The following is a 57,671-nucleotide window of genomic DNA, read 5'->3' as shown; positions in this document are numbered from 1 at the left end:
CACCGACCTGCCCACCTATGCCTTCGCCCGGGAGCGCCACTGGCTGTCGGCCGCTCCCGCGACGGCCGCGGGGCCGGGCACCTCGCCGCTGATCGGCACGCATGTGGAGGCCAGCGACGAACCGGACAGGCACATTTTCCAGACCGACCTCGACCTGCGGGACAGCCGGTTCGGCTATCTGTCCGACCACCGGGTCGCCGGGGAGGTGTGGCTGCCCGCGGCCGCGTTCCTGGAGATGGCGCTCGCGGCGGCATCGGCGCTCGACGAGGGCGGACGGCCGCGGCTGTCCGAGGTCGAGTTCGAGGCGCCGCTGCGACTGGAGGCGGAGGCGCCCGTACGGCTTCAGCTGGTCCTGCGGCCCGAGGAGCACGGCGTCCGGGACTTCGCCATCGCCTCGACGTCCCTCCGCGGGCAACGCCCGGAGTGGGTGCGGCACGTCCGCGGGCGTGTCGCCCGCGCCGAGGCCGAGCCGTGCCCCGGGCCCGGCGGCGGTCCTGAAGTCCTCTCCGAGCTGCGGGAGTTGTGCGCCGAGGCGGTCGACATGGCCGAAGTCCACGCCGGTCTTGCCGCCCTGGGCATCGACTACGGCCCGGCCTTCCGGGGCCTGGAGGAGGGCCATCGCTCGGCCGGCGCGGCGCTCGGCCGGCTGGCCGAGGTGCCCGCCGCCGGGCATCTGCTGCACCCCGCCGTCCTCGACGCCGCCTTCCGGACGGCCGCCCTGCCGGGCGACGCCCCCGCGGGCCGGGCATTCGTACCCGCCGGGGTCGGGCGGCTGCGGTTCACGGGGCGGCGTACCGCACCGGCCTGGGCGACCTGCTCGCTGCGCGCCGTGGACGGGGACACCGCCACCCTGGATCTGCGGGTCTGGGACGCGGAGGAACAACTCGTCCTGGACATCGAGGGGTTCCGGCTGGCCGCGCTGGCCGCGCTGTCTCCGCTTGACGGCTCGCTCTTCGAGACGCGGTGGCTGCCCAGGCCCGCCGCGCGCGAGGCGCCCGCCCAGGGCGGCTGGCTGATCCTGTCCGACGAGTCGGGCGTGGGGGCAGCGCTCAGCGGCCTGCTCGGACCGGTGCCGCACGTGGTGGCCCGCAGGGGCGACACGTTCGCGGCCGAGGCGCCCGGGCGCTACCGGCTCGATCCGCTGAACCCGCAGCACTTGGCGCGCCTGCTGGCGGAGGCGTTCCCCGAGGGGCCGCCGGAGCGGGTGGTCCAGCTGTCCGCCCTGGACGCCCCGGTGATCGACTCGGCCGAGGCGGCCGCCCGGGCCGCCCGGCTGTGCTGCCTGTCCACCGCACACCTGGTGCGCGCGCTCGCCGACCGCCCTCGCGGCCGGGCCCCGCGCCTGTTCCTGGTCGTACGGGGCGCCCAGGCCGCCGGGGACAGCGCGGAGGTGACGCACCCGCAGCAGGCGCTCGGCTGGGGCTTCGGCCTCGCGGTGGCCCAGGAGTACCCGGAGCTGGCCACCACGCTGATCGACCTGCCGTCCGACGGCGGTCCCGACGCCCTGTGGACACAGCTGCGGCACGCCGACGACGAGCGCCTGGTCGCGCTGCGCGGCACGGGCCGCCTGGTGCCGCGCCTCGTCCGCACCCGCCCGGACGACGCCGGGCGCGGCGAGCCCCGCCCCGACGGCGCGTATCTGGTCACCGGTGGTCTCGGCGGCCTCGGCCGGGTCGTCGCCGAGCGCCTGGTGCGGCGCGGTGCGCGCCGGCTGGCGCTGGTGAGCCGGGGAGCACCCACCGCGGAGGCGGCACGCTGGATCGAGGACCTGCGAGGGCGCGGCGTGACGGTCCGCCACGCCCGGGCGGACGTCGCCGACCGGGAGGGCCTGGCCGCCGCGCTGGACGGGCTGCGGCGCGAACTCGGCCCGCTCACCGGCGTCGTCCACACCGCCGGCGTGCTGGACGACGCCACGGTGCCCCATCTGACGGAGGAGCGGGTGCTGCGGGTCCTCGCCCCCAAGGTGCTGGGCACGGCCCTGCTCACCGAGCTGGTGCCCGAGGCGGAGCGCCTGGTGCTGTTCTCGTCGGCTGCGGGCCTGCTCGGCTCGGCGGGACAGAGCCCGTACTGCGCGGCGAACGCCTTCCTCGACGCCTGGGCGCACCATCTCGCCCGCGCCGGCCGGCCGGCGCTCAGCCTCGACTGGGGCGCCTGGACAGGGGTCGGGCTGGTGGCCGGGTCGGACATCCGGGCCGCGTCGGTGAGCCGGTCGGGGCTGGTGGGCCTCTCCCCGCAGGAGGGAGGCGAGCTGTTCGAGCGGCTGCTGCCCACGGCGCGCCGCCAACTCGCCCCGCTCGCCCTGGACCGGGAGGCACTCGCGCTCGACCCGGACACCGTACGGTCGCGGCCGTTGCTGTCCGACCTGGTGCCCGCCCCGGCCGCGGCGCCGGGCGCGGGCGGACTGGTCGCCCGGGTGCTCGCGGCCACGACGGCGCGGGAGCGGACGGACCGTCTGGAGGCCTATGTACGGGCCAGGGTCGGCGAGGTGGCCGGCGGCGGGGTCGCGGACGCCGCCCCCACGACGGCCCTGAAGGAGCTGGGGCTCGACTCCTTGATGATCGTCCGGCTGCGCAACGCCTTCGCCCGTGAACTCGGTGTCGAACTGCCCGCCTCGGCGGTGTTCTCGGCGGCCGACATCCGCGGCCTCGCACAGGACCTGGGCGCGGCGCTGGCGGAGCGGGACACCTCCACCGGGCCCGTCCCGAGTGGGCCGCCGGTGGCCGATTCCGCAGCCGATGTGCCCGAGGTCGATCTGCGGCCCGCGACCCGTGACGTGGTGCGGCTGTTGCGCAGCGCCCGCCGGGACACCCCCGGTGCCGCACACGCCATCGGCCTCGCGGTCCGGCTCGCCGCGCCCACCACCCGGGAGCGGTTGACCGACATCCTGGCCCGGCTGGCCGCGCGGCACGCGGCGCTGCGCACGGCGATCCTCACGGGCACCGGGGAGGGCACGCGGCTGCGGGTCGCGCGAGAGCCCGCGGGGCCCCTGCTGCGCTGGTCGGAGCTCGGCGGCGGCACGGACGAGGACGCCGCGGTGGGCAGGCGGCTGCGGGAGCTGCTGGAGCCGCCGTTCGACCTGGCGGCCGCGCCGCTGTGGCGGTTCGAGCTGCTCGACCGCGGCGACCGGGGCCAGGTCCTGGTGTTCGGCGCGCACCACGCGGTGAGCGACCTTCAGTCGCTGCTGCTCGTGGCGGCCGAGATCTGCCGCGAGCTGTCCGGCGCCCCGCTGGGCGACGCCGTCTCCAACCGCGACATCGACCTGCTGCTCCAGGCGCAGGAGGCACGGCCCACTGACCGCGCCGACGAGGCGGCGGCCGACTGGCGCGAGGCGTTCACCGGCAGCGCCCGGCTCGATCTGACGCTCGCGCGGCCGCGCCCGTCGGTGCGCTCCTTCCGGGCGGGCAGCGTGACCCTGCCGATCCCCGACGGGCTCATGGAGCGGGTGTCCTCCGAGGCGAGCCGGCTCGCGATCACCCCCGCGGCCTTCTGCCTGGGCACCCTGACCGTGCTGCTCGCCCGCGAACGGCAACGGGACCGGTTTGTGCTCGCCGTCCCGGTGGACACCCGTGTCCACGTCGACGCGTACGACGCGGTGGGCTTCTTCGGGGTGCCGGTGCCCGTACCGGCCCAGGCCGCGCCCGGCGAGACGATCCACGAGGTGCTGCGCCGCACCGACGGCCGCCTGGACCGGGTCCTGACGAAGGGCGCCATGTTCTCCGACGCCCTGGCGGCGCTGGCCGCGCAGGGGCTGTTCCGGGAGAACGCGCCGATGGTGGAGGTGTACTTCAACTACGTACGGTCCTCGGCGGCGCGCCTGGACGGCCTGGAGGTCCTTCCGGCCGGAACCGGGTACTCCGACCTGGACCTGATGGTCACGATGACGCCGGACGCCGGACGGCTGCGGCTGGACCACAGCCTGGACATCATGGACGAGGCGAGCTGCGCCGCGCTCGGCGAGGGCTTCCTGCGGCTGCTCGCCGAAGTGGCCGACGACCCCACGGCGCAGGCCCGCCCGGCGGCCGACTCCCCCGCGGCCGGCTCCCCCGCGGTCGACTCCCCCGCCACGCCTTCGCGCACCACGGCCCCGCGCCCCTCGCTCGCCCTCGCGGCCACCTTCGCCCTCGGCAACCTGCCGCTGCTGTGCGAAGCGGCGCTGGCCGACGACCCGTCTGAGGCGGGCGGTGGTGTGACGGTCGTGGAGGCGCCGTATCACCACGTCCTGGCGGGCCTGCGGGATCCCTCCGGGGTCTTCGCCGACCCCTCGACGGCGCTCGGAGTGGTGCTGCTGAGGGCCGTCGACCTGGAGCGGTTCGGGGCGGTCGGCGACGCCCTGCTCGCCGAGTTGCGCGCGGAGTACCCGGCCGCGCTGCGGGCCCTGGCCGAGCGGACCCGCAAGCCGTTGGTCGTCGGGTTCCTGCCCTCCTCGTACGGCGACGAGCGCCTGGCGCGGTGGGAGCGCGAACTGGCGGCCGAGCTGGCGGAGCTGCCCGGTGTCGCGGTGCTGCGCCCCGACGACTGGACCCGGCACCACGCCGTCGAGGACCGGTTCGACGACCGCACCGACAAGCTGGCGCACCTGCCGTTCACCCCGCCGTTCCAGGCCGCCGTGGCCCTCACCCTGGCCGAGGTGGTGCGGGCCGTGCGCCGCACGCCGCCGAAGGTGATCGCGGTGGACGGCGACGAGACGCTGTGGAGCGGGGTGGCCGGGGAGATCGGCCCGGACGGCGTGGACCTCGGCGGCCCCCGTGCGCTGCTGGCCCGCCGGCTGCTCCAGTGGCGGGCCGCCGGGGCGCTGCTGGCCCTGGTCAGCAACAACGACGAGGCCACGGTGCGGGCGGTGCTCGACCGCCCGGACAGCCTGCTGCGGGCGGAGCACTTCAGCGTGGTCTCCGCCGCGTGGGGCCGCAAGGCGGAGCGCCTGGAGGCGGCGGCGCGCACCCTCAACCTGGGCCTCGACAGCTTCCTGTTCCTCGACGACAACCCGGTCGAGATCGCCGCCATGCGGTCGGCGCTGCCCGAGGTGCTGTCCGTGACCTGCCCGGCGGCCGGGGAGCTGGAGCCCTTCCTGGCCCGGCTGTGGCCGCTGGTCCCGGCCGCGGGCACGGCGGAGGACTCGCTGCGCGCCGAGTTCTACCGCCATGAGCGGGCCCGTGACGCGATCCGCGAGCGGGCCGGGTTCGAGGAGTTTCTCGCCCAGCTGGATCTGGAGGTCGACATCCGGCCGCTGTCCGGGCGGGACGTCGAGCGCGCCGAGCAACTCGTACGCCGCACCAACCAGTTCACCCTGTGCGCCCGGTCGGCCGACGGCGGCGATCTGGAGCGGTGGCGCCGGCAGGGCGAGGTGTGGACGGCCGCGGCCCGCGACCGGTTCGGGGACTACGGGCAGATCGGGCTGCTCGCGGTCTGCCGGGACGGCGACCGGCTCGACGTCCTGGCCTGGCTGCTCAGCTGCCGTGCGCTGGGCCGCGGGGTGGAGGAGCGGCTCCTGGGGTGGCTGGCCGACCGCGCCGACGCGCTGGGCTGCGCCACGGTACGTCTGACGGCGGAGCGGACACCGCGCAACGCACCCGTCCGACGGCTGCTCGCCGCGCTGGGCCGCGGTGCGCCGGACGACACACACCTGGCAGTCGTGACGACTCCGGAGCGTCTGCGGGCGTTCCGGTCCTGGGAGCAGTGAGGGCGACATGAGTGACGAGGGACGGCGGCCGGCCGGCGAGTCGATCGAACGGGGTGGCGGCGGGCTCAGCGTGGCCGAACTGCTGGCCCGGGCCCTGCCCGGGGCCGCACCGGCACCGGTCTCGGCGTCCGCGCCGCCCGGCGACGGGGACGCGGACACGAACACCGCCGCGAACACCGGCGTGGACACGGACGTGGACCGGCTGGCGGGGGCCATCGCCGCCGTGGCCGCCCGTTTTCTGCCCGACGGCCGGATGGGGCCCGACACCGACTTCTTCGACGCCGGGGGCACCTCCGTCGACGCGGTGGAGCTGGTGGCCGCGCTGGCCCGGGAGTCGGGCGTGGAGCTCGCCCTGGACGATGTGTTCGCCGACGCCCGGCCGCGCCGTCTCGCCGAGCGCCATCTGTCGGCCACCGGATCCCCGGCCCCGGGCCCGACGGCCCCCAGCCCCGCGGCCACCGCCGTACCCGCGACCCGGACCGTGTCCGTGGGCGCCGCCGACGAGGATCTCGAGCTGGTCCTGGCCGACCTCGCCCGCGCCGACGGCCTGCCGTGGACGGGGCCGCCGGAGTCCGCCGCGCCCCGCCGGATCCTGCTGACCGGGGCCACCGGCTTCCTCGGCGGCCATATGCTCCTCGACCTGCTGCGGTACAGCGACGCCCACGTCTACTGCCTGGTGCGCGCGGCCGACGAGGACGAGGCCGCCCAGCGGCTCGGCACCGCGCTGGCCGGCTTCTCCCTCCCGTGGTCCTCGGAGATCCGCAGGCGGGTCACCGTCCTGCCGGGCGACCTCCGCCGACCGCGCCTCGGCCTGCCGGAGGACCGCTGGAGCGCGCTGGCCGAGGAGTTGGACTCCGTGGTCGGCGTGGCGGCGGCGGTGGACTTTCTGCGCGGCTACCCGTCGCTGCGGCAGAGCAATGTGGCGGGGCCGCTGACGCTGGCGGAGCTGGCGGCGACCGGGCGGCCCAAGCCGCTGCACCACATCTCGTCGATCGCGGTGTTCAACCAGGTCGGCATCGCCTCCATGGGCGAGGACGACCCGCTCGCCCGCATCGACCGCCTGGTCGCGGGCTACGACAAGTCCAAGTGGGTGGCCGAGACCGCGCTGCGGCGCGCCCGTGACCACGGCCTGGTGGTCACCGTGATGCGCCCCGGGGGCATCGGCGGACACACCAGGACGGGCGCGTACAACGCCCAGGACCTCAGCAGCGGGCTGATCTCGGCGTTCGGCCGGTTCCGTACCGTGCCCGCCTTCCGCTATCTCAACGCCGCCCCGGTGGACTGGGTGAGCCGGGTGGCGGCGGCCGTCATCTGCGAGCCCGCCGCCTGGGGCTACAACTACAACCTGACGGGCGTCCCGAACACCCTGGACGACGTGGTGCGGGACATGGGGTTCGGCGGCATGAACGTCACGGTGCAGGAGTGGGACGAGTGGCGGGCCGACGCCCTGGCCCGGCTGGAGGCCGAGCCGGTCCCCGGGCTGGACTTCCTGACCCGGGTGCTGCGCAGCCCGGCCGCCCTGAAGCTGTGCGAGGCGACGCTGAAGGGGCCCGAGGCCACCGGCGAGCGCACCGACGCGTTCGTCGCCGCGCACGGCCTGCCGGCCGCGGCCCGGTACGACACCCAGGCGCAGCTGAAGACGTTCGAGCGGCTGGCCGGGGACGGTCTCGGCAGGCTGCCGGACCGTCAGGACCCGCCGTATCTGTGGTTCCCCGAGACGATCGAGGGCACTCTGGGCCCGGTCGGCGGGCCGGCGCACAGCGAGTGCACGCTGTCGCTGACCCTGTCGATCGCGAGCATGTACCAGCTGGTGCGGGAGCGCCGGGTCGATGTGCGCGGAGAGCTGTCCTGCGCGCTGCTGCACCCCGATCCGGTCGTGGTGGAGCGGGGCGATCTGTGGGTCCGCCCGCAGGAGGGGATACCCCTGCGCCACGGCCTGCGTCATCAACTGCTGCTCTACCGGCTGCGGTTGCGTGACGCGGACGGCGGGCGGTGGTGGCTGGAGGGCCGGAAGTTCGCCCGCGCGCGGCGCGATGTGTGGCGGCAGACGCGTGCGCTGACCGTCGAGATCGGCCGCGAGGACGAGCCCGCGAGCCTGGCGGGCGAGGTCGTGGTGCCCGCGGACAGCTATGTGCGCGACCAGATCGACGGCATCCGGGTCGATCCGCGCCTCTCCGGCCAGGAGAAGCGGGTGGCCAAGCTGACCTGGCTGGCCTGGTTCGGCCGGGAGATGGGCCGTGGCCTGCTCGGCCCGTTCGCCCGGGTGGGGGCGGACCTGCTCGACCTTCGCCGGAACCCGACACTGACGGAGCGCGACCGATGACCCCGCTGACCTCGAGGACCCCGCAGACCCCGCGATCCCCGCGAACCCCGGTTTCCCTGCGGCCGCTGTACGCCCGGCTCGACGGGGCGACCGTCGAGGAGTTCCCCTTCCGGGTCAAGGACGGCACCCTGCTCGGCCTGACCAGGGTGACCACCGGCTCATCCCCCGGCCAGGGGCACCGGCCCGCGGTGCTGCTGCTGCACGGCCACACCGCGTCCTCCGACATGTTTCTGCTGCCGGAGACGCGCAACCTGGTCGAGGTCCTGCTGGACGAGGGCTATGAGCCGTGGCTGCTGGACTGGCGGGGCAGCTGCCGGCTCCCCTACAACGAGACCGGTCGCCGCTACACCTACGACGACGTCGCCGTGTACGACATCCCCGAGGCGGTGGCGCAGGTCCGGCAGCGGATCGGCGACCGGCCGCTGTTCGTCGTGGCCCACTGCATCGGCGCGCTCTCGCTGTCGATGAGCATGGCGGCGGGCCTGGTGCCGGGGCTCGCCGGGGTGGTGGCGCACGGGGTGTTCCTGACGCCGAAGCTGGCGGGCCGGACGTCCCTGCGGATGACGCTGGCCGCCGAGTTGCTGAAGTCACGTGTCGACCACATTCCCGTGGACTTCCGCAAGGTGGGCTTCTGGTCGCGGTACACCCCGCTGTTCGCCCTGGCCTCGCGGAAGGCGAGCTGCCCGGACCCGACCTGCCAGATTCTGCACAACTCGGCCTGGGGCACGGGCGCCTCGCTGTTCGTGCACGACCATCTGTCCGCCACCACGCACAACCGGCTGGCGGAGCTGCTCGGCCCCGCGCCGCTGTGGATCCTGCCGCATCTGCGCCGGATCGAGCTGGCGCGCAGCATGGTGCGCTGGCACCACGGGGACGGCCGCTACCGGGCGCTGCCGGAGAACGCCCTGGACCAGGCCGGCCGTATCGACTGCCCCGTCCTGCTGCTCTCCGGCAGCGAGAACGGGCTGTGGCTGGACTCCCAGAAGCTCTGCCACGAGGTGCTCGCCGCCCGGCAGCCGCGGCTGGATGTGGCGTACGCCGAGGTCCCCGGCTACGGTCACCTCGACATGTTCATCGGCCGGGGCGCCGCCCTCGATGTGTTCGGGCACATCCTCGACTTCCTGGGCGGGCGCCGGTAGTCGGCCGGTGGTGAACGTTCCGTACCGCACGCGCCACAGCCCGGAGGTCGTGACCCATGCCGCAGCTCGAAGTCGATGGCGCCAGACTGACGTTCGACGACGAGGGTCGCCGCGACGGTGTGCCGCTGGTGTTCATCCACGGCTGGACGGCGAATCGGCACCGCTGGGACCACCAGATGGCGCACTTCGCCCCGCACCGGCGGGTGATCCGCCTGGATCTGCGCGGGCACGGCGAGAGCGACGGAGTGCCGCGCACCATCGCCGAGCTGGCCGGCGATGTGCGCGCCCTGCTCGACCGGCTGGAGGTCGACCGCTTCGTCCCGGTCGGCCACTCCATGGGCGGCATGATCGCCCAGACGCTGGCGCTGGACCACCCGGGCCGGATCGAGCGCATGGTGCTGGTGAGCTCGATCAGCCGGATGGTGTACAGCCGCGGCCGCGGTCTGCTGATGGCGGCTTCGACGCTGCTGCCGTTCCGTGTCTTCGTCACGGCCAACATCCAGCGGGCCTTCGGCCCCGGCCATCCGCGCGAGGAGGTGCGGCAATACGCCCGCGCCTCCGCGACCACGCCGCGCGAGGTGGTCATGACCTGCTACGACGCGATGCGGGCCTTCGATGTGCTCGACCGGGTCGGTGAGATCCGGACGCCCACCCTGCTGCTGCACGGCTATCACGACATCCAGCTGCCGGTGTCACAGATGCTGCGGATGGCCAAGGGCTACCCGGACGCGGTGGTACGGATCCTCGACGCGGGGCACGAGCTGCCGCTGGAGACCCCCGCCGCGGTCAGCTCGGCCGTCGAGTCGTTCCTGGAGTGACCCCCCGCCCCGCTACCAGGGGACGGGGCCTTCGGCGTCGAAGTAGCCTCCGGTCGGGCCGTCGGGGCCCACCTGTGCCATACGGACGATGATCTCGGCGCCCTCCTCGACGGTCTGCGTGCCGGTGCGCCGGTTCAGGTCCGTCGCGGTGTAGCCGGGCTCCACCGCGTTGATCCGCATCTGCGGGAACGCCTTCGCGTACTGCACGGTGATCATGTTGACCGCGGTCTTCGACGTCGGATAGGCGACGCCCGGGTAGACGTACGTCGGTGTGTCCGGGGTGGTGACCCGGGTCAGCGAGCCAAGGCCGCTGCTGACGTTGACCACGACCGGGGCGGCGGACCGCCGCAGCAGCGGCAGGAACGCATGGGTCACGCGCACCACGCCGAAGACGTTCGTCTCGAAGACCGACCGCATCGCGTCGGCGGTCGCCTCCGCGGCGCCGATCACCCGTCCGTCCGGCTCCCGCGCTTCGACGCCGGCGTTGTTGACCAGCACATCCAGTCCGCCGTCGGCCTCGACGGCCTTCGCCGCGGCCGCGACGGACGCGTCGTCGGTGACATCGAGGAGGACCGTCCGCGCGCCCAGCCGTTCGGCGGCCCGGCGCCCGCGCTCGGCGTCCCGGCTGCCGATGTAGACAGTGTGACCTGCTGCGATGAGCCGACGGGCGGTTTCGAAACCGAGCCCCTTGTTGGCTCCGGTGATAAGTGTTGTCGTCATGTCTCCAGAGTCCTGCGCGCCGGTGTGGTCAGCCAGGCGTCCCGGGTTCCTGGGACTACCGGTACCAGGCACAGGTGCGGCGCGGCGGTGCACACTGGGCTGCATGGCGACAGCGGAGTTCGGGCAGGCGGTGCGCCGTTGGCGCGACCGGGTCGCCCCCGAGGCCGCGGGGCTGCCCGCCGGCGGGCCCCGGCGCGCGCCGGGGCTGCGCCGCGAGGAGCTGGCACTGCTGGCCGGGATCTCCGTCGACTACGTCACCCGCCTCGAACAGGGCCGCGCGTCCAACCCGTCGGTCCAGGTCGTCGAGGCCCTGGCCAGAGCACTGCGGCTGGCGGGCGCCGAGCGCGCCCATCTGTTCCGGCTGGCCGGGCTGGCGCCGCCGGGGCCGGACACCATGCCCGCGCTCATCACCCCGAGCGTCCAGCGGCTGCTGGACAGACTGACCGGGACCCCCGTCGCGGTCCTCGACGCGTCCGGGACGCTGCTCCTGGCCAATCCGCCGTACGCGGCGCTGATGGGCGACCCGTCGGGGTGGCGCGGCCACCAGCGCAACGCCGTGTGGCGACACTTCGTCGGCCCGGGCGGCCGGACCCGGCACACTCCGGAGTCGCTGCGCGCCTTCGAGGCCACGCTGGTCTCCGACCTGCGCGCGGCCGCCGACCGCTACCCGGCGGATCAGCGGCTGGGGCGGCTGGTGGCGGAGCTGCGCGCGAACAGCGACCGGTTCGCCGAGCTGTGGGAGTCCGGCGCCGTCGGCCGCCACGAGGCCGCGCGCAAGATCATCGATCATCCGCGCGTGGGCCCCGTGACGCTGGACTGCGACGTGCTCACCGTGGCGGGCAGCGAGCTGCGCATCATGGTCTACACGGCCGAGCCCGGCACCGAGGACGCCGAACGCCTCGCGCTGCTCACCGTGCTCGGCACCCAGGATCTCGTCGGGTAGCCGCCCACGGCGGAGGTAAGGCGGCGGGCGTGGCCACCCGGGGAGGCGGCCACGCCCGGCCCGTCATGACGAGGCGGCCAGATATTCGTCGATCCTGCGGCGCATGAACACCGAGGACTCCTTCGCCCGCTCCTCCCAGGCGAACACACAGGCGGTCAGGGTGCCGTCGAAGCCGCTGTCCCGCAGCTCTCGGAAGAGTTCGTCGAAGTCGACCTCGCCCTGCCCGATGTCCAGGTGCTGATGGATACGGGCGGGGGTGCCGGGCGGGTTGAGGATGTAGCGGTTGCCGGAGGACGCGGTGTGGTCGAAGGCGTCGGCCAGGTGGACGTGGGTGAGCAGTTCCCCCGCGTACCGGATGATGCCCGGGGCGTCGTTGCCGATGTGGAAGGTGTGCGGGGCGCAGTACAGGAAGCTGACGCCCGGATGGTTGATGCCGCGGATCAGGTTGATCGCGTCATAGCCGTTCTCGATGAAGTCGTCGGGGTGCGGCTCCAGGGCGAGCTGGATGCCCTCGCGTTCGAACAGCGGCAGCAGTTCGTCGAGCGACTTCCAGAACTGCGCCTCGCTGCGGTCGCTCTGCTCGGGGCGGCCGTTGAGCTCGGAGATCATGCTGGTGACACCGAGGTCGGCGGTGATCTGGATGGCGCGTTTCCAGTAGCGTACGGCCGCCTGGCGGTCGTCCTCGTCCGGCCCCGACCAGCGGAACAGGGGCAGGACGGAGGAGATGCCGACGCCCGCGGAGTCCAGCGCCTTGCGGAACTTCGCGACCGTGCCGTCGTCGACGCGCGGGTGCCGGAAGAAGGGGATGAAGTCCTCCCGGGGGGAGAGCTCGATCCACTCATACCCCAACTCCGCTACGACGGCGGGGAGTTCGAGCAGGGGGACGTTGCGGATCATATAGGGGTCGAGGGCGATCTTCATGGTGTCGGCGGGTGTCCCTTCGCGGCGTGGCCTCAGAGGCGGGCGGCTGCGGCCCGGAGGTTGTCGGCGGCCAGGCGCAGGCCCTCGATCTGGTCGAGCTCCTGGTCCTCGTGTTCGATGTTGACCGCCATGTCCGGGTCGACATCGCGCAACGCCCGCAGGAAATCGGTCCAGAAGGCGGTGTCGTGGCCGCGGCCGACGGCGACGAAGTCCCAGGAGGCGTTCTTGGGCCAGCGGCTGAGGGTGTAGCGGCCGCCGAGGGAGACGGCGCCCGGCTCCTCGGCGCGGACGCGCTCGTGGCGGTGGTCGAGGACGCCGTTGATCTTCGCTTCCTCGTTGATCCGGGTGTCCTTGGCAGCGGCGTTGTACACCAGGCCGCCGAGGCGCCGTACGGCCGCGACCGGGTCGATGCCCTGCCAGAACAGATGGCTGGGGTCCAGCTCCGCGCCCACGTGGGTGGCGTCGATCTCGGTGGCCAGCCGCTCCATCGTGCCGACGTTGTAGACGAGGTTGTGGGGGTGCATCTCGATGCACACCTTCACATCGGCGTCCGCCGCGCGCGCCTGGATGTCCCTCCAGAAGGGGATCGCCACCTCGTTCCACTGGTAGTCCATGGCGTCGAGGTAGGCGCTGTCCCAGGGCAGCACCGTCCAGGAGGGCAGCCGGCCGCCGGGGTCGGAGGCGGGCAGCCCGGACATCGTGACGACCCGCTTCACGCCGAGCAGGGCGGCCAGTTCGATCGCGTCGCGCAGGTCCTGGGCGTGCTTGTCGCGCACCTGCGGGTCGGGGTGGAGGGGGTTGCCGTTGCAGTTCAGCGCGGTGAGGGTGATGCCCTCCGCCGCGAACCGCGCGAGGTAGCCGTCCCGGGCGTCCCGGCCCGCGCGGATCTCGTCGATCGGCAGATGCGGGGCGGGCAGAAAGCCACCGGAGTTGATCTCCGCGCTCTCCAGGCCGAGTTCGCGCAGGGTCCGCAGGGTCTCGGTGAGGGGCTGGTCGTGCAGGACGGCGGTGTAGGCGCCGAGCTTCATGAGGGGCTTCCTTACTGGACGGTGACGGACTTGCCGTCGGCGGTGGCGGAGGAGACGATCGCGTCGAGCACACGCAGGTTGTGCAGCCCGTCGGCGAGCGTGGGGCAGTGCGGCAGGTGGTTCAGGCCCGCGATCTGCTCCAGGAAGGCGCGTGCCTGCCAGGCGAAGAAGTCGTTCTGTCCATGGCCCACGCTGGGGAAGTCCATGGGCAGCCCCGAGGCGATGTACGGGTGCTGGGGGCCGACGACGACGCTGCGGTAGCCGCTGGTGGCCGCGGGCAGGGAGGAGTCGGCGAAGGTGAACTCCGCGGGCCTGGCCATGTCGAAGGTGGCGGCGCCGCCCTCGGCGAACACCTCGAAGCCGAGGGAGTTCGCCAGCCCGCAGGCGACGCGGGAGACGGAGAAGGTGCCGACGGCGCCGGAGTCGAAGGTCGCGGTGAAGGTGGCGATGTCCTCGTTCTCCACGGGCTCTCGCTCCGCACTCACCTGGACGTCCGCCGAGTGGCCCACGGCGGTGCCCAGCGGCACCGGCCGGTCGGGCACCTGGGTGGACAGCAACGCGCCGTGCACACTGCGCACCGGGCCGCAGAAGAACTCGCCGAGGTCGACGAGGTGGCTGCCGATGTCGGACAGCGCCCCGGTGCCGGGGCCGCCGCGGTAGCGCCAGCTCATGGGCGCGTCGGGGTTGTGCCCGTAGTCGCACCAGTAGTGGCCGTTGAAGTGCTGCACCCGCCCGAGCGGGCCCTCGGTCACCTGGTGGCGTATGGCGTTGATGGCGGGGGAACGGCGCAGGGTGAACCCGGTGGCCGCCACCCGTCCGCTGCGCTCCGCCGCCTCGACCATGGCCTGCGCGTCGGCCACCGTCGGCGCCAGCGGCTTCTCGCACAGCACATGCTTGCCCGCCGCCAGCAGCCCCTCCACGATCTCGCGGTGCAGGTGGTTGGCGACCACGACGCTGACCGCGTCGATGTCGGGGGCCTCGGCGATCGCCCGCCAGTCGGTCTCGGCGCGCTGGTATCCGTAGCGGCGGGCGGCGTCCCGGGCGAAGGGTTCATGGGCGTCGGCGACGGCGACCAGGCGGACCTCGGGCAGTCCGGCGCCGTACTGCGTGGGTGCCGCCCGGTAGCCGGCCAGATGGGCGCGGCCGGCCATGCCGGCGCCGATGACCGCCACCCCGATCGACTGTGTGGTCGTCACTGCGGTTCCTCTCCGGCGCGCACCCGCGCCGTGGGCTCTGCTGATGCTTGCTTGACTTTGTCCGGTCAACAGATCTTTTTAAAGCGCTTTAAGTGCTGGTACTATCAGTCCGGTTTCCGGGGCGTGTCAAGGGTGTTGCGCCAGAAGAATCCAGCGGGAGAACACGTGAGCAAGGCAGACGGCACGGGCGGATCAGGCGCGGCCGCCGGTCGTACGGGGGCGGGCTCCCGCCCCCGGCTGGAGGACGTGGCGGCCCGCGTGGGCCTGTCCACCGCCTCCGTCTCGCTGGTCCTGCGCGGTGCGCCCGGCCCCAGCGAACGCACCCGCCAGCGTGTCCTGAAGGCGGCCGCCGACCTGGGCTACCAGCCCGACCGCAACGCCAGCCTGCTGGCCCGCAGACGCACCCGGCTGCTCGGCGTCATGGTCAACATCCACAGCCCCTTCCACGCCGAGCTGGTCGAGCATCTGCACACGGCCGCCGAGGCGGTCGGCTACGACCTGGCCCTGAGCACCCAGACCCGCACCCGCGACGAGGACACCGCGGTGGACACCCTCCTCGCCTTCCGCAGCGAGGCGCTCATCCTCCTCGGCCCGGCCGCCCCCGCCGCCACGCTCACCGCCCTCGACCGTAAGGTGCCCGTCATCGCCGTCGGCCGCCGGATCACGGGTGCCGCGCCGGATGTGGTGCGCACCGCGGACGACGACGGAGTGGGCCGGATCGTCGACCATCTGGTGGGCCTCGGCCACCGCTCGATCGCCTATGTCGACGGCGGCCGGGGCGTCATCGCCACCGACCGGCGCCGCGGCTACCGCACCGCCATGCGCCGCCACGGGCTGGACGGGCACAGCCGGGTGCTGCCCGGTGACCACACCGAACAGTCGGGGGAACGGGCCGCCCGCCACCTCCTCGACGACGGCGAACCGCCCACCGCCGTGGTGGCGTTCAACGACCAGTGCGCCATCGGCGTCCTCACCGCCCTCACCCGCGCCGGGGTCGCCGTCCCGCGCGAGATGTCCGTGGCCGGCTACGACGACGACGCCCTCTCCCGGCTGAGCTGCTTCGACCTGACCACGGTCAGCCAGGGCGCCGAGGAACAGGCCCGGCATGCGGTGGCCGCCGCGGTCGAGCGCCTCGACCAGGGGCGCACCACGCCCCGCGAGGTCGTCCTCCCGCCCCGGCTCGTGGTGCGGGGTTCCACAGGGGCCGTGCACAAGGGTCGAAAAGACAACCGAAACTTTCGCTCCTGAACAGAGCCGCACACCCATTGACGCGCGGGATCGGGACTGGCGACACTTCGGGCCAGCAGTCCAACAGAATCCATCAGACTCCCACAGGATGTTTCATGGTGTCCCGCGCTGCCCGTACCCTCCTTCTGCCCTCGCTCGTCCTGTTCACGATGGTCGTGAGCATCCTCACCGCCCCGCCCAGCCCCGCGCAGAGCGGAGCGCCGTCCGCGGCCCCGCGGGCGCCCCAGTACGCCGGCTATCTCTTCACCTACTTCACCGGTGAGGGGACGGCCGACGGCGAACAGATACGGATGGCGCTCAGCCGCGGCAACGACCCGCTGCACTGGCGCGAGTTGAACGCCGGCAAGCCCGTCCTCACCTCCTCCCTCGGCCAGAAGGGGCTGCGCGACCCGTTCGTCATCCGCTCCCCCAAGGGCGACAAGTTCTATCTGATCGCCACCGATCTGCGGATGTATCAGAACTCCAGCGGCTCCTGGGACCAGGTGCAGCGCACCGGCAGTAAGTCGATCATGGTGTGGGAGTCGAAGGACCTGGTCAACTGGACCGACCAGCGCCTGGTCAAGGTCTCGCCGGACACGGCGGGCAACACCTGGGCGCCCGAGGCGTACTACGACGAGGAGCTCGGCGAGTACGTCGTCTTCTGGGCCTCGAAGCTCTACGCCGAGAACGACCCGAACCACACCGGCAACACGTACAACAAGATGCTGTACGCGACGACGAAGGACTTCCGCAGCTTCAGCGCACCCAAGGTGTGGAACGACCCCGGCTACTCGGTCATCGACTCCACGGTCATCAAGGACAAGGGCACCTACTACCGGTTCACCAAGGACGAGCGCGACCCGTCCTCCGGCACCCCCTGCTCGAAGTTCATCACGGCCGAGAAGTCCACCTCCCTGACGGACACCTCGTACGACTTCGTCGCCGACTGCATCGGCAAGGGCGCGATCGACCGCGGCGAAGGGCCGACGATCTTCAAGTCGAACACCGAGAACAAGTGGTACCTGTTCATCGACGAGTTCGGCGGCCGCGGCTACATCCCGTTCGAGACCACCGACCTCGCCTCGGGCACGTGGACGCCGTCCGAGAACTACCAGCTGCCCGCCAGCCCCCGGCACGGCACCGTGCTCCCCGTGACACAGGCGGAGTACGACCGGCTGCTGAGCGCCTACCCGGCGTCCGCCGCCTCGCTCGCCGATGCCACGGCGCCGGGCCAGAACGGCTATGCCATCGTCACCGAGGCGAGCGGCAAGGTGGTGCTGCCGATGGATCCGAAGGCCGATCTCCGCCGGCTGGCGCCCCGCTTCGCGCTTCCGGCCGGCGCCACCCTCAGCCCGTCCTCCGGCACCCGGCGGGACTTCCGCACGGCGCGGACGTACACACTGAAGACCGCCGACGGGACGACCCGCGAGTGGACCGTCGAGGCGGCGCCGATGCGCAGCCCGGTGCTGCCAGGCCTGAACGCCGACCCCGACATCCAGTACTTCGACGGCCGCTACTGGATCTACCCGACGACCGACGGGTTCCGCGGCTGGAGCGGGACCAGGTTCACGGCGTACTCCTCGAAGGACCTGGTCAACTGGAAGAGCCACGGCGTCATCCTGGATCTCGGTCCCGATGTGAGCTGGGCGGACACCAACGCCTGGGCGCCCGCGATGGCCGAGCGTGACGGCAAGTACTACTTCTACTTCTGCGCTGAGCAGCAGATCGGTGTCGCGGTCGCCGACTCCCCCGCCGGCCCGTTCAAGGACGCGCTGGGCAAGCCGCTGGTGGCCAAGGGGCAGTTCACCGGCCAGATGATCGACCCGGCGGTGTTCACGGACGATGACGGCCAGGCGTATCTGTACTGGGGCAACGGCCAGGCGTACGGGGTGCCGCTGAACGCCGACATGACATCCTTCGACGCGTCGAAGGTGCGGGAGTTCACCCCGGAGAACTTCCGGGAGGGCTCCTTCGTCGTCAAGCGCAAGGGCACCTACTACCTGATGTGGTCCGAGGACGACACCCGCAGCGAGGACTACCACGTCGCCTACGCCACCGGGGCCACGCCGCTGGGCCCGTGGACCAAGCGGGGCACCATCCTCTCCAAGCGCCCGGAGTACGGGATCAAGGGGCCCGGCCACCACTCGGTGGTCAACGTCCCCGGCACGGACGACTGGTACATCGCCTACCATCGGTTCGCCGTGAACGGCCCCGGGAAGGCGGGCGGCGACGGCACCCACCGCGAAACCACCCTCGACCGCATGGAGTTCGCGGCCGACGGGACGATCAAGCCGGTGGTGCCGACCCTGGAGTCCGTCACCCCGGTCCGCGGCCGCTGACCGGTTCCCGGGGGCGGTGCGGATCGGACACCGCCCCCGGGCCCGGACCTCAGGCCACGGGCTCCTGCTCCCGCGCCTCCGTCACGGGAGCGGGGCGGGCCAGCAGGCGGGCAGTCAGGAGGGCGCCGATCACCAGGACCAGCGTGCTGATCGCCAGCGCGAGCGCATAGCCGTTGTCGAAGGCGTCGCGCGCTGCCTCCAGCAGGGAGTCGGCCTGGTCGGCGGGGAGCCGGCCGGCGGCCGCGTGGGCCTGGTCCAGGCCGCCCTCCGCCGCGGCGGGCGCGCCGGCGGGCAGGTCGACGGTGGCGGTGTAGAGGGAGCCGAGCAGGCTGCCGAGGAGCGCGACGCCGGACAGGCTGCCGAGCTCGTACGAGACCTCCTCGACGGAGGCGGCCATCCCGGCCCGGTGCGCGGGCGCGTTGCCCATGATGGCGGCCGAGGCCGCGGTCATCGCCAGGCCCATGCCGGCCCCGAGGAGCAGCAACCCGGGCACCAGCCATGCGGGATGGTCGGGGATCGGCAGCGGGATCGGCGCCGCGCCCGGGGTCAGCAGCAGGACCAACAACGCTCCGGCGGCGCTGACCAGCAGCCCGCCGACGATCAGCGGGCGGGGGCCGTGGCGGTGGACCAGGCCGCCCGCGACCGCTCCGGTGGGCAGTGAGCCGGCCGCGACCACCGCCACCAGCAGCCCGGTCTCCAGCGGGCCGAGCCCGACGACCAGTTGCAGCCGCTGCGTCAGGACCAGCTGGATCCCGGCGATCCCGAACATCGCCAGCGCGGCGGCGACGATCCCGGACACGATGCGCGGATCGCGCAGCAGCGCGAAGTCCAGCAGCGGATGCTCCTGGCGGCGCTGCCGGCGGATGAAGAACACAAAGCCGACCGCCGCGACCACCAGCGCCACGGCGATGTGCGTCGCCTCTCCGCCCGGCCTCGCGGCCTCCTTCACGGCGTACACCAGCCCGACCAGACCGGCCATGACCTGCGCGGACGCGATGGGGTCCCAGGGCTTGTCCGAACGGCCCGAATCACCGGGGGCGAGGATCGCCCCGGCGACCAGGGCGACGGCCACCACGGGGACGTTGATCAGGAAGGCCGAGCCCCACCAGAAGTGTTCCAGCAGCAGTCCGCCCAGGATCGGGCCCAGGGCGATGCCGATCACCGACACCGTGCCCCAGATGCCGATCGCCACATTGCGCTCCCGCTCGTCCTCGAAGGTGGTACGGATCAGCGAGAGCGTGGCGGGCATCATCGCGGCCGCGCCCACCGCGAGAAACGCCCGCGCCGCGATGAGCACGGCGGGCGACGGGGCGAACGCCGCCACCGACGAGGCGACGCCGAACAGGGCCAGGCCGGCGAGGAACATGCGCTTGTGGCCGACGCGGTCGCCGAGCGTGCCCGCGCCCAGCAGCAGGCCCGCCATCACCAGCGGATACGCGTTGATGATCCACAGCTTCTGCGAGGCGGTCGCGTGCAGATCCTCGGTCAGCGTGGGGAGCGCCGTGTAGAGGACCGTGTTGTCCACCGAGATCAGCAGCAGCCCCACGGATACGGTCGCCAGCAGCCACCAGCGTCGCGCACCGTTCATCGTCCACCCGTCCCGTCCGTGTCCTCTGACCATGCCAAAACTGTACCATCCAGAAGGTACAGTTACCCCGCGTCGAGGTAGTCCCGCAGCGCCTGCGAGCGTGAGGGATGGCGCAGCTTGGACATCGTCTTGGCCTCGATCTGGCGGATGCGCTCGCGGGTCACCCCGTAGACCTGGCCGATCTCCTCCAGGGTCCGCGCCCGGCCCCCGAGGAGTCCGTACCGCAGGGAGATGATCCCGGCCTCGCGCGGGGTCATCTCCGCCAGGATGCCCTGGATGGCCTCCCGGAGCAGGCCGAACGTGACCATGTCCCAGGGCGAGGGCGAGTCGCCGTCCACGATGACGTCGCCGAACTCGGTGCCGCTGTCCTCGGCGAACGCCATGTCCAGCGAGACGGGCTCCTTGGAGTAGCCCTGGAGCTGGATCAGCCGCTCCAGCGGCAGGCCCGCCTTCTCCGCCAGTTCCTCGGGCGTGGGCTCCACCCCGGTGTCCTGCATCAGCTCCCGCCGGGTCCGGGCCACCCGGTTCATGATCTCGACGGTGTGCACGGGTACCCGGATGGTGCGGCTCTGGTCGGCGAGGGCGCGGGTGACCGCCTGCTTGATCCACCAGGTGGCGTACGTGGAGAACTTGAAGCCCTTGGCGTAGTCGAACTTCTCCACGGCCCTGATCAGCCCGGTGTTGCCCTCCTGGATCAGGTCCAGGAGCTGAAGCCCGCGCCCGGTGAACCGCTTGGCGACGGAGACCACCAGGCGCAGGTTCGCCTCGATGAGATGGGCCTTCGCCCGCCGCCCGTCCTCGGCGAGCACGGCCAGCTCCCAGCGGAAGTGCGGATCGAGGCCGGGCTCCTCGGCGAGCCGCTGTTCGGCGTACAGACCGGCTTCGATCCGCTTCGCCAGCTCCACCTCCTGCTCGGCGGTGAGCAGCCGGACCCGGGCGATGAGCCGCAGATAGTCCCGGACCTGGTCGACGGGGCCGTGGTCGACGGGGAGCCGGGGTTCGGGCGCGTCGGTGTCGTCGGCCTCCGCGGGCCGGAACTCCTCCGGATCCCAGGCCTGGGCCGCCGCCCTCTCCAGCACGCTCATGAGGCCCCCAGCAGCCCGCCCAGGAACCGCCCGGTGTGCGACCGCGGGTGGGCCGCGATCTGTTCCGGGGTGCCCTCGGCGATCACCTCGCCGCCCCGGTGTCCGCCCTCGGGGCCCATGTCGATCAGCCAGTCGGCCGACCTGATCACATCGAGGTTGTGCTCGATGACCACGACCGTGTTGCCGCCCTCGACCAGCCGCTGGAGCACCGTCAGCAGCCGGTCGACATCCGCGGCATGGAGCCCCGTGGTGGGTTCGTCCAGCACATAGAGGGTGCGGCCGCGGGTGCGCCGCTGGAGCTCGGCGGCGAGCTTGACGCGCTGTGCCTCACCGCCGGACAGGGTGGTGGCGGGCTGGCCCAGCTTGACGTAGCCCAGGCCGACGTCGTGCAGGGTCCTCAGGTGGCGGGAGATGATCTGGTGTCCGTCGAAGAACCCCAGGCTCTCCTCCACCGTCATGGCCAGGACGTCCGCGATGGACTTGCCCTTGTAGTGCACGTCGAGCGTCTCGCGGTTGTACTGCGCGCCGTGGCAGACCTCGCACGGGACGTACACATCCGGCAGGAAGTTCATCTCGACCTTGATGGTGCCGTCACCGAAGCAGTGCTCGCAGCGGCCGCCCTTGACGTTGAAGGAGAACCGGCCCGGCTGGTAGCCGCGCACCTTCGCCTCCGGGGTCTGGGCGAACAGCTTGCGCAGATGGTCGAGGACGCCCGTGTACGTGGCCGGGTTGGAGCGGGGGCTGCGGCCGATCGGCGACTGGTCGACCTGGACCACCTTGTCGATGTGCTCGATTCCGGTGATGGCCCGGTGGAGGCCGGGCACCTTGTGCGCGCGCTGGATCCGCTGCGCCAGGGATGTCTGAAGGATGTCGTTGACCAGCGTCGACTTCCCGGAGCCCGAGACGCCGGTGACGGCGACGAACAGGCCGAGCGGGAATGACACCGTGACATCACGCAGGTTGTGCTCGGAGGCGTCGTGCACGGTGATCGCGCTGCCCTCGGCCGGCTCCCGCCGCCGCTCGGGGACGCGTATCGCGCGCCGCCCGGACAGATAGGCACCGGTCAGGGACTCCGCGTGGGCCAGCAGCTCCGCCACGGTGCCCGAGTGCACCACATGGCCGCCGTGTGCGCCCGCGCCCGGCCCGATGTCCACGGCCCAGTCCGCCGCCTTCAGGGTCTCCTCGTCGTGCTCGACCACGATCACCGTGTTGCCGCGGTCGCGCAGCCGCTTCAGCGTCTCGATGAGCCGCTGGTTGTCGCGCTGGTGCAGCCCGATGGACGGCTCGTCCAGCACATACAGCACCCCGGTCAGCCCGGCCCCGATCTGGGTCGCCAGCCGGATCCGCTGCGCCTCCCCGCCGGAGAGGGAGGCGGCGGGCCGGTCGAGCGAGAGATAGTCCAGGCCCACGTCGAGCAGGAACCGCAGCCGCTCGCCGATCTCGGCGAGCACGGCCTCGGCGATCCGCCGCTCGCTGTCCGTCAGCTCCAGCCCCTGGGCGAAGGCGGCGAGCTGGTCCAGCGGCAGGGCGGAGGCCTGGGCGATGTTCCGGCCGCCGACCGTGACAGCCAGCACGCCGGGCGCCAGCCGAGCACCCGAGCAGGCCGGACACGGCACCTCGCGCAGATAGCCGGCGAACCGGTCCTGAGAGGTCCCGGACTCGGCGCCCTCGGCGTAGCGGCGCTCGATGTGCGGGATGACGCCCTCGAACCGCGACAGATGCGACCGCTCGCGGCCGAATCGGTTCCGGTACGAGATGTGCAGCCGCCGCTCCGACCCGTTCAGCACCATGGTCCGCACCTCGGCGGGAAGTTGGCGCCACGGCGTACCGGTGTCGAAACCCGCCTCGGCGGCCAGGGCGTCCAGCAGCCGGGCGAAGTAGTCGGCGCCGCTGGTGTTGGTCCAGGGCGCGATGGCGCCCTCGGCGAGCGACTTGGTGTCGTCCGGGACAACGAGGGAGGGGTCGACCTCCATGCGCGAGCCGAGGCCCGTGCAGGCGGGACAGGCGCCCCAGGGCGCGTTGAAGGAGAACAGCCGGGGCTCCAGCGACTCCAGACCGATGTCATGGGAGCGCGGGCAGGCCATCTTCTCCGAGAACACCAGCTCCCGTTCGCCATCGGCGGGGTCCCGGTCCACGAACTCGACCCGCAGCACACCGCCGGCGAGGCCGAGCGCGGTCTCCACGGACTCCGTCAGCCGCTGTCGGTTCCCCGGCTTGACGGCCACCCGATCCACCACCACATCGATGGAGTGTTTCTTGCGCTTGTCCAGCGCGGGCGGCGTGGCGAGCGCGAGAACCCGCCCGTCGACCCGGACCCTGCTGAACCCGTCGGTGGTCAACTGCCGGAAGATCTCGGCGTGTTCGCCCTTGCGGTCGCGGACGACCGGCGCGAGCACCTGGAAGCGGGTGCCCTCGTCCTCGGCGAGCAGCCGGTCGACGATCCGCTGCGGCGTCTGCCGGCTGACCGGCCCGCCGCACTCGGGGCAGTGGGGGCGGCCGATCCGCGCGTACAGCAGCCGCAGGTGGTCGTACACCTCGGTGATGGTGCCGACCGTGGAGCGCGGGTTGCGGCTCGACGTCTTCTGGTCGATGGCGATGGCCGGGGACAGCCCCTCGATCACATCGACGTCCGGCTTGTCGAGCTGCCCGAGGAACTGACGCGCGTAGGCCGACAGCGACTCGACGTAGCGCCGCTGCCCCTCCGCGAAAATGGTGTCGAACGCGAGGCTTGATTTACCGGATCCCGATACTCCGGTGAATACGATCAGGGCGTCCCGGGGCAATTCGACGGAGACGTCGCGCAGATTGTGCTGGCGGGCACCCTTGACGACGAGCCGATTTCTCAATTTCGAACCTCAGACATTACGCAAGCGGCCACACCGGAATACATCCAGCGGCGGATGAGAACTGCCGAGATTCCACGGTAACAGCGCGTCAACGCTGGTGAAGGCCCATGCGTGGCCCCCTTTCGATGTGATGAATATCGCCCTTGACGAAGAAGTCGACGGTGTGGGCAACGGAATCCGAAAGGCGCCCGGAAAAATTCGCGATCGGCTTGCTTTCCCGACGAATCCGTGAGCAATGGAGCCCGCCGCCGATCGGCACTGGCGCGGGACCACTCCTGGCGGGAGTCGGTCCTCATCGCCCTCGGCGCCGGTGTCACCTTCGGGGCGTCGAGCCGCGAGACGGGTCCGCCCTGCGCGCGCTGACCCGGCGCGGCCGGATCCCGCCCCCTCCCCCGGAACCGTGGGAAGACTCGCAGGCGTCCCTCAAGTGATCAAGACGGAGGAGCTCGCGCAGTGCGGATCTACTTCAGCGTGGACATGGAAGGCGTCACCGGGCTCGTCGACGCCCACGACGTCCAGCCCGGCGGACGGGACTACGAGCGTGGACGGCTGCTGATGGCGGAGGACGTCAACGCGGCGATCCGGGGCGCCGTCGCGGCAGGCGCCACCGACATCACCGTCAACGACGCACACGGCTCGATGCGCAACATCCTGCCGGAGACCCTGCATCCGGCGGCCCGCCTCGTCCGGGGCAGGCCCAAGCACATGGGCATGCTCGAAGGTCTCACCTCCGAGCACGACGCCATGATCTGCGTGGGCTACCACGCGCGGGCGGGCGCGCTCGGCGTGCTGAGCCACAGCTTCATGGGCCACGAGATCGAGGACATCTGGCTGGACGGCCGGCCCGTGGGCGAGATCGGTCTGGCGCACGCCACCGCGGCGGCCCTGGGCGTGCCGATGGCGGCCCTCACCGGTGACGACAACGCGTGCGCGGAGACGGCGGAGTGGGACGCGTCCGTCACCACGGTTGCCGTGAAGTACGCCCGCGACCGCTTCGCGGCGGAGCTGCGCCCGGCGGACGAAGCCCGTGCGGCCATCGAGAAGGCGGTCGCCGCCGCGCTCGCCACGCCGCGGGCGGCGCTGCCGGCGGCCTCGGGCCCGGCCACCCTCAGCGTCCGCTGGCAGTCGGCCTCGGTGGCCTCCACCCTCCTGGGCATTCCAGGGGTCACCGCGAAGGACACCCGGACCGTCCAGGCGCAGGGCGCGCTGCCGGGCCTTTACCGGCTCTTCGGGGTGTGGATACGGGTGGCGGCCTCCCTGACCGACCAGCCGCCGTACTGCTGACGGGCGGGCCCGTAAGCGGGTCCGCCCGTCGTCTCCAGAGGCGCGGCGGCGGTCGCCCAACTCGGCGCTTGCATGAAAATGCGTGGTCATGCATACTTCTGCCGTGTCCAAAGTTCTCACCTCCCTGCCTGTCGGCGAGCGCGTCGGGATCGCCTTCTCCGGTGGTCTCGACACCTCGGTAGCCGTCGCGTGGATGCGCGACAAGGGTGCGGTGCCATGCACCTACACCGCTGACATCGGCCAGTACGACGAGCCCGATATCGCCTCGGTGCCCGGGCGCGCCACGGCCTATGGCGCGGAGGTCGCCCGGCTGGTCGACTGCCGCGCGGCCCTCGTGGAAGAGGGTCTCGCGGCCCTGTCCTGCGGGGCGTTCCACATCCGGTCCGGTGGCCGCAGCTACTTCAACACCACCCCGCTCGGGCGGGCGGTCACCGGCACTCTACTGGTGCGCGCCATGCTCGAGGACAATGTCCAGATCTGGGGCGACGGCTCCACCTTCAAGGGCAATGACATCGAGCGGTTCTACCGCTACGGTCTGCTGGCCAACCCCTCCCTGCGGATCTACAAGCCGTGGCTGGACGCCGACTTCGTCAGCGAGCTCGGCGGCCGCAAGGAGATGTCGGAGTGGCTGGTCGCCCACGGTCTGCCCTACCGGGACAGCACGGAGAAGGCCTACTCCACCGACGCCAACATCTGGGGCGCGACGCACGAGGCCAAGGCGCTCGAGCACCTCGACGTAGGGCTGGAGCTCGTCGAGCCGATCATGGGCGTGCGGTTCTGGGACCCGTCCGTCGAGATAGCGGCCGAGGACGTCACCATCGGCTTCGAGCAGGGTCGGCCGGTGACGATCAACGGCAAGGAGTTCGCCTCCGCCGTCGATCTGGTGCTGGAGGCCAACGCCATCGGCGGCCGCCATGGCCTGGGCATGTCCGACCAGATCGAGAACCGTGTGATCGAGGCCAAGAGCCGGGGCATCTACGAGGCCCCGGGCATGGCGCTGCTGCACGCGGCGTACGAGCGGCTGGTCAACGCGATCCACAACGAGGACACCGTCGCCACGTACCACACCGAGGGCCGGCGGCTCGGCAGGCTGATGTACGAGGGCCGGTGGCTGGACCCGCAGGCGCTGATGGTCCGCGAGTCGCTTCAGCGCTGGGTCGGCGCGGCGATCACCGGCGAGGTGACCCTGCGGCTGCGGCGCGGTGAGGACTACTCCATCCTGGACACCTCCGGGCCGGCGTTCAGCTACCACCCGGACAAGCTCTCCATGGAGCGGACCGAGGACTCCGCCTTCGGGCCGGTGGACCGGATCGGCCAGCTGACCATGCGCAACCTCGACATCGCCGACTCCCGCGCCAAGCTCGAGCAGTACGCGGGGCTCGGGATGGTCGGCAACTCCCACCCGGCGCTGATCGGTGCCGCGCAGGCGGCCTCGACCGGGCTGATCGGCGCGATGCCCAAGGGCGCGGCCGAGGCGATCGCCGCCTCGGACGGCCAGGTGTCGAACGACGACCAGCTGCTCGACCGCGCCGCGATGGAGTTCGGCGCCGACTGACCGGCCCCGGTCACTCACGCATCACGCGGCGGCCCTCGCCCGGTTTCTTCCGGGTGAGGGCCGCCGCGTTTCCCGTTCCGCTTCCTTCCGCGGGCGCGGGCCCTCAGAGGAAGCTGACGTTCTGGGCCAGGGAGAGCCGGCTGGAGTAGTTGACGGTGTTGGTGGCGCGGCGCATATACGCCCGCCAGGCGTCGGAGCCCGACTCACGGCCGCCCCCGGTCTCCTTCTCGCCGCCGAAGGCACCGCCGATCTCCGCACCCGAGGTGCCGATGTTGACGTTGGCGATTCCGCAGTCGGAGCCCTCCGCGGACAGGAAGATCTCGGCTTCCCGCTGGTCGCGGGTGAAGATGCTGGACGACAGGCCCTGCGGGACGTCGTTGTGCAGCGCGATGGCCTCGTCGAGGGTGCCGTAGGTCAGCACGTACAGGATCGGGGCGAACGTCTCCTCCCGTACGACGCCGGTCTGCTCGGCGACGCGGACGACGGCCGGCTCGACGTACGCGGCCCGGGGCGCGGCGTCGGCCAGCCGCCGGTCGCCGCCCGCCAGGATCTCGCCGCCCTGGGCCCGCGCGCGGGTCAGGGCGTCGCGCATGCCGTCGAGGGCCGCGGTGGAGATGAGCGGGCCGACCAGCGTGGTCCCGTCGAAGGGGTCGCCGATGGGGAGCTTCCGGTAGGCGGCGGCCAGGCGCTCGACGAGGCTGTCGGCGATGTCCCGGTGGACGATGAGGCGGCGCAGTGTGGTGCAGCGCTGTCCCGCCGTACCGGCCGCCGCGAAGACGATGCCCTGGACGGCGAGGTCCAGGTCGGCGGAGGGTGCGACGACGGCCGCGTTGTTGCCGCCGAGCTCCAGCAGGCTGCGGCCGAAGCGGGCCGCGACGCGGGGACCGACCTCGCGCCCCATGCGGGTGGAACCGGTGGCGCTGACGAGCGCGACCCGGGGGTCGTCGACGAGCGTCTCGCCGATGGTGCGGTCGCCGAGCAGGAGGCGGTGCACGTCGCGGGGCGCGCCGGTCTCCTCGGCGGCCCGGGCCAGCAGGTGGTCGCAGGCCAGGGAGATCAGCGGGGTCAGCTCGGACGGCTTCCAGACGACGGTGTCGCCGCAGACGAGGGCGATGGCGGTGTTCCAGGACCACACGGCGGCGGGGAAGTTGAACGCCGAGATGACGCCGGCCACGCCGAGCGGGTGCCAGGTCTCGGCGAGACGGTGGCCGGGACGCTCGGAGGCGATGGTGCGCCCGTACAGCTGGCGGGACAGGCCCACCGCGAACTCGCAGATGTCGATCATCTCCTGCACCTCGCCGAGCGCCTCGGAGCGGATCTTGCCCGCCTCGATGGTCACGAGGTCGGCCAGGTCGCTCTTGTGCTCGCGCAGCGATTCGCCCAGCCGGCGGACCAGTTCACCGCGGCGCGGGGCGGGTGTGGTGCGCCAGGTGAGGAAGGCCGCGCGGGTGGCCGCGAGGGCCTGGTCGGCGTCATGGGCGGTGGAGGCCGTCAGGCCGAGGAGGTTCTCCCCGGTGATGGGGGTCCGGGCGGGCAGGCCGGTGCCTTCCGGGACGGTGACGCCGATGCGTTCGAGGGCGGTCAGCGCGCGTGCGCGCAGGTCGTCGGTGGTGGGCAGTGCGGTGCTCGGCATGAGGGGTCCTCGTGGGTGTGAGAGGTCAGCGAAGCGTGCCGTCGAGTTCCAGCTCGCCGGCGACCTGCGCCAGGGAGCGGTTCTGCTGCTGCTCATAGAGGGCGTAGGGGTCCAGGACCTCGCGTCCGATGGCTTCCGAGAGCCATCCGGCGTCGTACGCGGTGCCCTCGTGGTCGTTGTTCCGCGTGCCCTCGCCGCTGAGGTTGGACTGGAAGATCCCGGCCGCGGAGCGGGGCAGGAAGTCCTCGTAGACGATGGGCTCGGCGCGCACCCAGCCGCGCTCCACCAGGGCGCCGAGGCCGGCGGGCGGGCGGCTGCCGTCCCGTGGCCGGCCGGGGGCCACCCGGTAGGTGAAGTAGGCCAGGCCTTGGGCGGCGAGCTCCCGCTCGGCGCCGGGCATGTGCCGTTCCCACACGGCGCGGGCGAGGTCGCCGCGGTCGGCCTCGGGGTGGTCGGCCGCCCGCTGGTCGACCAGGGTGAGGAGTCGGTCGTAGCGGGCGCGGCCTTCCCGGGTGAGGGCGATGCCGCGGGCCTCGACCTCGCCGAAGCGCACCCGCAGTGCGCCGCTGACGACACTGCCGTCGGGGGTGCGCAGGGCGCGGGGCTCGGCGAGGGCGCGGAAGGAGGTCTGGCGCAGCAGGACGTCGGGGCCCCGCCACTTCGGCGGGCCCTGGATGGTGTCGATCATCTCGATGCCGCGCTCGGTCATCCGCCGGTAGAGCTCGTCGATGTCCAGCACGCGCGGGGTGAGGTGGTTGATGTGGGTGCTGCGGACCCCGCCGATGTCGGCGGCGACCGCGGAGATCCGCTCCAGGGTCTCGTACCACGCCACCTCGACGGGCTCGGGTGACAGCTCGAAGGCGTGCACGGCGAGCCGCAGAAAGCGCTCGGCGTCCGCCTCGGGCAGCTCCCGCTCCGCCGCGGCGCGGTCGGCGAGGGCGAGCAGTTCCGCGGGGAACAGTTCACGGCCGGCGAGGAAGGTTTCCAGGCGGGAGCGGAGGTCGGCGTCGAAGAACCGCGGGTCGGCGAGGGTGAGCATGGAGGTGAAGACCCGGAAGGGGTTGCGGGCCAGCTCCTCGCCGTCGACGGGCCGGAAGGCGGTCGAGACGACGGGGACGGCGCTGGCGGCGGCCTCGCGCAGATCGTAGAAGCCGACCGGGTGCATGCCCAGGGCGGCGAAGACGCGGGCGACCTGCCGCAGCTCCTCCGGGGTGCCGACCCGGATGGCGCCATGGCGCTCGGCGGTCACCCGGCCGATGGATCCCAGGCGTTCGGCGTCGGCGCCCCGGGCGCGCAGGACGTCCTCGTTGACCTCCCGTGAGACATCCACCAGCGTGGTGTAGGCGGGGACCTCCTGCCCGTACATCTCCGAGAGCCGCGCGGCGAAGGCGGCCCGCAGCCGCCATTGGCTGATCATCGGTTCCTGGCCTTTCGGTCGGGGGTTCACACCACGGTTCATGCCACGGTTCAGACCACATGGGCCTCGGGCCGGGTCCCGGTGCCGGTCCGGAAGCGGTCGGCGCTGAGCGGGGCGATGTCGACGCACGGTTCGCGCTCCAGGTGGAGGTCGCGCATGACCTCGCCGACCGCCGGGGCCTGGAGGAAGCCGTGTCCGGAGAAGCCGGTGGCGTACAGGAAGTTGCCCAGTTCGCGCGAGCGGCCGATCAGCGCGTTGTGGTCCGGGGTGACCTCGTACAGACCGGCCCACCCGCCGGCGGTCTCCATGTCCGCCAGGGCGGGGGCGCGGTGCCGGACGGCGGCGCGGAACAGCTCCAGCCACTCCGGGGTCCAGGTGGTGTCGAAGCCGTCCGGCTGGTCGGGGTCGGCCAGGCCGAACAGCAGGCCGTCGTCGCTGTTGTGGAAGTAGGCCGTCGAGGAGAAGTCGATGGTGAAGGGGATACGCGGGGCGGGCGGGGTGAGCGGAGCGGTGAAGGCCAGCTGCCGTCGCACCGGTCGTACGGGGAGGCCGACCCCGGCCATGGCGCCGATCTCCGCCGACCAGGCACCGGCCGCGCAGATGGCGGTGGCGCAGGCGATGCGGCCGCGGTCGGTGTGCACCGCGGTCACCCGGTCGCCGGTGGTGTCGATGCCGGTGACCGCGGTGTGCGTCGCGAAGGTGACACCGGCGCGGGCCGCGGCGCGCGCGTATCCGCGCACGACCAGTGCGGGGCGGGCGTGGCCGTCGGCGGGCGAGTGGGCGGCGGCCACCAGCCCGTCGGTGCCGAGATAGGGGCACAGCCGCTGGGCTTCGCCGGGGCCGATCATGCGGCTGGGGACGCCCAGGCCGTTCTGGACGGCGACACCGGCCTCGAAGTCCGCGGCCTGCCGGTCGCTGGTGAGCAGGAAGAGGTAGCCGACGGTGTCGAGCCGGATGTCGGCGCCGGGGCGGCGCGGGAAGTCCCGGTAGGCGCGCAGGCTGCGGCTGCCCAGCTCGATGTTGAGCGGGTCGGAGAACTGGGCCCGTACGCCGCCGATCGGCTTGCCCGAGCTGCCGCTGCCCAGGTCGCGGCGCTCGACGACGACGATGTTCGCCACCCCGGCCTCGGCGAGGTGGAACGCGGTTCTGACACCCATCACTCCGCCGCCGATGATCACGACATCGGCGGCGGGCGGAACCGTGCGGACGGTGGTCGAGGACAACGGGCCGATCCCCCTTCCAGAGGCCGACGCCGGGGCGGGAGAGGGTCCACCCGGGCGTGGCGCGGGCTGTCACTGCGTCGCGGTGCTGATCAGCTGTCTGCGCGTCATCGTCCAGCACCCCGGCCGCCGCCGCCAGAAGGTCCCGGAACCGGCGGCGCGCGAAGCGGACCCCCGGGGGGCGCCGGCTGCGCTTCGCCGGCCACCGCCCCGGGTTCCTGGACCGGGACCGCGTCCTGGTGGCCGTGGCCGAGGAGCAGTGGTCGCCGGAGGCCCGGCACCTCATGTGCGACGGCCGCACCCTGCTGCCGCTCGCCGAGGTCGGCTACCCGGGAACCGGCTGCCTCGACCCGCTCGCGCCCGAGGCGGCCCTGCCGAGGAAGCGGATGTGGGGGCGTCCCTCCGGCCCGTCGGAGGTGACGACGGAGCGCACACCGTAGACGTCCGCGATGAGGTCCTCGGTGAGGACGTCGTGCGGCGTGCCGCGGGCCACGACGCGGCCGGCCTTCAGGACCACCAGCCGGTCGCAGTACATCGCCGCCAGGTTCAGGTCGTGGAGGGCGACGACGGTGGTCACGGGCAGGGCCGCGACGAGGGACAGCAGGTCCAGCTGGTGCTGGATGTCGAGGTGGTTGGTCGGCTCGTCCAGCAGGAGTTCGCGCGGCTCCTGGGCGAGCGCCCGGGCGATCTGGGCACGTTGGCGTTCGCCGCCGGACAGGGTGTGCCAGGACTGGTCGGCCCGGTCGGCGAGCCCGGTCCGCTCGAGGGCGCCGCGTACCGCGTTCTCGTCCGCCGCCGACGGCGCCGACCAGGCGCGGCGGTGCGGGATCCGGCCGAGGCCCACGACATCCCGTACGGTCAGCTCGGCCTGGGTCACGGCGTCCTGTTCGACGACGGCGACACGCCGGGCGACCGCCCTGCGCGGCAGCTCGCCGAGGGGGTGGCCGTCGAGGGTGACGACGCCGGAGGACGGGGCCAGCACTCCGGCCAGCAGCCGCAGCAGGGTGGACTTGCCGGAGCCGTTGGGCCCGAGCAGCCCCGTGCAGGAGCCCGGTGGCGGGGCGATGTCGACGGCGTCCAGGACGAGTCGGCCGCCCGCGGTGCGCGCCAGCCGCTCCGCGCGCAGGCCGGTGGTCGTGGTGCCGGGGCCGCCGGTCATACGGTGGTCGCCTTCCGGGTGCGGTAGAGGATCAGGACGAACGCCGGTACGCCGATGAGCGAGGTGACCACGCCCACCGGCACCTCCTGGGGTTCGAGCACGGTGCGGGCCAGGGTGTCGACCCACACCAGGAACACCGCCCCGGCCAGCGCGGTGAGCGGCAGCAGACGGCCGTGGGCGGATCCGGCGAGTGCGCGGGCGGCGTGCGGGAGCACGAGCCCCACGAAGCCGATGGCCCCGGCGGAGCTGACCAGCGCCGCGGTCAGCAGCGCGGTGGCGGTCAGCAGGATCAGCCGGGTACGGGCCACGTCGACGCCGAGCGTGGCCGCCGCGTCCCGCCCGAACGCGAAGGCGTCGAGCGCGTGGGCGTGGACGGCGCACACCAGCAGGGTCACGGCCAGCACGGCCAGGCACACCCACACCTCGTCCCAGGTGGCGCCGCTGAGCGAGCCGAGCAGCCAGAACAGCACACCGCGGGTCTGTTCCGCGTCGGCCGCCGTCATCACCACGAAGGAGGTGAGGGCGGAGAACAGCTGCATCGCGGCGACCCCGGAGAGCACGATCCGGTCCGTCGTGCCGCCCAGCACATGGCTGAGCAGCAGGACGAGGAAGAACGAGGCCAGGGCGCCGACGAACGCGCCCGCCGAGATCGACACGGCCCCGCCGCCGACCCCCAGCACCACGACGAAGACCGCGCCCGTGGAGGCTCCGGAGGAGACGCCGAGTACAAAGGGGTCGGCGAGCGGGTTGCGCAGCATCGACTGCATCACCGCCCCGCACAGCGCGAGCCCCGCCCCGCACACCGCGGCGAGCAGGGTGCGCGGCAGCCGCAGGTCCCAGACGATTCCGGCCCGGATCGGCGTCAGGTCGGAGGTGCCCCAGCCCAGGTGGGCGGCCACCACGGCCCAGACATCGGCGACGCCGATGCTGGCCGGGCCGATGGTGATGGCCACCGCGACCGAGGCCAGCAGCGTGGCGAGCCCCGCCGCCCACAGCGCGGCGCTCCTGAGTCGGCGGCTTCCGGGGGGCGCGGCTCGGCCAGGGGCCATGTGGCGTGGTGTCACCTGGCTCGGCGTGACGTGGCTCGGCGTCACTTGGCGTGGTGTCACTTGGCGAGCCCGAACGCGCGCAGGGCGGCGGCGGTCTTCTCGATGCCCTCGACCGTGCGGATCGACGGGTTCATGGCCTGCCCGCTGAGCAGGACGTACCGCTTGTGCCTGACCGCGTCCATGGTCCGTGTGACCGGGTTGGACTCCAGGAACTCGATCTTCTTCGTGGCGGTCTCGGCCGACTCCTGCTCGCGTGAGAGATCGCCGATGACCAGGACATCGGGGTCGCGGTCCGCGATCGCCTCCCAGTTGATCTGGGGCCACTCGTCGTGGCGGTCGTCGAAGACGTTCTCGGCGCCCAGGGCCCGGGTGATGATGCCGGGCGCGCCACAGCAGCCGGCCAGGTACGGGGCGTCGGAGTTGGCGAACCAGAAGAGCATGGTGGTGCCGGAGGCGTCGATGTCCTCGGTCGCCGTCTTCACCCGGGCCTTCAGAGCGCCGATCAGCCGCTCGCCCCGCTTCTCCACCCCGAAGACCGTGGCGAGGTCCCGGATCTCCCGGTAGATGTTCTCCATGGTCAGCGGGGTGGCGCGGGAGCCGTCGCCGTCACCGGTGTTGTCCTTGGCGCAGTCGGCCGGGGAGACATAGGTGGGCACGCCCAGGTCCTCGAACTGCCGGCGCGTGGCCACGCCGCCCTTGCCCAGGGTGGACTCGAACGAGGCGGACACGAAGTCCGGCTCCTGGTCCAGCACCTTCTCGAACGAGGGGGCGTTGTCGGCGAGCCGGGGCACCGTGGCGTTGGCCTTCCGCAGGCCCTTCAGCACCGGGTCGGTCCAGGTGGCCGTACCCGCCATGCGGTCGGCCAGGCCGAGCGAGAGCAGGATCTCGCTGCTGCCCTGGTTGAGCGACACCGCGCGCCGGGGCGGCCCGGCCATGTGCACCGTGTGGCCGCAGTTGGTGAGCGTACGCGGATATCCGGCGGCGGCGCGGTCCGACGGCCGGTCGCCGTTCGGGGTGGCGTCGGCGCAGCCGGCCAGCGTCAGGGTCGTGGTCAGGAAGAAGGCGGTGAGACGGGCGGGTCGTGCTATCGGCACGGACGTTCCTCTGCATGACGGGGCTCAGCTGCGGAGCCGGTCGTACGGTGGTGTTTCCCAAGGCCGGTCCGGTGAGAGCCGCGGCACCCGGCCGGGCCCGATGGGCACGGGCACGGCGGTGTCGGGTGCGTTCGGCCGTTGCCGGACGGTGTGTTCGGCCGTTAGCGGAGGATCAGTGGCAGGACGCCGGAGAGGACGGCCGGTGTGCTCGGCGCGGGCGCGGCGGACTGGGCCATGCTGAAAACCTCCTGGGGAACACGCGTCCCGGTTGTCGGTGCTCATACGACGGCGCAGGGTCTGACTCGCCCGGCGGCCGCCCCGCAGCACGGGGCCTCCGCCGGACACACAGTGGCGCGACCGTGCCGGATTCTCACCGGCTTCCGTCACGCCGTCGTTTGTCCATGAGACGTTAGCGCGCGCCGGGCCACGACCGCTACGCGGCATCGCGGGACGGAACATGCCCTCACATACCGAGCGGTTGGCATTCCCTCGGCGGCTACCGTCCGGGATGACCGGCGACGCATGGGCGCCGCGGCCGTATCCCCCGCATGGCGCTGCGGGGAAAGACTCGGTGCGCTGACGGACAAGAGTTGACCAGTGGCCGACCTAGGGTGGCCCCAGCAGCCGGGAGATTTCCATGATCTTCCCGGCACTTCCCCATTCCTACCCCCACACCTCGGGAGAGCCAGATGTCGGATGCCGTCGTGCCGCCGGTCCAGCCTGTCCTGGAGCCGGCCGCAGCCGCCTTCGCCGAAGCCACCGCCAACCCTCCGTACCTCTTCGATCTGGCCCCGGCCGAGGGCCGCGCGGCGGTCGACGAGGTGCAGTCCGGCGAGATCGACAAGCCGGCGGTCGACGAGGAGTGGATCACGGTGGCCGGCGGCCCCACGGGCAGCGTCCGGGTCCGCATCGTCAAGCCCGCGGGCAGCACCGGGGAGCTGCCGGTGATCATTTACATCCACGGCGCCGGATGGGTGTTCGGCAACGCCCACACCCATGACCGCCTGGTCCGCGAGCTGGCCGTCGGCGCGAACGCTGCGGTGGTCTTCCCGGAGTACGACCTGTCGCCTGAGGCCCGGTACCCGGTGGCCATCGAGCAGAACTACGCGGTCGCCCAGTGGGTGGTCCGGGAGGGCGGGTCCAAGGGCCTGGACGGCACCCGGCTGGCCGTGGCCGGCGACTCCGTCGGCGGCAACATGACCGCGGCCCTGACCCTGATGGCCAAGGAGCGCGGCGATGTGCCGCTGGTCCAGCAGGTGCTGTTCTACCCGGTCACCGACGCGAGCTTCGACACCGGCTCGTACCACCAGTTCGCCACCGGCTACTTCCTGCGCCGGGACGGCATGCAGTGGTTCTGGGACCAGTACACCACCGACGAGGCGCAGCGGGCCGAGATCACCGCCTCGCCGCTGCGCGCCACCACGGAGCAGCTGACGGGTCTGCCGCCGGCCCTGGTGATCACCGCTGAGGCGGACGTCCTGCGGGACGAGGGCGAGGCCTACGCGAACAAGCTGCGCGAGGCCGGTGTCCCGGTCACGGCCGTGCGTGTCCAGGGCATCATCCACGACTTCGTCATGGTCAACGCGATGCGCGAGACCCACGCCGCGCAGGTCGCCATCAAGCTGGCCGCCGACACGCTGGGCACCGCGCTCCAGAAGCGCTGAGAAGCCGGCCAAGGCCGAGCAGGGCCGGCTGACGGCCGGCCCCGGCCCGTACGCGAGCGCCGCACCCCGGACAGCGGGGGCGGCGCTCGCGGCCCGCTGCCGCCCGGGGTCAGGCGAGGTGTCGCAGCAGGGCGGCGGCCGCCGGGGGTGTCTCCCCCCGGGGCCACACCGCCATCACGTTCCAGCGCGGCGGGCGCCGGTCGAACCTGCGCAGGGTCAGATCGGGGAAGCGAGCGGCGATGGACTCCGGCATGACGCACACCCCGAGGTCGTGGCGGACGAGTTCGGACGCCGCGACGATGTCGTTGACCTCGAAGGCGGTGCCGCGCTCGACCAGGGCGGCCCGGAAGGCCCGGTCCACCGCGCCGCGGATCGCCCAGCCGGGTGTGAAGTCGATGAACGGCATCCGGGCGATCTCGGCGAAGGTGACCCGGTCCTCCTGGGCGAAGCCACGCGCGGGCGAGGCCGTGAGCACCATCTCCTCGCGCACCAGCGGGCGGGTCACCAGCCCCCGCTGCTGCTGGCGGTCCAGGGCCACCACGGCGAGATCCACCGTGCCGTCGCGCAGCGCCTGCCGGATGTCGGCCACCGGGGCCTGCCGGAGCCGGACCACCACACGGGGGTGTTCCGCCCGCAGCGCGGCCAGCGCGCGGTGCAGACCGACCCAGACTCCCTGCATGGTGCCGACCGTGACCTGCCCGCGCAGCTCGCCGCGCGCCACGTCGACCGCGGCCCGGGCCTGCTCGGCCGCCCGCAGCGCCGTGCGGGCCGCGGGCACGAACGCCTCACCCGCCGGGGTGAGGGAGACCCGGTGCGTGGTGCGTTCGAACAGCCGGGTCCCCATCTCCTTCTCCAGCGCCCGGACCGTGCCGGACACCGCCGACTGCACCACGTGCAGGCGCCGCGCCGCCGCGGTGAAACCGCCTTCCTCGGCGACGGCGACGACGACCTCCATCTGCCGCAGATCCATACCCACTCCCGAGGGACGGTGCGCTGTCGGGCAAGGCCCGGTGCGCCCACCGGCACACCGTCCTCACCTCGCGGTCTAGGGTGGCACCGAGCGTGACCCCCGCACCGCCGACGCCGAATGGAACACGATGACACAGCCGGCCGCAATTCCCGTCGTCCGCCGAGCCGACCAGCTCCACCGCTACGAGATCCTGGTCGACGGCGAACTCGCCGGCTTCACGGAGTACCGCGACCACGACGAGCAGCGGGTCTTCTACCACACCGAGATCGACGACGCCTTTGCCGGGCAGGGCCTGGCCTTCCGCCTCGTCCAGGAGGCGCTGACCGACGTGCGCGAGACCGGGCACCGCGCCGTGCCCGTCTGCCCCTACGTGGCGAAGTTCCTGACCAAGCAGACCGAGTTCGCCGACATCACCGACCCCGTCACTCCGGAGATCCGGCAGTGGCTCCGCACGGCGCTGCGCTGACGGCCGTCCCGGCGCCGGACGACCTCCCGTCCACGTTTCAGCGACGACTGGCGGGCCGGAAACTGGTCCGACACCGCGCGTCTGCTCTACCGTGCACTCACCAGCACGTCGTACGGGGGGATTCATGCACACTCAGGACGCGGCCGCGCAGAGCGCCCGGAGCGCACCGGACACCCAGCCACCGGGGCCCGACGAACAGCCCGCGCCGCCCGCCAGGTCCCGGGGTGCCGCCCTGGTCGGCTGGGTCGTCACCATCGCCCTGAACGTCGTCGCGCCGATCGTCACGTACAACGCGCTCCACGACCACGGCTGGAGCGAGTTCTCGGCGCTCCTGGTCAGCGGCTGCCTGGCCGGTGCTCGACAGCGCCGTTCACTTCGTGTGGCGCCGCCATCTCGATGAATTCGCCGTCGTCACCCTGGTGTTCCTGGTGATCTCGGCCGTGATGTCGCTCGTCGGCGCGCACTCGGCCCGCGCCCTGCTCGTCAAGGACTCCGCCGTCACGGGGATGTTCGGGCTGCTGTGTCTGGCCACGCTGCTGGCGCCGCGCCCCCTGATGTTCTACTTCGGGCGCAAGTTCGCCACCGACGGCACCGAGGCGAGCACCGTGTGGTGGAACGACCTGTGGCAGTACGAGGGCTTCCGCCGGACCATGATGACGATGACGGCGGTCTGGGGCGTGGCGTATCTGCTGGAGGCCGGGGTCCGGGCCGCGCTCGCCTACGTGCTGAGCACCGACACCATGGTGGTCCTGAGCCCGGTCCTGATCTACGGAGTGCTCGGCGCCCTCGCCCTGTGGACGGGCTGGTACGCCAAGCGGTCGCAGCGCAAGGGCGAGGAGCTCGCCGCCGCGGCCGCGACCGCCCAGTGAGCGTCAGCAGATGCTCTGGCTGCTGTTCACCAGCCGGTTGTTGCGGAACTCGGTGTTCTCGCCACAGGGGCTTTCCCGGATGGCCGAGTTGGTCACAGTGAGGTTCTGCACGGTGATGTCCCGGTTGTTGGCGAACTCGGTGCGCGCGGCGAGCCGGATCTCGCCGCCGCCCGTGACGGTGCCGCTCTGCGCGGCGAGGTCCACGTTGTAGCAGTTCTCGATCAGGACCGCGTTGTTGCCGGTGTCGGAGATCGTCACCCGGTCGATGACCGCGCCACCGCTCTCGGAGACACAGAACACACCGCGCCCGCCGCCGCGCGCGATGACCTCGCCCACCCGGATGTTGGTGGGATAGGAGCTGCCGACCCGGCCGTTGCGGTTGGCCATGCGGAAGGCCGCGTAGCCGGTGCCGGCGCCCGCGTTGTCCGCGTCGACCTTGGTGACCGTGGCGTTGATGGTCTGGTTGAGCAGCAGCCCCGACTCGCCCACGTTCCGCGCGGTGACCGTGCCGATGGTGATGCCGTCCACCCCGTAGGTCTCCACCGCGTGGCTGGAGGCCCCGGAGACATAGACGTTGTCGATCCTGACGTTCTTCGTCCACTGGCTGGTGTCGCCGCGGTTGTCGATCCGGACACCGAGCCCGGCCGACAGCCGCATGTCGATCTGGCCGAGCACCACGTTCTGGACGTTCCGCATGAAGATCCCGTACAGCGGGCTGCCCGTGAGCTTGAGGTTCTGGATCTCGATGTCCCGTGTGCCACGTGCGTAGACCGGCGCCTGGTCCCCGGAGCCGCTGCCGGTGACATTGATCGTGCCGCAGACGTCCAGCGTCGTGTAGCTGGGCAGCGAGACGCGGGAGTTGGCGCCGATGGAGCCGGAGCCGCGCACCACGACCCGCTCCTTGGACGTGCGGCCGGCCGTGAGGCTGTTGACCGCCGCCTGCATGGCGGCCCGCATATCGGTGCCCGTGTACACGACGCCGCTCCCGCGCCGCGCGGTCCAGGTGCTGCCGCTCAGCACGGCTTCGGCCTGGTACGAACCGTCACCGCACGCCGCGAGCCGCGGCGAGGCTTCGGCGGACCCGGCCCGGCCCGGATCCGCCGCGGCGACGGCCGACGGGCTCAGCCCGGAGCCGAGTGCGAGGAGGGCGACGGCGCCGGTCAGGGCGGCTCGCGTCCGGCGGGGCGCCCGGGAAGGGGGTGGTGCGGCTCTGCGTCCCATCTCGTCATCTCCTGTGTGGGGGTGATCACCCGTGTCGAACGATTCGACAGCACCCGTCGGGGTGCGGGGGAACAGGGAGGAGCAAGCGCTTTCTAGCGGTGTGGCCGCGAGTCTGGCAGCGCCCCGTCCGAGCGTCAAGAAAGTGTGCGGGACGAGGTGTCAGACGCTCGGCCGCCACCCGCCGTTGCTCCGGCGGCCCCGCACCGGAGATGTGTCAGAAGTGTTGACCGCAGCCTGAAAACGTTTTAACTTCCCCTCACTTCATACCCACAGCCGAGGAGGCTCCGTGGCAGCGTTGCTGCGTGAGCGCCCTGAGAAATCGACGGCAAGCCGCCCTTCCCGTCACCCGTCAGGCGCTTCAATCCAGCGAAAAGGTTTTCATAGACGCCGTAGCCGGACGCTGTTCTGGCTGATGGTGCCCGGGCTCGCGTACTTCCTGGTGTTCCACTACGGCGCCCTCGTCGGCAACGTCATCGCCTTCAAGGAGTACGTGCCCTTCGACGGCCTCTGGGGCAGCCCGTGGACCGGCGTGGAGAACTTCCAGCGGATGATGGAAGACGGCGCGTTCTGGGACGCGGTGATCAACACCCTCTGGATCGCGATCCTCCAGCTGGTCTTCTACTTCCCCGTCCCGCTCGCCCTCGCGCTGCTGCTGCACAGCCTGACCTGGTCCACCGTGCGGCGCTTTGTGCAGTCGGTGGTGTACCTGCCGCACTTCATCTCATGGGTGATCGTCGTAGCCCTGTTCCAGCAGGTCCTCGGGGACACGGGTCTGGTGAACGGCTACCTCGGCGACGCCGGTCTGCACACCGTCGACATCATCGGAAACCCGGACGCCTTCAAGCCGCTGGTGGTGGCCCAGGTGATCTGGAAGGACGCCGGCTGGGGCACCATCATCTTCCTGGCCGCGCTGTCGCAGGTCGACGAGCAGCAGTACGAGGCCGCCGCGATCGACGGGGCGGGGCCCTGGCGGCGCTTCTGGCATGTCACCCTGCCCGCCATCCGCCCGGTGATCATTCTGCTGCTCATCATGCGGCTGGGCGACATCCTCTCCGTGGGCTTCGAGCAGATGCTGCTCCAGCGCGACGCGGTCGGCCCGCAGGCCGCCGAGATCATCGACACCTTCGTCTACTACCAGGGCATCGTCGGCGGCGACTACGGGTTCGCGGCGGCCGCGGGCCTGTTCAAGGGCCTGGTCGGCGCGCTGCTCGTCTACGCGGCCAACAAGGTCGCCCACCGGCTCGGGGAACAGGGGGTCTACAGGTGAGCGCCACGGTGCGGCCCGGTTGGATGGAGAAGCCGAAACCCCTCACCCAGGCCGGCAAGGCCGTCGCCCTCGTCGCCGTCGTGCTGCTGGTCTGTGTGCCGTTCCTGGTGATCCTGTCGACCTCGCTCGCCTCCCAGCGCGAGGTGGTGGCCAATGGCGGCTGGGTGCTGTGGCCCGAACACCCGACCCTCCAGGCCTACCGCGACATCCTCGACGGCGGCATCGTCACCCAGGCGCTCGGCGTCAGCGCGGGCGTCACCGTCATCGGCACCCTGCTCAGCCTCGCCTGCACGGTCACCCTTGCCTACGCGCTGTCCCGCCCCGGTGTCTTCGGCGGCAGACCCGTACTCCTGCTGGTCCTGTTCACCTTTCTCTTTCCTCCGGGCATGATCCCGAACTTCCTGCTCGTCAAGGAACTCGGACTGCTCGACTCCTACGCCTCGCTGATCCTCCCGGTGCTGATCAACGTCTTCAACCTGGTCGTCCTGCGCGGTTTCTTCCAGGCCATCCCCGAGGAGCTGTACGAGGCGGCCCGGCTGGACGGCGCCGGAGACCTGCGGGTGCTGTGGTCGGTCGTGCTGCCCCTGTCGAAGGCCGCGCTCGCCGTCGTCGGCCTGTTCTACGCCGTCGCCTACTGGAACTCCTGGTTCTACGCCTCGCTCTACCTCGAGAGCGACCACTGGCCGCTCCAACAGGTGCTGCGCACCTATGTGGTGACCGGCGCCGGGCTCACGGACACCACCACCGGAGAGGCCACGGTGAACGCTCCGCAGACGATCCAGATGGCCATCCTCGTGATCGCCACCGTGCCGATCCTGGTCGTCTACCCCTTCCTCCAGAAGTACTTCACCAAGGGCGTGCTCACCGGCGCCATCAAGAGCTGAGCCCGCAACAGCCAGCAGCCTCACGAGCCGCACCCAGAAAGGTCCCCCGCCCATGCCCAGCATGTCCCGACGCACCCTGCTGCGCTCCATGACCACCGGTGGAGCCGCGGTCTGCCTCCCCGGTCTGCTCACCGCCTGCTCCACCGGTTCGGACGACGGCGATGTCTCCAACGCGGGCAAGAAACTCGCCGCGTGGCCCGCCTACGAGGCGGCCTCGGGCGCCAAGCCCGACCTCGCCCCCACCGAGTCGGGGGTCCAGCCCGGCTACACCTCCTACCCCGCCGATCTGGCCACCTCGGTCGCGCGCACCCCGGGCGACGGCTCCACGGTCAGGGTCATGTCCGTCACCTTCGGCACCCCGCCGAAGGGGCGGGGGCAGAACCAGTACTGGCGGGCCGTCGAGAAGGCCCTGGGCGTCAAGATCGAGTTCACCATCGTCTCGCAGGCCGACTACCAGAAGAAGATGGCCACGGTGATGGCGGGCGACCCCGATTCGCTGCCGGACATCATCAACGTCTTCTCCGGGTTCGTCCTGCCCCGCGAGGCGCAGTTCGTGCAGCGCAGGGCCGAGGACCTGACGCCGTTCCTGTCGGGCGAGGCCGTCAAGGACTACCCCAACCTGGCGGGCATCCCCACCCACGCCTGGCGCGACATGGGCCGCGTCGGGGGCCGCATCTACGGCATCCCCCTCGAACGCCCGCTGCCCGGCTCCACGCTGTGGATCAACCAGGGCATGTTCCGCGACGCCGGGATGAAGGAGGGGTGGACCTCCCAGGACTTCGCCGACGTCGCCAAGAAGGCCACCCACGGCAAGGCCTACGCCCTGGGCGCGTCCACCGGCTCGCTGTTCGGCAACGCCGTGCACTCCGCGGCCCACAACGCCCCGCAGGGCTGGGCCGTGGACACCAAGGGCACCTTCCGCCCGAACTTCACCGACGAGCGGTACAAGGCCGCGATCGCCTACCAGGCACAGCTCCGCAAGAACGGCTCGTACCACCCCGACGCCACCTCGCTGTCGGCGGTGGACCTGAACACCCTGTTCCTCAACGGCACCGCCGGCTCCATGCAGAACGGCTTCGGCTCCTACCAGACCCTCTACCCCGACTCCAAAGGCCTGCTCACCCCCGCGCCCGCCCTGCCCTACGACGTGGACGGCACCCCCGGCGGCATCGTCGCCGCCCGCCGCTCCTTCGGCTACACCATCCTGAAGAAGGCCAAGAAGGAACGCGTCGAACTGCTGCTGCGCCTGCTCGACTACCTGGCCGCCCCGTTCGGCACCAAGGAATGGGAGCTCATGCACTACGGCCTGGAGGGCGTGCACTTCACCCGGGACAAGGACGGCGCGCCGAAGACCACCAAGCTGGGGCAGGTGGAGAACGTCAACAACCTCCCCTTCAAATATCTGGCCGAGGGGCCGCAGGTGCTGTTCGTGCCGGGCAGGCCCGAGGTCGTACGCGCGCTGCACGCCTGGCAGCAGAAGGTGGTCCCGGTCGCCATCCGCAACGCGCAGTACGGGCTCCAGTCCCGCACCTTCACCGCGCAGGGCACCACCCTCAGGGCCCTCATGGACGACACGGTCACCGCGGTCATCGCCGGGCGCTCCCCGATGTCCGAGTACGACGCCGCCGTCAAGACCTGGCGCTCCCGCGGCGGCGACAGGATGGCCGAGGAGTTCGCCAAGGACTACGCCGCCAACCGCTGAGACGGCACCGACGACCACGTGGCGCGAGGAGATGAGGGAACGGCATGGCGGCAAGGGGGCGGGCCACGATCCGCGATGTGGCGGAGCGGGCGGGCGTGTCCGCGGCCACCGTCTCCCGCGCGCTGAGCGGCAACCACCCGGTGCCGCCCGCCACCCGCACCCGGGTGCTCCGCGCCGCGCGGGCCCTGGACTACGTGGCCAACGCGCATGCCCGCGCGCTGGTGGGCGGCGGCCGCAAGATGGTCGCCGTCGTGCTGCGCCAGGTCACCAGCCCCTTCTACGCGAAGGTCGCCGAGGGGGTCGAGGCCGAGGCGACGGCGCACGGCCGGCTGTGTCTGGTCGGCAGCACCGGGGGCGACCCGCAGCGGGAGCTGGAGTTCGTGCAGCTCATGCGGGAGGAGGGCGCCAGCGTGGTGATCCTGGCGGGCGGCGTCGTGGAGGACGACGCCTATCGGGAGCGCGTGGCCCACTACGCCCACGCCCTGGCGGCCGCGGGCTCCCGGCTGGTGCTGTGCGGACGGCCCGCGCCCGACCCTGACATCCCCGCGCTCGTCGTCGAGTTCGACAACGAGGCCGGCGCCAGGGCCATCACCGGCCACCTGGTCTCCACGGGGCACCGGCGGATCGTGTTCCTGGGCGGGCTGCCCGGGAACACGGCCCTGGACGCCCGGGTCGCCGGCTATCGCGCCGCGCTCGCCGCACACGGCCTGCCGCCCGAGGCCGCACACGTGGTCGACTGCGGCCTCGGCCGCGCCGCCGGACACCGTGCGATGACCGAACTGCTCAAAGACGGACCGGAGTTCACCGCGGTGTTCGCGGGGGACGACATGGTCGCCGCCGGAGCGCTGCGGGCCATCGCCGAGGCGGGCCTGCGCGTCCCCGGCGACATCTCCCTCGTCGGCTACAACGACATCCCACTCGCCCAGGACTTCAGCCCCCCGCTGACCACCGTCCACACCCCCGCCGAGGAACTGGGGCGGGTCGCGGTACGGATGGCCCTGCGCGATCCCGAAGAGACCGCCGACACCCACCAGGTGCTCGGCACCCACATCGTCGTACGCGACAGCGTGGGACCGCCCTCGCCCGAACGCGCACAGTGACACACGGAGGACCCGACCCGGCATGACCGCGCCGCATCTCTCGGTCGACACCAGCCACCCGCCGCGCCCCGACACCCGGCTCTCGCCGTACACGGGCTACACCCGCGCGCACTGGGAGGCCGCCGCCGACCGCCTGCTGACCGCACTCGTCCCGTATGCCTCCCCCGGCCTGGCCCAGTACCGGCTCCCCGGGCCGGCCAGCTACTCCGGCCCGTGGTCGGACGGGCTGGAGGGCTACGCCCGCTCGTTCCTGCTCGCCGCCTTCCGGATCGCCGGCGCCGGCGGAACCGACACCCCAGGCTCCACCGCGATCCAGGGGCTCATCGAGCGCTACGCCGCCGGTCTCGCCGCCGGCACCGACCCCCGCCACCCGGAGCGCTGGCCCCCCATCGCCGACCGTGCCCAGCCCATGGTGGAGGCCGCGTCCCTCGCGATCGCCCTGCACGAGACCCGCCCCTGGATCTGGGACCGGCTGCCCGACGCCGTACGCGGGCGGACCGCCGAGTGGCTGGGCGGATTCGTCGGCGCCACCGCCAACGACTCCAACTGGCGCCTCTTCCAGGTCATCACCGAGGAGTTCCTCGCCTCGGTCGACGCGCCGCACGAACGCGCCGAGATCGACGCGGGCCTGGCGCGCCTGGACGACTGGTACCGGGGCGACGGCTGGTACACCGACGGCGACGGCCGGAAGTTCGACTACTACAACGCCTGGGCCCTGCATCTGTACCCCGCCCTGTGGGCGCGCATCGCCGGGCCACGCGCCGACGCCGCCCTGGTCGCCGAACACCGCGCCCGGCTGCGCCGGTTCCTCGACACCCACCAGTACTTCTTCGGCTCCGACGGCGCCCCCGTCCACCAGGGCCGCTCCCTCACCTACCGCTACGCCACCACCGTGCCGCTGTGGGCGGGCGCCCTCACCGACGCCACCCCGCTGCCGCCCGGCCGCACCCGCAGGCTGGCCTCGGGCGCCCTGAAACACTTCGCCGACCACGGCGCGCCCGACGCGAACGGCCTGCTGAGCCTGGGCTGGTACCGCCCTTATCTCCCGGTCGTCCAGCCCTACTCCGGCCCCGCCTCCCCCTACTGGGCGAGCAAGGCGTTCCTCGGCCTGCTGCTGCCCGCCGACCACCCCGTGTGGACGGCCACGGAGGAACCCGGCCCCGTCGACACCGCCGACCAGTGTCTCGCCCTGCCCGCCCCGGGGTGGCTGCTGCACTCCACCGCCGCCGACGGGATCGTCCGCCTGGTCAACCACGGCAGCGACCGGCTGCCGCCCCCGCCCGCCCCCTCGCAGGACAGCCCGCACTACACCCGGCTCGGGTACTCCACCGCCACCGCGCCCGAGACCCCGCCCGGCGACGAACCGCCCGGCCCCGACAACCACATCACGCTGCTGTACCCCTCGGGCCCGTCCCGCCGGGGCCGTATCCATCCGCTGTACACCGAAGGCCGTCGCGCGGCGTCGTGGCACACCCCGCTCGGCGCGGACGGCGACGGGGGGCGGCACACCATCGCCACGGGCAGCGTGGTGCGCGGTCCCTGGGAGGTGCGGGTGCACAGCGTCCAGGCCCCGCCCGGCACCACCGTGCGGGAGGGCGGCTGGGCGGTGGCCTGCGACACCGCTCCACCGGCCGTGGACACCGGCCCCGGCTGGGCGCTGGCCCGCCGCCCCGACGGCCTGACCACCGCGCTCGTGGGTCTCCTCGGGTGGGCGGACGGGCCCGAACCGCCCGGCGGCGAGGTGGCGCGGGCGCGGGGCCACAACGCCTACGGCCACCACTCGGCCACTCCCCTGCTCACCCTGGAACGCCACCCCGGCGCCACCCGGCTGCTGGTCACCCTGGTCGTCCTCACGGCCGACCCCGCGGTGTGCCGCGACCTCCACGCCGTACGCTCCCGCGCCCGGGCCCGGTTGATGCCGGACGGCACGGTGGAGGTCCGGTTCCCGGACGGCGTGGTCGAGCGGGTGGCCCCTCCGAAGGGCGGCGGCGCCGGCCCGCCGGACGCGGGAACGTGATGGCCGCCGACGACGATTCCGACAGGGGAGGGCATGCCCGCGGGGCAGCCGCGGGCATGCCCTCCTCGTCGTACGTCAGCCGGTGGCGCAGGCGCTGCCGCTGAGCGTGAAGGCGGCCGGCGCGGAGTTGGTGCTGCCCCTGTTGGCGGTGAAGCCGACGGTGACCGAACCGGCGGCGGGGATGGTGGCCGTGTAGTCGGCGGGGGTGACGGTCACCGCGGCGCCGCTCTGCTGCGGCGTGCCGCCCCACATGTTGGAGATGGTCTGGCCGTTGGCGAAGGAGAATCCCAGGGTCCAGCCGTTGATGGCGGCGGAGCCGGTGTTGCGGATGGAGATCTCCCCCTGGAAGCCGCTGCCCCAGTCGCCCACGACGCGGTAGCCGACCGAGCAGGCTCCACCGGAGCCGCCGCCCTGCTGCGTGGTCACGCCGACCGTGGCCGAGCGGGCCGAGCGGTTGCCGGCCGCGTCCCGGGCGTAGACGGCGAAGGTGTACGCGGTGTTCGCGGTCAGGCCCGTGACGGTCGCCGTGGTGCCGGTCGACGTGGCGACCCGCGTCTCGGTGCCGCCGCTGACGCGGACGACGTCGTAGGCGGTGACGCCGACGTTGTCGGTGGCGGCGGGCCAGGTGAGGGTGGCGGAGGTGGCCGTCACGGCGGAGGCGGCCGGGGTGCCGGGGGCGGTCGGGGCCTGGGTGTCGCCGCCCGAGCCGCCGCCGAAGACAGTGGCCTCACGGGAGGTCTCGGCGATGCCGTTGGGGCCGTTGAAGACGCGCTTGCCCCAGTCGGTGAGCTTGTTGGGGTCGAAGTCGGTGGTCATGTCCAGGATGGGATCGGTGTTGCCGCTCCAGGACCAGGCCAGATATCCGAGCTTCAGCTGCTGCGCGGTGGCCATCATGGTGTTCTCGTCCGGGTCGCCGTACTGGTCGGGGGGCCCGCCGAACTCGCCGATGAGGATGGGCAGACGGGCGGTGACGAAGGCGTTCAGATAGTCGGTGATCTCCTGCGCCGTGTCATAGACGCTGTACATGTGGATCGAGAAGATCAGGTTGCCGGTGGAGTCGGCGTCGTAGACGGTCCGCGCGTTGGCCCGCATGACGCCCTGCCAGTCCTGGCCCCAGTTCGGGGCGTCCACCATGATCGTGTGCTGGAACCCGGCGGCGCGCAGCTTCTTCACCGCGGCGACGGTGGGGTCGGTCCAGCCGGCGGGGTTGGTGTTGCCCCAGGGCTCGTTGCCGATGTTGATGACGACGTAGTTCTCTTCGCCGGTGAGCACGCTCTTGAGGCCGATCCAGTAGTCGGCCGCCTGGTCGAGCGAAGCGGCCGCGGACTCCTCTCCGTAGCCGGTGGTGTCGTGCACCTCCAGCACGCAGATGAGCCGGTTGGCCTTGCACTGGGCGACGATGGCGGCCACGTCCTCGGCGCTGTTCTTGGTCCAGCGGTGGCCGTTGGAGAGGACGACGCGGACGGTGTTGGCGCCCAGGGCCTTGATGTCGGCCAGCGACTGCGTCTCGCCCGGGTACCAGGTGTGGGCGTGGTTGACGCCGCGCATGACGAAATCGTTGCCGTTGCCCTCCAGCAGACGGCCGTCGCTGATGTGGAGGCCGGTGGCCAGCCGGGCGCGCGACTCGGCGTGGGCGGTCTGGCCGAGGCCCACGATCCCGAGGAGACCGGCCAATACGGCCAGCAGGACAGCCAGGTTTCTCTTTCGTCTCATTGCGACTCCAAGGAGTGAGTGCCTGGTGCCTTATGCGATCGAATATTTGGGAGCGCTCCCATCAATGCATCACCCCCGGGACACGTCAAGGTGTCCGGCACCGGCCCGCCCTGTCCGCGCCCGCTTCCCCGGGCCCGTACCGGGCGGGTTCACACACCGCGCCTTGTTAGACGCACTTAAGGGTTTGTAGGGGCCTTTTTCATTACCCGCCATATACAGTCCCGCTTTATTGTTTACTTGGACTCAATAACCGGTCTGCGCCGTCTGACCCGCGTGCGGACGACCGGTCGCGGACGTGCCCGCTGCCGGGTACAGGCACACCGTGGGGACAACCGGATATGACCACGCCCGTCGTCACCGCCATCGCGGTCTACGAAGCCGGCAAGAAGGCGTACCAGGCCTACCAAAGGCCGACGATTCCGTATCTGCGCTATTCCGGGCAGCGGGACCAGGCGCTGGTGCGGGCGCGGGAGGCCGTGGACATCTTCACGGCACTCAACGCCACGGACCCCGCGGCCTACGGGCCGAAGCTGGAGGCGGCGAAGAAGCTTCTCGCCGACCTCCAGCCCTGAACGCGTGTGCGATGATGGCGGGCAGAGCCCAACCAGCTCCTGGACGAGATGCGCCGTACCCAGTCATGACAAGACGACGCGAGGAGTCGTCCGTCATGGCGTGGATCGTTCTGGTGGTGTCCGGAGTACTCGAGGCCGTGTGGGCCACGGCGCTGGGCAAGTCCGAGGGGTTCAGCCGCCCCCTGCCGACCGTGGTCTTCGGCACCGGCCTGGCACTGAGCATGGCGGGCCTGGCCTACGCGCTGCGAACGGTGCCCGTGGGCACCGGATACGCGGTCTGGGTGGGCATCGGCGCGGTGCTCACCGCGGGGTACGCCATCCTCTTCGGCGGTGAGTCCGCCTCCCCGCTGAGGCTGCTGTTGCTGGTGGGCATCATCGGCTGCGTGGCCGGTCTGAAGCTGGCACAGTGAGCGCGCTCGACGCCCGGGTCTGAGAGAACCGGGGGACGGCGTGGCACCGCTCCCCCGGCGCTCGCAGGAGACGTCACATGTCCGACCAACACACCCTGCCCACGCTCGCCCGCCCAGGGGCCTGTGCCGGGGACGCCGAGGCCGCGGCGGGCTGGGCCTGGGCGACCTGCCCCAACGATGCGTGCGGGTACAGCACCGGCCGGGACAACGCCGCCTGGCAGAGGATCGGCGCCCGCGGCCTCACCCACCAGCACAAGACCAGCCTCGACCGCACCGCCGGAACCTTCGTCATCCGCTGCGTGGTCGAGGCCCTGGACCGGGCGGGCACGGTCCAGCAGCAGACCCGGGACCGTACCAAGAGCGGCCCCACAGCAAAACGCCCTGTGCCCGGGAAGCGGCGCAGGCTCCCCACCCCACCCGACAACCGCACCCCGGCCAGGGCGCGGCCGGGTGGCAAGCGTCCGGCGGGGCGGACCCCCACGCACCCGACCCGCCGCAGCCGGCGGTGTCCACGGCAGCAGGGACCGAACACGATCGGCACCCCCGCACGGCATCGGCCGGACGGGGCCGGACTCGGGGCAGGCTTTCACCGCCACGCCCACACCACCCCCACCCGGGGACAACCGTGGCCGAGTCACCTTCCCGCACGATCCCGAACACCCGGGATCACCCAGGAACCCCAAGCCGATGAGAGACGCTCCCGGGGATCATGCCGAGCGCCACCGCCGACGAAGGCCACGAACAGCGCGGCCGCCGCGAGCAGATGCGCGCGCCGCAGCGGCATGTCCTCGAACCAGTGCCCGATCGGGCGCGGCGGGGCCGCGCCCGCCACCGGGCCGTTCCCCGCCCCCTGCATCGCTTCATCCACAGCACTCATCCGCTGTCCTCCCAGGCCTCACCACCGCGGCGACTCACCCTCTCCATCGAGGGTGGCGGCACCTTGGACAGCGTCGGCGGACGGGCTCTGTGCATGGCGCACAGGCGCACCGATCGTGCGTTTAGACCGGGTTCAGACCCATGTGCCACCGTGCCTGCGCCGGTCATTCACACCGTGACCGGGCAAGTGACCGAGCCTAGGGGGACACGGCGTTGGAGTTGTCACGCAGAACACTCATCCAGCGGAGCGGCCAGGCGGCGGTCGGGGCCGGCTGTCTGTGGCTGGGCGGCACCCTGGCCGGGATCGAGACCGAGGCGGCCGCGGCGTCCACCGCGCGGGGCACGGCGGAGGCGAAGGGCGACACCCGGCGGATCAGCGTCAGCCAGGCCACCAACGCCTCCGCCGCGCTCTCCCCCGATGGCCGGACCGTCGTACTGGACCTGCTCAACCTGCTCTGGACGGTCCCGGCCGACGGCGGTGAGGCCGGCCGGCTCACCGACATCGACCACGAGGCGACCGAGCCCGACTTCTCGCCCGACGGCCGCCATCTGGTCTACCAGTCGTACGCCGACGGCAACTTCCATCTCTGGCTCGCCCGCGCCGACGGCACCGGGGCCCGGCAGCTCACCAAGGGCAGCGCCGACCACCGCGAGCCGCGCTTCTCCCCGGACGGCAAGCGGATCGCCTACGCGGGCGAGACGGAGGGGCGCTACGCCATCCACGTCCTCGACCTCGACACCGGCGAGAGCAGGCTGTGGGCCTCCGGGGCGGACGCCACCGCGCAGGAGGCGCAGCCCTACTGGCGTCCCGACGGGAAGGCCATCGTCTTCACCAGCGGCAAGGGCGACGCCCCGCAGGCCGTCGTCCAGGTCGATGCCGACGGCGAGCGCACCGAGCTCGTCGCCGTCGCCAAGGGGCGGGTGGCGGGGCCGTCCCTGTCCCCCGACGGCACCAGGCTGGCGTATGTCCACCTCACCTCGTCGGCCGCCACCCTCGTCGTGGACGGGACGGATGTCTCCGACGACGGCGAGGAGGTGTTCCCGTTCGCCGCGCGCTGGATCTCCGGCGACGAGGTGTTCTACACGGCCGACGGAAAGATCCGCCGCCGGTCGCTCACCGGCGCCTCGGTCAGGGACATCCCCTTCACCGCCCACCTCACCGTGCCACGCGTCCCGGAGCGGCCCGCCCCGCGGGACTTCGACTCCACCGCGCCGCGCGAGGTCAAGGGCATCGTCAGCCCGTGCCTGTCGCCCGACGGCAGCCGGTACGCCTTCGCCGCGCTCGGCGACATCTGGGTCGGCCGCATCGGTTCCACGCCCAAGGCCGTGATCTCCGACGGGAACATCAACAGCGGCCTCGCCTGGCACCCCGACGGGTCCACCCTGGTGTATGTCAGCGACCGGGGTGGCGGCGCCACGACCAACCTGTGGCTCCACGACCTCGACAGCGGCGAGGACCGGCAGCTGACCGACCTTCAGGGCCAGCTGACCTGGCCGGTCTTCAGCCCCGACGGCAAGACCGTCGCGTTCTCCTTCTGGTCCAGCATCATGCAGACCGTCGATGTCGCCTCCGGCGCCGTACGCACCGTGGCCTGGGGCGGCAGGCCCGCCTTCTCCGCCGACGGCACCAAGCTGTCGTGCGCCGCGCTGGTGCCCGCCACGCCCCGCTACCGCGAGGGCGCCAACCGCATCCTGACCGTCGACCTCGCCGGCGGCGAGACCCGCTACGACGAGCCGGTGCCGGGGAAGTCCCTCGCGAACACCATGGACGCCGGGCCCGTCCACTCACCCGACGGCCGGTACACCGCGTACATCGTCGGCGGCACCGTGCACCTCAGCGCCCTCGACCCGGCCGGCCGGCCGACCGGCCCCGCCCGCGAGTTGAACGGCGAGACCGCCGACTGCCCCAGCTGGAGCGCCGACTCGCGCTCCCTGCTCTATCTCTCCGACGGCCGGCTGCGCCTCGCCGACGCCCGCACGGGCCGCGCGACCACGGTCCCGACCAGGCTGACCTGGCGCCAGGCCAAGCAGTCCGGGCGCACCGTCGTGCAGGTGGGGGCGGTCTGGGACGGCACGGCCGAGACCCTGCGGCACGACGTGGACATCGTCATCAAGGACAACCGCGTCGAGCGGGTCGTGGAGCGCGGTTCCGTCGACGGGGACCGCACCGTCGACGCCCGCGAGCTGACCGCGCTGCCCGGCCTGATCGCCCTCCACGAGCACGCGCCCTGGCTGATGGCCGAGACCACGAAGCTGTGGCTGTCCTTCGGCGTCACCACGCTGCGCTCCCCGGGCGGTCCGCACTATGAATCGGTCGAGGTCAAGGAGGCCATCGACGCCGGACGCCGCATCGGGCCACGCCTCTTCGCGGCCGGTAACGCGCTCGAGGGCTCCCGTTCCTTCTACGCCGTCGGCCGCCCCATCACGAGCGAGGAGGAGCTGACGCGGGAGGTGGCCAAGGCCGAGGCGCTCGGTCACGACCTGCTGAAGGCCTATGTGCGGCTGCCGTACGCGCTACAGCGCGCCGCCGTACGGGCGGTGCACCGCCTCGGCCTGCCCGCCACCTCCCACTACCTGTTCGGTCCGCTCGGCTTCGGCGCCGACGGCGTCGAACACATCGGCGGCACCAGCCGCTACGGCCGCCGCCAGAAGGAGACCCACCTCGGCCACACCCACCAGGACGTGACCGAGCCGCTCATCGCCTCCGGCATGGTCTTCACCCCGACGCTGGGGCTGTCCGGCGCGGGCCTGTCCGCCACCCGCGCCGCGCTGTACCGGTACGCCGGGTGGGCGGTCGGCGACCGGCGGCTGACGTCGCTGATGATGGAGGCGGAGTACGAGCAGTTCCGTACGGGAGTGGCCGACGCGCAGCAGAACGAGCCGGCCGACGAGCTGGCGTTCACCGCCCGGCACGGGGCGACGCTGCACCGGCTGCTGGAGGGCGGGGCGCGGGTCGGGGTCGGCACCGACAGCCCGCTGGTGCCCCCCGCGGTCTACTACCACCTGAACCTCCAGACGATGGTGCGGTACGGCGCCAGCCCGTACCAGGCGCTGCGCTCCGCCACCGTGACGGGCGCGCGGGCGCTGGGCATGAGCGCTCATCTGGGCACGATCGAGCCGGGGAAGCTCGCCGATCTGGTGCTGGTGGAGGGCAACCCGCTGAGCGACATCCAGGCGGCCGCGGCGGTGCGGCAGGTGGTGCTCGGCGGCGTGGTGCACACGGTGGACGACCTGGTGGCGTCGGGGTCGAAGACGGGGCGCGCCGCCTCCGCGCGGGGCGGCAAGTCCGCGGCGACGGCCGCCCGGACGGCCCAGGGCGTGCCGCCGGACCTGGCCCTGGTTCGCCCCGCCTGCTGCTGAGCGGCCCGCCGGCGAGCGCGCCCCGGGCGTGCTCGCCGGTTCCGGCCGGACCGCGAGCCGCGGGGCCGGTGGGCCGGGTGGTGCGAGAGGTATTGACGCCGTCGGCGCTTCGCCTATCATCCTTGACGTCCGAAGGCCCGGCCATGATTCGACATATCGAACGGACCGGGTCGGGGACAGGGGTCTGTGTCCGCCGCCACCCCGCGCCGGGACAGGCCGAGCACGACAGCGCCCGCGTCATCCGTTCCGGTAAGGCCCTCCCCACGCGCCACCGTTCCGGACCCGCAAGGGAGCACCTGGTGTTCGTGCGGCGGGCCCCGGCCGTCTCTTGGAGCCCCCCATGCTTCCACCGCGACAACGCTCACACCCGCGCCCCTGCCACGCGGCCCTCGTCCTCCTGCTGGGCCTGGCGATGTCGTTGTTCGCCATCCCCATGGAGTCGTCCTCCGCGGCGGGCCGGGACACCCAGGCGGCCCCGAAGGCCGCCGCCGCGCTGCCGAGCAGCTTCCAGTGGTCCTCCACCGGCCCGCTGCTCGCCCCCAAGCCCGACGCCGCCCACCCCGTCGTCTCCGTCAAGGACCCGACGGTGATCCAGGCGAACGGCAAGTGGCACGTCTTCATGACGACCGCGAACACCTCGGGCGCCTGGAGCATGGCGTACACCAGCTTCACCGACTGGTCGCAGGCGGGCTCGGCCCCGCTGACCTATCTGGACACCAACCCCAACATCGGCACCCGCTACGCCGCCGCTCCCCAGGTGTTCTACTTCGCGCCCAAGGGGCTGTGGTACCTGGTGTACCAGACCGGCCCGCCGTCGTACTCCACCAGCACCGACCCCGGTAACCCCAAGAGCTGGTCGACGCCCAGGACCTTCACCAACGGCGCCCCGGCCAACACCCTCGACTACTGGGTCATCTGCGACGACACCATGTGCTACCTGTTCTCCTCGGACGACAACGGCCATCTGTTCCGCTCGGAGACCACCGTCGGCGAGTTCCCCAACAACTTCCGCAACAGCCAACTCGTGCTTCAGGACTCCAAGTTCGCCCTGTTCGAGGGCGACGCCGTCTACCGCGTCCAGGGCACCAACACCTACCTGCTGATGATGGAGGCCATCGGCAGCAACGGCAGGCGGTACTACCGCTCCTTCACCGCCCAGGGACTCACCGGCCAGTGGCAGCCGCTGGCCGCCACCGAGGCCAATCCGTTCGCCCGCAGCAACAACGTGTCCTTCCCGTCCGGCGCCTGGACCCAGGACATCAGCCACGGCGAACTCATCCGGACCGGAAACGACCAGACCATGACCATCAACTCCTGTCGGCTGCAATTCCTCTACCAGGGCATGAACCCCTCGGCCGGCGGTGACTACTCGCAGCTCCCCTGGCGTCTTGGACTGCTCACCCAGACGAACAACACCTGCTGAACGAGGCCATGCCCCGGGCCCGCGCCCACGCGACCGCCGTACGCCACCGGGCGGTCCGCGGGGCGCGAGGTCCGCGGACCGTGCCGGTACGGGCCCGGCGCCGCCGGCGCGTCAGCCTTCGGGGTGCCGCTGGAGCATGGCGAGGGTCAGGACGTCGCCGCCGATCCCCCAGCCGCCGTCCGTGACCTCCTCGACCAGAACCATGGTGTTGGCGCGGGCGCGTTCCCCGTAGATCTCGACGTACAGCTCGGTGGTGCGGGTGACGATCCGCTCCTTCTGCTTCTCGTCGAGGCTTCCGGCCGGGACCTTGAAGTTCGCGAACGGCATGATGACTCTCTTCCGGTGTGTGGGACGGGTGTGCGGGGTGAACGGGACGGGTGTGCCGTGGCCGTCAGACGATGCCGCCGTTGGCGCGGATGACCTGGCCGTTGACCCAGTGGCCGGCCGGCGAGGCGAGAAAGGCCACGACCTCCGCGATGTCGGCGGGGGTGCCGAGCCGCTCCAGTGGCGGCATGGCGGCCATCCGGGCGACGGTCTCCTCGTCCTTGCCCTCGAGGAACAGATCGGTGGCGGTGGGGCCGGGGGCGACGGTGTTGACGGTGATGTCCCGGCCGCGCAGCTCGCGCGCGAGGATCATGGTGAGTGCCTCGGCGGCGCCCTTGCTCGCGCTGTACGCCCCGTAGCCGGGCAGGGCCAGACCCACCACGGACGTGGAGAACGTGACCAGCGCCCCGCCACGGCGGATCCTGCGGGCCGACTGCTGGGCGACGACGAAGGTTCCGCGGATGTTGGTGCGGTGCAGCGCGTCGAGCTTCGCCAGGTCGAGGTCGGCGACGGGGGCCAGATACATCCGGCCGGCCGCGTGGACGACGACGTCGACACCGCCGTACTCGGCCTCCGCGGCGTCGAAGAGCGCCGCCACCTGCTCTTCCTCGGCGACATCGGCCTGGACGGCGATCGCCCTGCCGCCGACGGCGGCGATCTCCTTGACGGCGGCCTCGGCCAGCTCGCGGTTGCCCGCGTATCCGACCACGACGGAGTATCCGTCGGCGCCCAGCCTGGTCACGGCTTCGCGGCCGATTCCACGGGAACCGCCGGTGACGATGGCGACACGGGTCGGCGCGTTTTCCTCGGGGGGCATGGGGACTCCTGGGAGACGTTCGGTCGTGGAGCGGGGACACGGCGTCGGGTGCCGTGGCTTCCCCGCTTGTGTCTCCAGCGTGCGCCGGTGCTCCCGGGCCGGCCAGGGCTGACCCCACCCTGGGGTTGCCGTCCCCTGGATCGGCGCGCCGGGGCGCGGGACGATGGGGCCTGTGAACCATGCCGAACTCGCAGCGTTCCTGAAGTCCCGGCGCGACCGGATCCGCCCGTCCGACGTCGGACTGCCCAGCGGGCCCCGGCGCCGGGTGCCGGGGCTGCGGCGCGAGGAGGTCGCCCAGCTGGCCGGGCTGTCCGCGGACTACTACACCGAGCTGGAGCGCGGGCGGGGCGCCCAGCCCTCGGCGCAGGTGCTGGCCGCGCTCGCCCGGGCGCTGCGGCTGAACGGTGACGAGCGGGACCACCTGTTCCACCTGACGGACCGGCCGGCCCCGCCCGCGACACACGGCCCGAGCGCGCATGTCCAGCCCGGCCTGCTCGGCCTGCTGGACCGGCTCACCACCACCCCCGCCCAGGTCATCACCGATCTGCACGAAACCCTTGTGCAGAACCCCCTGGCCGTCGCGCTGCTCGGCCGGCCCCCGGCGGTGCGCGGCCGCGCGGCGAGCTTCGTCCACCGCTGGTTCACCGACCCGGAAGCCCGCACGGTCTACCCGCCCGAGGACCACCCCCACCACTCCCGGGTGTTCGTCGCCGACCTGCGGGCGGTCGCGGCCCGGCGCGCCGGTGACGCCGAGGTGGGCCGGATGGTTGCCGCGCTGCGCCGGCACAGCCAGGAGTTCGCCACCCTCTGGGACACCCGGGACGTCGCCCTGCGGCGGGTCGACCGCAAACGCATCGTCCACGCCGCGCTGGGCGTCATCGAGCTGGACTGCCACAGTCTGTTCAGCGAGGACGGACGCCAACGCCTGCTGTGGTTCAGCGCCCCGCCAGGCACCGAGGGCGCCGCCCGGCTGGAACTGCTCTCCGTCATCGGCACCCAGGACATGACGGCCGACGCGGCCGGACGCGAGCGGCCGAAGCCCTGACCGCCCGGCCCCTGCCCGCGTGCGGTCAGGACCCCGCGGGATAGGCTGCGCTCTCGCGGGCCCGCGCCCGGTGGCAAGGGCGCGGCGGACTGGGTGGTTTGAGAAGGCTGTGGCGCGATGCGACTGACCCGATGCCGTGTGGCGCCGGGCGCCGCCCGGCCGCTGATCGGCGCGCCCCTGCTCGCCGCCCTGACCGTGCTGCTCCCGCTGCTCGGTCGATGCGTCCGCGCGGGGACCTTTCCGGCGGCCGCCGCCGTGGGCTGCGGCGCCTCGGTCACCTTGCTCGGCTTCCTGCTGACCGCCCGGCGCTCGCCCGCACCCGAGCGGGCGCTGGTCGCGCTCGGCGGTGCCCAGGCGGCCTTCCACCTCGGCTATACGCTGCCCGCCGCGTACGGCGCCGGGGCCGGCCATCCGTCCTGGGAGGTGACGGCCGGTCACGCGGTGACCGTCGTGCTCGCCGCCCGGTTGCTCGGGGTCGCGGAGGTGACGCTGCGGCCGCTCCGTACGCTGGCCGCCGCCGCGCGCCAGCGGCTCGCGCTGCGTCTGCCGGGCCCGGTGCGGGCCTTGGGGCGGCTGCCGCTGGTGCCCGTCGGCGATCCCGGCCGTACCGCCGTCGCGTTCCGGGCCCCGCCGCGCCGCGGTGAGCGCGCCCCGCCGCACCGCCGCGTGATCCCGCGTGTCCCGCTTTCGCTCCGGCCGGTGCCGGGCGG

The 57,671-nt window shown here is 72.4% G+C and carries 43 protein-coding genes and 1 riboswitch (2 of these 44 running past the window's edge); of the genes, 24 read left to right on the top strand and 19 right to left on the bottom strand.

Features of this window, described 5'->3' with window-relative positions; translation table 11 throughout:
• The 4 genes in view from ABTY62_RS03280 to ABTY62_RS03265 are tightly spaced (at most 56 nt apart) and all read left to right on the top strand, a layout consistent with a single transcriptional unit that may run on beyond the window.
• Nucleotides 1-5,677, top strand: partial view of an SDR family NAD(P)-dependent oxidoreductase gene (locus ABTY62_RS03280; RefSeq protein WP_352127631.1) — the 3' portion only. It extends 8,969 nt beyond the left edge of the window; the window shows 5,677 of its 14,646 coding nt (coding positions 8,970-14,646); the start codon falls outside the window, past its left edge; it ends in the stop codon at nucleotides 5,675-5,677.
• A gap of 7 nt (nucleotides 5,678-5,684) precedes the next feature.
• A complete protein-coding gene (locus ABTY62_RS03275; protein WP_352127630.1) occupies nucleotides 5,685-8,000 on the top strand; it encodes a thioester reductase domain-containing protein in 2,316 nt (771 codons plus the stop codon).
• Nucleotides 7,997-9,139, top strand: a complete 1,143-nt coding sequence (locus ABTY62_RS03270; protein ID WP_352127629.1) for an alpha/beta hydrolase — start codon at nucleotides 7,997-7,999, stop codon at nucleotides 9,137-9,139. The genes ABTY62_RS03275 and ABTY62_RS03270 overlap by 4 nt, the downstream gene beginning before the upstream one ends.
• 56 nt (nucleotides 9,140-9,195) lie before the next feature.
• Complete coding sequence (locus ABTY62_RS03265; RefSeq protein ID WP_352127628.1) at nucleotides 9,196-9,957, top strand: alpha/beta fold hydrolase; 762 nt, start codon at nucleotides 9,196-9,198, stop codon at nucleotides 9,955-9,957.
• A gap of 12 nt (nucleotides 9,958-9,969) precedes the next feature.
• Here the strand turns inward: ABTY62_RS03265 and ABTY62_RS03260 are convergent, their stop codons facing one another.
• Nucleotides 9,970-10,677: an SDR family NAD(P)-dependent oxidoreductase gene (locus ABTY62_RS03260; protein WP_352127627.1), complete on the bottom strand. Its 708-nt coding sequence runs from the start codon at nucleotides 10,675-10,677 to the stop codon at nucleotides 9,970-9,972.
• 103 nt (nucleotides 10,678-10,780) lie between these two features.
• Here ABTY62_RS03260 and ABTY62_RS03255 point away from each other — a divergent pair, with 103 nt between their 5' ends.
• Entirely contained in the window at nucleotides 10,781-11,620 is an 840-nt protein-coding gene (locus tag ABTY62_RS03255) for a helix-turn-helix transcriptional regulator (protein ID WP_352127626.1), read from the top strand.
• Nucleotides 11,621-11,683: 63 nt separating this feature from the next.
• Here ABTY62_RS03255 and ABTY62_RS03250 read toward each other — a convergent pair whose 3' ends face one another.
• Genes ABTY62_RS03250 through ABTY62_RS03240 form a run of 3 tightly spaced genes read right to left on the bottom strand, consistent with a single transcriptional unit; the run spans nucleotide 11,684 to nucleotide 14,765 of the window.
• Entirely contained in the window at nucleotides 11,684-12,541 is an 858-nt protein-coding gene (locus ABTY62_RS03250; protein ID WP_352127625.1) for a sugar phosphate isomerase/epimerase family protein, read from the bottom strand.
• A gap of 32 nt (nucleotides 12,542-12,573) precedes the next feature.
• On the bottom strand, nucleotides 12,574-13,569 hold the full coding sequence (locus ABTY62_RS03245) for a sugar phosphate isomerase/epimerase family protein (RefSeq protein ID WP_352127624.1): 996 nt from the start codon (nucleotides 13,567-13,569) through the stop codon (nucleotides 12,574-12,576).
• A gap of 11 nt (nucleotides 13,570-13,580) precedes the next feature.
• Nucleotides 13,581-14,765 (bottom strand): Gfo/Idh/MocA family protein, encoded by a 1,185-nt coding sequence (locus ABTY62_RS03240; protein WP_352127623.1) that lies wholly within the window; start codon nucleotides 14,763-14,765, stop codon nucleotides 13,581-13,583.
• A 165-nt stretch (nucleotides 14,766-14,930) separates the two neighbouring features.
• Here ABTY62_RS03240 and ABTY62_RS03235 point away from each other — a divergent pair, with 165 nt between their 5' ends.
• Both ABTY62_RS03235 and ABTY62_RS03230 read left to right on the top strand, forming a co-directional pair.
• The gene (locus ABTY62_RS03235) at nucleotides 14,931-16,013 is read left to right on the top strand and encodes a LacI family DNA-binding transcriptional regulator (protein WP_502997393.1); all 1,083 of its coding nucleotides are present in this window, start codon (nucleotides 14,931-14,933) and stop codon (nucleotides 16,011-16,013) included.
• 95 nt (nucleotides 16,014-16,108) lie between these two features.
• Nucleotides 16,109-18,331: a glycoside hydrolase family 43 protein gene (locus ABTY62_RS03230; protein ID WP_352127622.1), complete on the top strand. Its 2,223-nt coding sequence runs from the start codon at nucleotides 16,109-16,111 to the stop codon at nucleotides 18,329-18,331.
• Between the two features lie 49 nt (nucleotides 18,332-18,380).
• Here the strand turns inward: ABTY62_RS03230 and ABTY62_RS03225 are convergent, their stop codons facing one another.
• Genes ABTY62_RS03225 through uvrA form a run of 3 tightly spaced genes read right to left on the bottom strand, consistent with a single transcriptional unit; the run spans nucleotide 18,381 to nucleotide 23,850 of the window.
• The gene (locus ABTY62_RS03225; RefSeq protein WP_502997392.1) at nucleotides 18,381-19,952 is read right to left on the bottom strand and encodes an MFS transporter; all 1,572 of its coding nucleotides are present in this window, start codon (nucleotides 19,950-19,952) and stop codon (nucleotides 18,381-18,383) included.
• 29 nt (nucleotides 19,953-19,981) lie between these two features.
• Nucleotides 19,982-21,004 (bottom strand): RNA polymerase sigma factor, encoded by a 1,023-nt coding sequence (locus ABTY62_RS03220; protein ID WP_352127621.1) that lies wholly within the window; start codon nucleotides 21,002-21,004, stop codon nucleotides 19,982-19,984.
• Nucleotides 21,001-23,850: an excinuclease ABC subunit UvrA gene (gene uvrA, locus ABTY62_RS03215; RefSeq protein ID WP_352127620.1), complete on the bottom strand. Its 2,850-nt coding sequence runs from the start codon at nucleotides 23,848-23,850 to the stop codon at nucleotides 21,001-21,003. Before uvrA ends, ABTY62_RS03220 begins: the two co-directional genes overlap by 4 nt.
• 453 nt (nucleotides 23,851-24,303) lie before the next feature.
• On the opposite strand from uvrA, the gene ABTY62_RS03210 reads away from it, so the two are divergent.
• A complete protein-coding gene (locus ABTY62_RS03210) occupies nucleotides 24,304-25,134 on the top strand; it encodes a M55 family metallopeptidase (RefSeq protein ID WP_352127619.1) in 831 nt (276 codons plus the stop codon).
• Nucleotides 25,135-25,237: 103 nt separating this feature from the next.
• The gene (gene argG, locus ABTY62_RS03205) at nucleotides 25,238-26,689 is read left to right on the top strand and encodes an argininosuccinate synthase (RefSeq protein ID WP_352127618.1); all 1,452 of its coding nucleotides are present in this window, start codon (nucleotides 25,238-25,240) and stop codon (nucleotides 26,687-26,689) included.
• 103 nt (nucleotides 26,690-26,792) lie between these two features.
• Here argG and amaB read toward each other — a convergent pair whose 3' ends face one another.
• The 6 genes from amaB to ABTY62_RS03175 all read right to left on the bottom strand — a co-directional run bounded on the left by amaB (nucleotide 26,793) and on the right by ABTY62_RS03175 (nucleotide 34,261).
• The gene (gene amaB, locus ABTY62_RS03200) at nucleotides 26,793-28,322 is read right to left on the bottom strand and encodes an L-piperidine-6-carboxylate dehydrogenase (RefSeq protein WP_352127617.1); all 1,530 of its coding nucleotides are present in this window, start codon (nucleotides 28,320-28,322) and stop codon (nucleotides 26,793-26,795) included.
• Between the two features lie 25 nt (nucleotides 28,323-28,347).
• Nucleotides 28,348-29,739, bottom strand: a complete 1,392-nt coding sequence (gene hglS, locus ABTY62_RS03195; RefSeq protein ID WP_352127616.1) for a 2-oxoadipate dioxygenase/decarboxylase — start codon at nucleotides 29,737-29,739, stop codon at nucleotides 28,348-28,350.
• A 50-nt stretch (nucleotides 29,740-29,789) separates the two neighbouring features.
• Nucleotides 29,790-30,962, bottom strand: a complete 1,173-nt coding sequence (locus tag ABTY62_RS03190; protein WP_352127615.1) for an NAD(P)/FAD-dependent oxidoreductase — start codon at nucleotides 30,960-30,962, stop codon at nucleotides 29,790-29,792.
• A 322-nt stretch (nucleotides 30,963-31,284) separates the two neighbouring features.
• Nucleotides 31,285-32,118: an ABC transporter ATP-binding protein gene (locus ABTY62_RS03185; protein ID WP_352127614.1), complete on the bottom strand. Its 834-nt coding sequence runs from the start codon at nucleotides 32,116-32,118 to the stop codon at nucleotides 31,285-31,287.
• A complete protein-coding gene (locus ABTY62_RS03180) occupies nucleotides 32,115-33,167 on the bottom strand; it encodes a FecCD family ABC transporter permease (RefSeq protein WP_352127613.1) in 1,053 nt (350 codons plus the stop codon). Before ABTY62_RS03180 ends, ABTY62_RS03185 begins: the two co-directional genes overlap by 4 nt.
• Nucleotides 33,168-33,223: 56 nt before the next feature.
• Nucleotides 33,224-34,261, bottom strand: a complete 1,038-nt coding sequence (locus ABTY62_RS03175; RefSeq protein ID WP_502997391.1) for an ABC transporter substrate-binding protein — start codon at nucleotides 34,259-34,261, stop codon at nucleotides 33,224-33,226.
• A 689-nt stretch (nucleotides 34,262-34,950) separates the two neighbouring features.
• Between ABTY62_RS03175 and ABTY62_RS03170 the strand changes: the two genes are divergently transcribed.
• On the top strand, nucleotides 34,951-35,925 hold the full coding sequence (locus tag ABTY62_RS03170) for an alpha/beta hydrolase (protein WP_352127612.1): 975 nt from the start codon (nucleotides 34,951-34,953) through the stop codon (nucleotides 35,923-35,925).
• Nucleotides 35,926-36,034: 109 nt separating this feature from the next.
• On the opposite strand, the gene ABTY62_RS03165 is transcribed toward ABTY62_RS03170, so the two are convergent.
• Nucleotides 36,035-36,895: a LysR family transcriptional regulator gene (locus ABTY62_RS03165; protein WP_311723272.1), complete on the bottom strand. Its 861-nt coding sequence runs from the start codon at nucleotides 36,893-36,895 to the stop codon at nucleotides 36,035-36,037.
• Nucleotides 36,896-37,022: 127 nt separating this feature from the next.
• Between ABTY62_RS03165 and ABTY62_RS03160 the strand changes: the two genes are divergently transcribed.
• From ABTY62_RS03160 to ABTY62_RS03150, 3 genes are all read left to right on the top strand, one after another.
• Nucleotides 37,023-37,361 carry a GNAT family N-acetyltransferase gene (locus ABTY62_RS03160; RefSeq protein ID WP_352127611.1) on the top strand — a complete coding sequence of 113 codons (339 nt, stop codon included), beginning with the start codon at nucleotides 37,023-37,025 and terminating at the stop codon, nucleotides 37,359-37,361.
• A gap of 124 nt (nucleotides 37,362-37,485) precedes the next feature.
• Nucleotides 37,486-37,761 (top strand): DUF3159 domain-containing protein, encoded by a 276-nt coding sequence (locus ABTY62_RS03155; RefSeq protein WP_352127610.1) that lies wholly within the window; start codon nucleotides 37,486-37,488, stop codon nucleotides 37,759-37,761.
• Nucleotides 37,739-38,230: a VC0807 family protein gene (locus ABTY62_RS03150; RefSeq protein ID WP_352127609.1), complete on the top strand. Its 492-nt coding sequence runs from the start codon at nucleotides 37,739-37,741 to the stop codon at nucleotides 38,228-38,230. The genes ABTY62_RS03155 and ABTY62_RS03150 overlap by 23 nt, the downstream gene beginning before the upstream one ends.
• Before the next feature lie 3 nt (nucleotides 38,231-38,233).
• Here ABTY62_RS03150 and ABTY62_RS03145 read toward each other — a convergent pair whose 3' ends face one another.
• The gene (locus ABTY62_RS03145) at nucleotides 38,234-39,451 is read right to left on the bottom strand and encodes a right-handed parallel beta-helix repeat-containing protein (protein ID WP_352127608.1); all 1,218 of its coding nucleotides are present in this window, start codon (nucleotides 39,449-39,451) and stop codon (nucleotides 38,234-38,236) included.
• A gap of 412 nt (nucleotides 39,452-39,863) precedes the next feature.
• Here ABTY62_RS03145 and ABTY62_RS03140 point away from each other — a divergent pair, with 412 nt between their 5' ends.
• Genes ABTY62_RS03140 through ABTY62_RS03120 form a run of 5 tightly spaced genes read left to right on the top strand, consistent with a single transcriptional unit; the run spans nucleotide 39,864 to nucleotide 46,421 of the window.
• Nucleotides 39,864-40,718 (top strand): ABC transporter permease, encoded by an 855-nt coding sequence (locus ABTY62_RS03140; protein ID WP_352127607.1) that lies wholly within the window; start codon nucleotides 39,864-39,866, stop codon nucleotides 40,716-40,718.
• Nucleotides 40,715-41,602, top strand: coding sequence for a carbohydrate ABC transporter permease (locus ABTY62_RS03135; RefSeq protein ID WP_352127606.1), 888 nt, complete (start codon nucleotides 40,715-40,717; stop codon nucleotides 41,600-41,602). The genes ABTY62_RS03140 and ABTY62_RS03135 overlap by 4 nt, the downstream gene beginning before the upstream one ends.
• A gap of 52 nt (nucleotides 41,603-41,654) precedes the next feature.
• A complete protein-coding gene (locus ABTY62_RS03130; RefSeq protein ID WP_352127605.1) occupies nucleotides 41,655-43,304 on the top strand; it encodes a type 2 periplasmic-binding domain-containing protein in 1,650 nt (549 codons plus the stop codon).
• 44 nt (nucleotides 43,305-43,348) lie between these two features.
• Nucleotides 43,349-44,404 (top strand): LacI family DNA-binding transcriptional regulator, encoded by a 1,056-nt coding sequence (locus tag ABTY62_RS03125; protein WP_352127604.1) that lies wholly within the window; start codon nucleotides 43,349-43,351, stop codon nucleotides 44,402-44,404.
• A 22-nt stretch (nucleotides 44,405-44,426) separates the two neighbouring features.
• On the top strand, nucleotides 44,427-46,421 hold the full coding sequence (locus ABTY62_RS03120) for a DUF2264 domain-containing protein (RefSeq protein WP_352127603.1): 1,995 nt from the start codon (nucleotides 44,427-44,429) through the stop codon (nucleotides 46,419-46,421).
• A 75-nt stretch (nucleotides 46,422-46,496) separates the two neighbouring features.
• Here the strand turns inward: ABTY62_RS03120 and ABTY62_RS03115 are convergent, their stop codons facing one another.
• Nucleotides 46,497-48,134, bottom strand: a complete 1,638-nt coding sequence (locus ABTY62_RS03115; protein ID WP_352127602.1) for a cellulase family glycosylhydrolase — start codon at nucleotides 48,132-48,134, stop codon at nucleotides 46,497-46,499.
• Nucleotides 48,135-48,472: 338 nt separating this feature from the next.
• On the opposite strand from ABTY62_RS03115, the gene ABTY62_RS03110 reads away from it, so the two are divergent.
• Nucleotides 48,473-48,706, top strand: a complete 234-nt coding sequence (locus ABTY62_RS03110; RefSeq protein WP_352127601.1) for a hypothetical protein — start codon at nucleotides 48,473-48,475, stop codon at nucleotides 48,704-48,706.
• Nucleotides 48,707-48,727: 21 nt separating this feature from the next.
• Nucleotides 48,728-48,789, top strand: a riboswitch (guanidine-III (ykkC-III) riboswitch).
• Between the two features lie 12 nt (nucleotides 48,790-48,801).
• Nucleotides 48,802-49,116: a DMT family transporter gene (locus ABTY62_RS03105; RefSeq protein WP_352127600.1), complete on the top strand. Its 315-nt coding sequence runs from the start codon at nucleotides 48,802-48,804 to the stop codon at nucleotides 49,114-49,116.
• Between the two features lie 634 nt (nucleotides 49,117-49,750).
• Here ABTY62_RS03105 and ABTY62_RS03100 read toward each other — a convergent pair.
• Nucleotides 49,751-49,993, bottom strand: coding sequence for a hypothetical protein (locus ABTY62_RS03100; protein ID WP_352127599.1), 243 nt, complete (start codon nucleotides 49,991-49,993; stop codon nucleotides 49,751-49,753).
• Between the two features lie 218 nt (nucleotides 49,994-50,211).
• Between ABTY62_RS03100 and ABTY62_RS03095 the strand changes: the two genes are divergently transcribed.
• Together ABTY62_RS03095 and ABTY62_RS03090 are read left to right on the top strand one after the other, a co-directional pair.
• On the top strand, nucleotides 50,212-53,352 hold the full coding sequence (locus tag ABTY62_RS03095; protein ID WP_352127598.1) for an amidohydrolase family protein: 3,141 nt from the start codon (nucleotides 50,212-50,214) through the stop codon (nucleotides 53,350-53,352).
• 340 nt (nucleotides 53,353-53,692) lie between these two features.
• Nucleotides 53,693-54,775 (top strand): glycoside hydrolase family 62 protein, encoded by a 1,083-nt coding sequence (locus ABTY62_RS03090; RefSeq protein ID WP_352127597.1) that lies wholly within the window; start codon nucleotides 53,693-53,695, stop codon nucleotides 54,773-54,775.
• A 111-nt stretch (nucleotides 54,776-54,886) separates the two neighbouring features.
• Here the strand turns inward: ABTY62_RS03090 and ABTY62_RS03085 are convergent, their stop codons facing one another.
• Nucleotides 54,887-55,102 carry a tautomerase family protein gene (locus tag ABTY62_RS03085; RefSeq protein WP_311723285.1) on the bottom strand — a complete coding sequence of 72 codons (216 nt, stop codon included), beginning with the start codon at nucleotides 55,100-55,102 and terminating at the stop codon, nucleotides 54,887-54,889.
• Nucleotides 55,103-55,166: 64 nt separating this feature from the next.
• Nucleotides 55,167-55,916 (bottom strand): SDR family oxidoreductase, encoded by a 750-nt coding sequence (locus ABTY62_RS03080; protein ID WP_352127596.1) that lies wholly within the window; start codon nucleotides 55,914-55,916, stop codon nucleotides 55,167-55,169.
• A 172-nt stretch (nucleotides 55,917-56,088) separates the two neighbouring features.
• On the opposite strand from ABTY62_RS03080, the gene ABTY62_RS03075 reads away from it, so the two are divergent.
• On the top strand, nucleotides 56,089-56,961 hold the full coding sequence (locus ABTY62_RS03075) for an MmyB family transcriptional regulator (protein WP_352127595.1): 873 nt from the start codon (nucleotides 56,089-56,091) through the stop codon (nucleotides 56,959-56,961).
• 117 nt (nucleotides 56,962-57,078) lie between these two features.
• Nucleotides 57,079-57,671, top strand: the 5' portion of a protein-coding gene (locus ABTY62_RS03070; RefSeq protein WP_352127594.1) for a hypothetical protein. 19 nt of this gene lie beyond the right edge of the window; 593 of the gene's 612 nt are visible here — the first part of the coding sequence; its start codon is at nucleotides 57,079-57,081; its stop codon lies off the right edge, out of view.

The sequence above is a fragment of the Streptomyces sp. NPDC097640 genome (assembly GCF_040302705.1).
In the GTDB taxonomy this organism is placed as follows: domain Bacteria; phylum Actinomycetota; class Actinomycetes; order Streptomycetales; family Streptomycetaceae; genus Streptomyces.
The sequence above is the reverse complement of the archived record's forward strand: the minus strand, read 5'-3'. Positions and strand labels throughout refer to the sequence as shown.

What these genes read in the sequence shown, in the direction of transcription:
- ABTY62_RS03255 (WP_352127626.1), top strand. Translation starts at nt 10,781, where the DNA reads ATGGCGACAGCGGAGTTCGGGCAGGCGGTGCGCCGTTGGCGCGACCGG.
- ABTY62_RS03275 (WP_352127630.1), top strand. Translation starts at nt 5,685, where the DNA reads ATGAGTGACGAGGGACGGCGGCCGGCCGGCGAGTCGATCGAACGGGGT.
- ABTY62_RS03250 (WP_352127625.1), bottom strand. Translation starts at nt 12,541, where the DNA reads ATGAAGATCGCCCTCGACCCCTATATGATCCGCAACGTCCCCCTGCTC.
- ABTY62_RS03180 (WP_352127613.1), bottom strand. Translation starts at nt 33,167, where the DNA reads ATGGCCCCTGGCCGAGCCGCGCCCCCCGGAAGCCGCCGACTCAGGAGC.
- hglS (WP_352127616.1), bottom strand. Translation starts at nt 29,739, where the DNA reads ATGATCAGCCAATGGCGGCTGCGGGCCGCCTTCGCCGCGCGGCTCTCG.
- ABTY62_RS03125 (WP_352127604.1), top strand. Translation starts at nt 43,349, where the DNA reads ATGGCGGCAAGGGGGCGGGCCACGATCCGCGATGTGGCGGAGCGGGCG.
- amaB (WP_352127617.1), bottom strand. Translation starts at nt 28,322, where the DNA reads ATGCCGAGCACCGCACTGCCCACCACCGACGACCTGCGCGCACGCGCG.
- ABTY62_RS03230 (WP_352127622.1), top strand. Translation starts at nt 16,109, where the DNA reads ATGGTGTCCCGCGCTGCCCGTACCCTCCTTCTGCCCTCGCTCGTCCTG.
- ABTY62_RS03165 (WP_311723272.1), bottom strand. Translation starts at nt 36,895, where the DNA reads ATGGATCTGCGGCAGATGGAGGTCGTCGTCGCCGTCGCCGAGGAAGGC.
- ABTY62_RS03265 (WP_352127628.1), top strand. Translation starts at nt 9,196, where the DNA reads ATGCCGCAGCTCGAAGTCGATGGCGCCAGACTGACGTTCGACGACGAG.
- ABTY62_RS03260 (WP_352127627.1), bottom strand. Translation starts at nt 10,677, where the DNA reads ATGACGACAACACTTATCACCGGAGCCAACAAGGGGCTCGGTTTCGAA.
- ABTY62_RS03170 (WP_352127612.1), top strand. Translation starts at nt 34,951, where the DNA reads ATGTCGGATGCCGTCGTGCCGCCGGTCCAGCCTGTCCTGGAGCCGGCC.
- ABTY62_RS03085 (WP_311723285.1), bottom strand. Translation starts at nt 55,102, where the DNA reads ATGCCGTTCGCGAACTTCAAGGTCCCGGCCGGAAGCCTCGACGAGAAG.
- ABTY62_RS03090 (WP_352127597.1), top strand. Translation starts at nt 53,693, where the DNA reads ATGCTTCCACCGCGACAACGCTCACACCCGCGCCCCTGCCACGCGGCC.
- ABTY62_RS03080 (WP_352127596.1), bottom strand. Translation starts at nt 55,916, where the DNA reads ATGCCCCCCGAGGAAAACGCGCCGACCCGTGTCGCCATCGTCACCGGC.
- ABTY62_RS03130 (WP_352127605.1), top strand. Translation starts at nt 41,655, where the DNA reads ATGCCCAGCATGTCCCGACGCACCCTGCTGCGCTCCATGACCACCGGT.
- ABTY62_RS03120 (WP_352127603.1), top strand. Translation starts at nt 44,427, where the DNA reads ATGACCGCGCCGCATCTCTCGGTCGACACCAGCCACCCGCCGCGCCCC.
- ABTY62_RS03100 (WP_352127599.1), bottom strand. Translation starts at nt 49,993, where the DNA reads ATGAGTGCTGTGGATGAAGCGATGCAGGGGGCGGGGAACGGCCCGGTG.
- ABTY62_RS03225 (WP_502997392.1), bottom strand. Translation starts at nt 19,952, where the DNA reads ATGGTCAGAGGACACGGACGGGACGGGTGGACGATGAACGGTGCGCGA.
- ABTY62_RS03185 (WP_352127614.1), bottom strand. Translation starts at nt 32,118, where the DNA reads ATGACCGGCGGCCCCGGCACCACGACCACCGGCCTGCGCGCGGAGCGG.
- ABTY62_RS03220 (WP_352127621.1), bottom strand. Translation starts at nt 21,004, where the DNA reads ATGAGCGTGCTGGAGAGGGCGGCGGCCCAGGCCTGGGATCCGGAGGAG.
- ABTY62_RS03115 (WP_352127602.1), bottom strand. Translation starts at nt 48,134, where the DNA reads ATGAGACGAAAGAGAAACCTGGCTGTCCTGCTGGCCGTATTGGCCGGT.
- ABTY62_RS03145 (WP_352127608.1), bottom strand. Translation starts at nt 39,451, where the DNA reads ATGGGACGCAGAGCCGCACCACCCCCTTCCCGGGCGCCCCGCCGGACG.
- ABTY62_RS03270 (WP_352127629.1), top strand. Translation starts at nt 7,997, where the DNA reads ATGACCCCGCTGACCTCGAGGACCCCGCAGACCCCGCGATCCCCGCGA.
- ABTY62_RS03155 (WP_352127610.1), top strand. Translation starts at nt 37,486, where the DNA reads ATGCACACTCAGGACGCGGCCGCGCAGAGCGCCCGGAGCGCACCGGAC.
- ABTY62_RS03245 (WP_352127624.1), bottom strand. Translation starts at nt 13,569, where the DNA reads ATGAAGCTCGGCGCCTACACCGCCGTCCTGCACGACCAGCCCCTCACC.
- ABTY62_RS03140 (WP_352127607.1), top strand. Translation starts at nt 39,864, where the DNA reads ATGGTGCCCGGGCTCGCGTACTTCCTGGTGTTCCACTACGGCGCCCTC.
- ABTY62_RS03105 (WP_352127600.1), top strand. Translation starts at nt 48,802, where the DNA reads ATGGCGTGGATCGTTCTGGTGGTGTCCGGAGTACTCGAGGCCGTGTGG.
- ABTY62_RS03110 (WP_352127601.1), top strand. Translation starts at nt 48,473, where the DNA reads ATGACCACGCCCGTCGTCACCGCCATCGCGGTCTACGAAGCCGGCAAG.
- ABTY62_RS03160 (WP_352127611.1), top strand. Translation starts at nt 37,023, where the DNA reads ATGACACAGCCGGCCGCAATTCCCGTCGTCCGCCGAGCCGACCAGCTC.